46 protein-coding genes and 1 riboswitch (2 of these 47 cut by a window edge) are annotated in these 57,671 nt (G+C 50.5%); of the genes, 20 read left to right on the forward strand and 26 right to left on the reverse strand.

Annotated elements, in window-relative coordinates; translation table 11 throughout:
• The 5 genes from NDA01_RS14950 to NDA01_RS14970 form a co-directional block, all read right to left on the reverse strand.
• Positions 1–672 carry the 5' portion of a tetratricopeptide repeat protein gene (locus NDA01_RS14950; RefSeq protein ID WP_348228557.1) on the reverse strand. The gene continues 18 nt to the left of window position 1, outside the view, so 672 of the gene's 690 nt are visible here — the first part of the coding sequence; it begins with the start codon at positions 670–672; its stop codon lies beyond the left edge, outside the window.
• Between the two features lie 89 nt (positions 673–761).
• Complete coding sequence (locus NDA01_RS14955; protein ID WP_348228558.1) at positions 762–2,621, reverse strand: Eco57I restriction-modification methylase domain-containing protein; 1,860 nt, start codon at positions 2,619–2,621, stop codon at positions 762–764.
• Positions 2,584–3,357, reverse strand: coding sequence for an SRPBCC family protein (locus NDA01_RS14960; RefSeq protein WP_348228559.1), 774 nt, complete (start codon positions 3,355–3,357; stop codon positions 2,584–2,586). Before NDA01_RS14960 ends, NDA01_RS14955 begins: the two co-directional genes overlap by 38 nt.
• 42 nt (positions 3,358–3,399) lie before the next feature.
• On the reverse strand, positions 3,400–4,212 hold the full coding sequence (locus NDA01_RS14965) for a RecB family exonuclease (protein ID WP_348228560.1): 813 nt from the start codon (positions 4,210–4,212) through the stop codon (positions 3,400–3,402).
• A gap of 44 nt (positions 4,213–4,256) precedes the next feature.
• Complete coding sequence (locus NDA01_RS14970; RefSeq protein ID WP_348228561.1) at positions 4,257–4,670, reverse strand: EVE domain-containing protein; 414 nt, start codon at positions 4,668–4,670, stop codon at positions 4,257–4,259.
• Positions 4,671–4,809: 139 nt separating this feature from the next.
• On the opposite strand from NDA01_RS14970, the gene NDA01_RS14975 reads away from it, so the two are divergent.
• A complete protein-coding gene (locus NDA01_RS14975) occupies positions 4,810–5,562 on the forward strand; it encodes an SIMPL domain-containing protein (RefSeq protein WP_190549344.1) in 753 nt (250 codons plus the stop codon).
• Positions 5,563–5,687: 125 nt separating this feature from the next.
• Here the strand turns inward: NDA01_RS14975 and NDA01_RS14980 are convergent, their stop codons facing one another.
• The gene (locus tag NDA01_RS14980; protein WP_190432524.1) at positions 5,688–6,056 is read right to left on the reverse strand and encodes a single-stranded DNA-binding protein; all 369 of its coding nucleotides are present in this window, start codon (positions 6,054–6,056) and stop codon (positions 5,688–5,690) included.
• A 474-nt stretch (positions 6,057–6,530) separates the two neighbouring features.
• Here NDA01_RS14980 and NDA01_RS14985 point away from each other — a divergent pair, with 474 nt between their 5' ends.
• The 3 genes from NDA01_RS14985 to mreD all read left to right on the forward strand — a co-directional run bounded on the left by NDA01_RS14985 (position 6,531) and on the right by mreD (position 9,243).
• On the forward strand, positions 6,531–7,538 hold the full coding sequence (locus NDA01_RS14985) for a rod shape-determining protein (protein WP_190432522.1): 1,008 nt from the start codon (positions 6,531–6,533) through the stop codon (positions 7,536–7,538).
• 338 nt (positions 7,539–7,876) lie between these two features.
• Positions 7,877–8,662 carry a rod shape-determining protein MreC gene (gene mreC / locus NDA01_RS14990; protein WP_190549342.1) on the forward strand — a complete coding sequence of 262 codons (786 nt, stop codon included), beginning with the start codon at positions 7,877–7,879 and terminating at the stop codon, positions 8,660–8,662.
• Complete coding sequence (mreD, locus tag NDA01_RS14995) at positions 8,659–9,243, forward strand: rod shape-determining protein MreD (protein ID WP_190432518.1); 585 nt, start codon at positions 8,659–8,661, stop codon at positions 9,241–9,243. Before mreC ends, mreD begins: the two co-directional genes overlap by 4 nt.
• A 26-nt stretch (positions 9,244–9,269) precedes the next feature.
• On the opposite strand, the gene NDA01_RS15000 is transcribed toward mreD, so the two are convergent.
• Both NDA01_RS15000 and NDA01_RS15005 read right to left on the reverse strand, forming a co-directional pair.
• Positions 9,270–10,079, reverse strand: a complete 810-nt coding sequence (locus NDA01_RS15000; RefSeq protein WP_348228562.1) for an HAD family hydrolase — start codon at positions 10,077–10,079, stop codon at positions 9,270–9,272.
• Positions 10,080–10,500: 421 nt separating this feature from the next.
• The gene (locus NDA01_RS15005; protein ID WP_348228563.1) at positions 10,501–11,682 is read right to left on the reverse strand and encodes an alpha/beta fold hydrolase; all 1,182 of its coding nucleotides are present in this window, start codon (positions 11,680–11,682) and stop codon (positions 10,501–10,503) included.
• A gap of 424 nt (positions 11,683–12,106) precedes the next feature.
• Between NDA01_RS15005 and NDA01_RS15010 the strand changes: the two genes are divergently transcribed.
• Positions 12,107–13,117, forward strand: a complete 1,011-nt coding sequence (locus NDA01_RS15010) for a hypothetical protein (protein ID WP_348228564.1) — start codon at positions 12,107–12,109, stop codon at positions 13,115–13,117.
• A gap of 69 nt (positions 13,118–13,186) precedes the next feature.
• Here the strand turns inward: NDA01_RS15010 and NDA01_RS15015 are convergent, their stop codons facing one another.
• The 3 genes from NDA01_RS15015 to NDA01_RS15025 all read right to left on the reverse strand — a co-directional run bounded on the left by NDA01_RS15015 (position 13,187) and on the right by NDA01_RS15025 (position 15,219).
• Positions 13,187–13,525 carry an STAS domain-containing protein gene (locus NDA01_RS15015; RefSeq protein ID WP_242065539.1) on the reverse strand — a complete coding sequence of 113 codons (339 nt, stop codon included), beginning with the start codon at positions 13,523–13,525 and terminating at the stop codon, positions 13,187–13,189.
• A 235-nt stretch (positions 13,526–13,760) separates the two neighbouring features.
• On the reverse strand, positions 13,761–14,864 hold the full coding sequence (gene mraY / locus NDA01_RS15020; RefSeq protein WP_190432512.1) for a phospho-N-acetylmuramoyl-pentapeptide-transferase: 1,104 nt from the start codon (positions 14,862–14,864) through the stop codon (positions 13,761–13,763).
• A gap of 118 nt (positions 14,865–14,982) precedes the next feature.
• On the reverse strand, positions 14,983–15,219 hold the full coding sequence (locus NDA01_RS15025) for a DUF3134 domain-containing protein (RefSeq protein ID WP_190432510.1): 237 nt from the start codon (positions 15,217–15,219) through the stop codon (positions 14,983–14,985).
• A 213-nt stretch (positions 15,220–15,432) separates the two neighbouring features.
• Between NDA01_RS15025 and NDA01_RS15030 the strand changes: the two genes are divergently transcribed.
• The 4 genes from NDA01_RS15030 (at position 15,433) to NDA01_RS15045 (ending at position 19,683) form a co-directional block, all read left to right on the forward strand.
• Positions 15,433–16,023 carry a PAP/fibrillin family protein gene (locus tag NDA01_RS15030; protein ID WP_190549334.1) on the forward strand — a complete coding sequence of 197 codons (591 nt, stop codon included), beginning with the start codon at positions 15,433–15,435 and terminating at the stop codon, positions 16,021–16,023.
• Between the two features lie 2 nt (positions 16,024–16,025).
• The gene (locus NDA01_RS15035) at positions 16,026–16,937 is read left to right on the forward strand and encodes a PD-(D/E)XK nuclease family protein (RefSeq protein WP_348228565.1); all 912 of its coding nucleotides are present in this window, start codon (positions 16,026–16,028) and stop codon (positions 16,935–16,937) included.
• A gap of 147 nt (positions 16,938–17,084) precedes the next feature.
• Positions 17,085–18,317: a sensor histidine kinase gene (locus tag NDA01_RS15040; RefSeq protein ID WP_190560618.1), complete on the forward strand. Its 1,233-nt coding sequence runs from the start codon at positions 17,085–17,087 to the stop codon at positions 18,315–18,317.
• Between the two features lie 130 nt (positions 18,318–18,447).
• Complete coding sequence (locus NDA01_RS15045; RefSeq protein WP_190549328.1) at positions 18,448–19,683, forward strand: sensor histidine kinase; 1,236 nt, start codon at positions 18,448–18,450, stop codon at positions 19,681–19,683.
• On the opposite strand, the gene NDA01_RS15050 is transcribed toward NDA01_RS15045, so the two are convergent.
• The 4 genes from NDA01_RS15050 to ntrB form a co-directional block, all read right to left on the reverse strand.
• Positions 19,631–19,876 carry a hypothetical protein gene (locus NDA01_RS15050; RefSeq protein WP_190549326.1) on the reverse strand — a complete coding sequence of 82 codons (246 nt, stop codon included), beginning with the start codon at positions 19,874–19,876 and terminating at the stop codon, positions 19,631–19,633. The two genes, NDA01_RS15045 and NDA01_RS15050, sit on opposite strands and share 53 nt — an antisense overlap.
• 19 nt (positions 19,877–19,895) lie before the next feature.
• Positions 19,896–20,735, reverse strand: coding sequence for an ABC transporter ATP-binding protein (locus NDA01_RS15055; RefSeq protein ID WP_190549324.1), 840 nt, complete (start codon positions 20,733–20,735; stop codon positions 19,896–19,898).
• Between the two features lie 39 nt (positions 20,736–20,774).
• A complete protein-coding gene (locus NDA01_RS15060) occupies positions 20,775–22,199 on the reverse strand; it encodes an ABC transporter substrate-binding protein (protein WP_348228566.1) in 1,425 nt (474 codons plus the stop codon).
• Positions 22,200–22,302: 103 nt separating this feature from the next.
• Complete coding sequence (gene ntrB, locus NDA01_RS15065; RefSeq protein ID WP_190432500.1) at positions 22,303–23,154, reverse strand: nitrate ABC transporter permease; 852 nt, start codon at positions 23,152–23,154, stop codon at positions 22,303–22,305.
• Positions 23,155–23,244: 90 nt separating this feature from the next.
• Positions 23,245–23,403, reverse strand: a riboswitch (cyclic di-AMP (ydaO/yuaA leader).
• 414 nt (positions 23,404–23,817) lie between these two features.
• On the opposite strand from ntrB, the gene bchD reads away from it, so the two are divergent.
• Positions 23,818–25,878: a magnesium chelatase ATPase subunit D gene (bchD, locus tag NDA01_RS15070; protein ID WP_348228567.1), complete on the forward strand. Its 2,061-nt coding sequence runs from the start codon at positions 23,818–23,820 to the stop codon at positions 25,876–25,878.
• A gap of 123 nt (positions 25,879–26,001) precedes the next feature.
• Here the strand turns inward: bchD and NDA01_RS15075 are convergent, their stop codons facing one another.
• Positions 26,002–26,784: an RNA polymerase sigma factor SigF gene (locus NDA01_RS15075; RefSeq protein ID WP_348228568.1), complete on the reverse strand. Its 783-nt coding sequence runs from the start codon at positions 26,782–26,784 to the stop codon at positions 26,002–26,004.
• A 426-nt stretch (positions 26,785–27,210) separates the two neighbouring features.
• Here NDA01_RS15075 and NDA01_RS15080 point away from each other — a divergent pair, with 426 nt between their 5' ends.
• The gene (locus NDA01_RS15080; RefSeq protein WP_348228569.1) at positions 27,211–27,723 is read left to right on the forward strand and encodes a hypothetical protein; all 513 of its coding nucleotides are present in this window, start codon (positions 27,211–27,213) and stop codon (positions 27,721–27,723) included.
• Positions 27,724–27,793: 70 nt separating this feature from the next.
• On the opposite strand, the gene NDA01_RS15085 is transcribed toward NDA01_RS15080, so the two are convergent.
• The 4 genes from NDA01_RS15085 to NDA01_RS15100 all read right to left on the reverse strand — a co-directional run bounded on the left by NDA01_RS15085 (position 27,794) and on the right by NDA01_RS15100 (position 38,040).
• Complete coding sequence (locus tag NDA01_RS15085) at positions 27,794–29,860, reverse strand: hybrid sensor histidine kinase/response regulator (RefSeq protein WP_348228570.1); 2,067 nt, start codon at positions 29,858–29,860, stop codon at positions 27,794–27,796.
• A 4-nt stretch (positions 29,861–29,864) separates the two neighbouring features.
• Positions 29,865–30,488, reverse strand: a complete 624-nt coding sequence (locus NDA01_RS15090) for a chemotaxis protein CheB (protein WP_348228571.1) — start codon at positions 30,486–30,488, stop codon at positions 29,865–29,867.
• Positions 30,460–31,278 carry a CheR family methyltransferase gene (locus tag NDA01_RS15095; protein WP_190432489.1) on the reverse strand — a complete coding sequence of 273 codons (819 nt, stop codon included), beginning with the start codon at positions 31,276–31,278 and terminating at the stop codon, positions 30,460–30,462. Before NDA01_RS15095 ends, NDA01_RS15090 begins: the two co-directional genes overlap by 29 nt.
• A 72-nt stretch (positions 31,279–31,350) precedes the next feature.
• Complete coding sequence (locus NDA01_RS15100; RefSeq protein ID WP_348228572.1) at positions 31,351–38,040, reverse strand: HAMP domain-containing protein; 6,690 nt, start codon at positions 38,038–38,040, stop codon at positions 31,351–31,353.
• 787 nt (positions 38,041–38,827) lie between these two features.
• Here NDA01_RS15100 and NDA01_RS15105 point away from each other — a divergent pair.
• The 4 genes from NDA01_RS15105 (at position 38,828) to NDA01_RS15120 (ending at position 43,627) form a co-directional block, all read left to right on the forward strand.
• Complete coding sequence (locus NDA01_RS15105; RefSeq protein ID WP_348228573.1) at positions 38,828–39,334, forward strand: hypothetical protein; 507 nt, start codon at positions 38,828–38,830, stop codon at positions 39,332–39,334.
• A 25-nt stretch (positions 39,335–39,359) separates the two neighbouring features.
• A complete protein-coding gene (ygfZ, locus tag NDA01_RS15110) occupies positions 39,360–40,415 on the forward strand; it encodes a CAF17-like 4Fe-4S cluster assembly/insertion protein YgfZ (protein WP_348228574.1) in 1,056 nt (351 codons plus the stop codon).
• Between the two features lie 77 nt (positions 40,416–40,492).
• Positions 40,493–42,811 (forward strand): CHASE2 domain-containing protein, encoded by a 2,319-nt coding sequence (locus NDA01_RS15115; protein WP_348228575.1) that lies wholly within the window; start codon positions 40,493–40,495, stop codon positions 42,809–42,811.
• Positions 42,812–42,835: 24 nt separating this feature from the next.
• Positions 42,836–43,627 (forward strand): ion transporter, encoded by a 792-nt coding sequence (locus NDA01_RS15120; RefSeq protein WP_431193414.1) that lies wholly within the window; start codon positions 42,836–42,838, stop codon positions 43,625–43,627.
• Positions 43,628–43,690: 63 nt separating this feature from the next.
• Here NDA01_RS15120 and tkt read toward each other — a convergent pair whose 3' ends face one another.
• The 3 genes from tkt to acpP all read right to left on the reverse strand — a co-directional run bounded on the left by tkt (position 43,691) and on the right by acpP (position 47,523).
• Positions 43,691–45,700, reverse strand: coding sequence for a transketolase (gene tkt / locus NDA01_RS15125; protein ID WP_348228577.1), 2,010 nt, complete (start codon positions 45,698–45,700; stop codon positions 43,691–43,693).
• Between the two features lie 213 nt (positions 45,701–45,913).
• Positions 45,914–47,167, reverse strand: a complete 1,254-nt coding sequence (gene fabF, locus NDA01_RS15130; RefSeq protein ID WP_348228578.1) for a beta-ketoacyl-ACP synthase II — start codon at positions 47,165–47,167, stop codon at positions 45,914–45,916.
• Positions 47,168–47,277: 110 nt separating this feature from the next.
• On the reverse strand, positions 47,278–47,523 hold the full coding sequence (gene acpP / locus NDA01_RS15135) for an acyl carrier protein (protein ID WP_190432479.1): 246 nt from the start codon (positions 47,521–47,523) through the stop codon (positions 47,278–47,280).
• 388 nt (positions 47,524–47,911) lie between these two features.
• Here acpP and NDA01_RS15140 point away from each other — a divergent pair, with 388 nt between their 5' ends.
• The 5 genes from NDA01_RS15140 to NDA01_RS15160 all read left to right on the forward strand — a co-directional run bounded on the left by NDA01_RS15140 (position 47,912) and on the right by NDA01_RS15160 (position 53,890).
• The gene (locus tag NDA01_RS15140) at positions 47,912–48,817 is read left to right on the forward strand and encodes a CoB--CoM heterodisulfide reductase iron-sulfur subunit B family protein (protein WP_190432477.1); all 906 of its coding nucleotides are present in this window, start codon (positions 47,912–47,914) and stop codon (positions 48,815–48,817) included.
• A gap of 305 nt (positions 48,818–49,122) precedes the next feature.
• Entirely contained in the window at positions 49,123–49,371 is a 249-nt protein-coding gene (psaC, locus tag NDA01_RS15145) for a photosystem I iron-sulfur center protein PsaC (RefSeq protein WP_190432475.1), read from the forward strand.
• A 319-nt stretch (positions 49,372–49,690) separates the two neighbouring features.
• A complete protein-coding gene (gene glmS / locus NDA01_RS15150; protein ID WP_348228579.1) occupies positions 49,691–51,601 on the forward strand; it encodes a glutamine--fructose-6-phosphate transaminase (isomerizing) in 1,911 nt (636 codons plus the stop codon).
• A gap of 73 nt (positions 51,602–51,674) precedes the next feature.
• Positions 51,675–52,934 carry an FtsX-like permease family protein gene (locus NDA01_RS15155; RefSeq protein ID WP_348228580.1) on the forward strand — a complete coding sequence of 420 codons (1,260 nt, stop codon included), beginning with the start codon at positions 51,675–51,677 and terminating at the stop codon, positions 52,932–52,934.
• Positions 52,935–53,116: 182 nt separating this feature from the next.
• The gene (locus NDA01_RS15160) at positions 53,117–53,890 is read left to right on the forward strand and encodes an ABC transporter ATP-binding protein (protein WP_348228581.1); all 774 of its coding nucleotides are present in this window, start codon (positions 53,117–53,119) and stop codon (positions 53,888–53,890) included.
• A 330-nt stretch (positions 53,891–54,220) separates the two neighbouring features.
• On the opposite strand, the gene NDA01_RS15165 is transcribed toward NDA01_RS15160, so the two are convergent.
• From NDA01_RS15165 to NDA01_RS15175, 3 genes are all read right to left on the reverse strand, one after another.
• Positions 54,221–55,192 carry an NAD-dependent epimerase/dehydratase family protein gene (locus tag NDA01_RS15165; protein ID WP_348228582.1) on the reverse strand — a complete coding sequence of 324 codons (972 nt, stop codon included), beginning with the start codon at positions 55,190–55,192 and terminating at the stop codon, positions 54,221–54,223.
• Complete coding sequence (locus NDA01_RS15170) at positions 55,189–56,340, reverse strand: hypothetical protein (protein WP_348228583.1); 1,152 nt, start codon at positions 56,338–56,340, stop codon at positions 55,189–55,191. The genes NDA01_RS15165 and NDA01_RS15170 overlap by 4 nt, the downstream gene beginning before the upstream one ends.
• A 73-nt stretch (positions 56,341–56,413) precedes the next feature.
• Positions 56,414–57,671, reverse strand: partial view of an aminotransferase class I/II-fold pyridoxal phosphate-dependent enzyme gene (locus tag NDA01_RS15175; RefSeq protein WP_348228584.1) — the 3' portion only. The gene runs 23 nt beyond the window's last position; 1,258 of the gene's 1,281 nt are visible here — the last part of the coding sequence; the start codon falls outside the window, past its right edge — the gene reads right to left on this strand; the stop codon is at positions 56,414–56,416.

Below are 57,671 nucleotides of genomic sequence, written 5' to 3' on the forward strand. Positions count from 1 at the left end.
TGCCAAAACTTGCGCCGCTGTTTCTATTTGGGCTGCACTAAATCCTGCTTCCTGGAGATAGCTCAGAAAGTCGCGATCGCCATAGTTTCCGTCTAGAGCCAAGGCTCGCTCATAGGCTTGAGTTGCAGCCTCGCGATCGCCGCCATCCCAATTAATGATTGCCAGCACCACCCATGGATGCGGATTGGTTGACTCCAAAGCAGCAGCCCGACGCGCAGCTAAGCTGGCCCAGCCATATTCCCCCAAACGGTGAGCGGCCAAGCTGAGGTTGTAATAAGGAATTTCGTTATTGGGTTCGAGCCAAGCGGCCCAAGTGTGAGTGAGGACAGCAGAGTTCAAGTCACCCTGCACCAAATAGACGATGCCTAACGCATTCAACGCTGGAACTGACTGAGGATCGCGATACAGCACCTGAAACAGCGATTCCATTGCCGCAGTTTCTTGGCCTGCCAGATGTTGCGTCCAGCCTAAGGTGATGCGTCCAGGCAAATTGTTGGGTTCCAGTTCTACCGCTTGCTGAAGTGCGGCGATCGCCTCTGCGTAACGTGTTTGTGCCCGATAAGTGAGACCAAGCTGACGATATTCACTTGCAGAGGGAGCGGCTGCAACTGATGTCGCTAACCACAAGCTACTGCTAATGACCAACCCAAAAATCAAACTATTTCGCACCATTACCAGCCACAACAATTAAGCAAGTTTTGATGATTTTGGGTCACAAAAACTAAGTAGAAGTATTTTTTTAGCACTTATATTTTAGTGGCCTAACTAATGAGCCGCTGCTCCTCCGCCGTAAGTCCATAAAGGTCGTAGACGAATTGGTCGATTTGGCGTTCCAAAGTGTAAATACCTTCCTGCAAATTGTGGCGATATTCAGCAGCTTCGGCTGTGACTAACTGTTGCTGAAGAGATAACAAATGCTGCGCTAGCAAGACTAAATGTTGATTTGGTTGCGTGAATAATGAGTCGTGAGTAAGACAAATAGGCAGCGATCGCAACTGTTGCGGCCCAATTCGCAAATAGCCTCCTTTGAGGCAGTCTCCCCCATATAAGTTGCGGTAGTAAAAGCTGATTAATTTGCTATTTAACAGTGCCAACAGGTAATGCAAATTCAACGAGGTGAGGATAATCACAGTCGATTTTCCCGCTACGAAATCTCCTGCGACATCCACTACACATTCCAAAACTTGAGTCATGCTAGCCACAATAATTTTGGGTTGGCGAGCTTGCCGTTGTCGCTTGGACGGCAGGTGAGAGTGCTGCGTCGCTGGGATGATGGGATAGCGATAAGCATGGCCCAAATAGCGCAAGCACTTCTGCCCCCAGAGGTCGCAGTAACGGTCAATCGTGCCGCTGTTAATCAGCTTCAAATCGGTCGCTTGGGGGCAAGCTTCATCGGCAATCAAAGACTGCATGGCGTAGGCTTCTCCCACAGTTGCAGCTCCCAAAACTTCTGCCACCGTTGACAAGGGTGGAAACTGGGATTGCAAGCGATCGCACAACTCAGTTTGATGCAAACTAGAACCGAGCCGCCAAGGTTTGCCTGCGGGCATAAAGTAGCGCTGGTAATCCAACCATTGCTGAGTTGAACCAGCGATCGCACTATTAGCGGCTACTTCCATGCGTTCGTATTGCACCTGTGAAGTTAATTCCGGCAGTCGTTTGCAGGCCGTATAAACAATGGGATAAACCGCGACCGGGAAAATTGCCACCCTGGAATAGTCGCGAATGGTCAACAGTTGATTCTGCACGGTTAAAATTTGCCGAGCTTGGGCGGCGTAACTTGCAGAGCCCAGTTTATTCGGCACAATCAAACTGGTTAAACCGTGGGGCTTGCAGAGGGCGATCGCCTGCTCAATAAATACGCAGAATAAGTCCCAATTGCCAGCAGCAGCTTGATAGTGTTGCGTACAGTAATGCCGCCACTGGGGCAGGTGCTCGGTCATCCACTCCGAATCGACATAGGGAGGGTTGCCAATTACCACATCAAACCCTCCTGCCTGCATCACCTCCGGAAACTCTTCTTGCCAGTTAAAAGCCTGGCTGGAGTTGATTGGAAATGATGAAGGGGAGCGATCGCCCAATTCCTCACCAATTATGGCGTTGCCACACTTAAGGTTGTTCTCCAAATCAATTAGAACTCTTGTTCCCCCCAAGTTTGGGGGGCTAGGGGGGCCAGCTATTTTCAATAAACACCACCGAGCCTGCTCAACTGCTTGGGCATCAATATCCACCCCATAAATGTGCTCCCCAAGAATCCGCCACCGTTCTGCGATCGCCAATTGCCAAGTGCCATCACTCCCCCGTTGCAGTGGCAGTTCTGCGATCACTGCTTCGCCTTGTATGTATGCCGTGATGTAGCGATCGCGGTACCAAGCCAACAAGTAAGCGTAAGCTCGCAATAAGAAAATGCCTTCGCCGCAGGCTAGGTCGAGAATTCGGAGCTTGCCCGACAATTGTTGAGGCGTTTTACCCGCTAACAGCCGCCCAACTGTGTTTTCTACCATGTAATCCACTACTGCCGGGGGTGTGTAGCAAACCCCAATCGGTAGTGGTGATTCCTGAGTACGATCCGGGAAAATAGAGTCAGAAGGAACTGGTGGGGGAGGTTTGCGGTTGAGCATGGTGGGCTGTTGCCTGCAAGGTTCGCCGACCGATTTCTTGGCTAATCGCGGTTAAAGATTCATTCAAGCCACTACGAAACAAGTTGTAGAAAAGTCCCTTCGGGGTGCCTGTACCAGGTTCAGCCGTAATGTCTTGCGTTAGCAAAACTTGAGTGACAGGAGCCCCTGGATGGGTAGCAACGGGATCAATTTGCCAATATCCTTGAAGCGTTTTCACATCTCCTTCGAGCAACCGAAAATCAATTCGTTTTTTTGCGGTCTCAATATTCTCGGTGCGGAAGCGCGATCGCCTACTGACCAGAAACACTTGACGCACATCCACTTGCTCCACCACTTTGCGGTTGCCCTGCGCCTCGATCAGACGACTAGAAACCACGTTGGGAAGAAATTTGGACAAATTGGTATAGTCGGTCAACACTGACCAAACTACATCTGGAGAGGCTTTGACCAGAACTTTAGCCACATAGCGACCGCGATCGCCAGTCACTACTACCTTGCCACTGCGTAACGCCACTCGTTCTGCCACGGGCAGCCGCTCCAGGGGACTATTAAATAGCTCGGCCCTAGCTGCTAAGGGAGATGTAACAGTCAGCAATAGGGCCGTTGTCAGCCCGCCGAACCGCAGCAAAGTTTTAGTCCGTACAGCTACCCACCGAGTACGAGCATTCGCTAAAACACGATTTTTAGAGAGGGCAGGCATAGAGCAGAAGGCAATTGGCAATTTGTCTTTGACCATAGCCTGTTAACCCGCTGAATGCCACCAGCACCCCGAAAGTCTTTAGCTTGCCGAATCCAGTGCTAAGCTCAGGGCCAACTGTAGTTCTGGTCGGGGTTTGGCATCCATCGGCAATGGTTCTGGTTCCGCTTGCACCCCTGGGCAATAGCGAGCATAGGTGCAGCGATCGCAGTGCCCGCCAGTTGTAGGTTCCCAGGCTGCATCCGTTCGCAAGCGTAGTGCCAAATCACTAATGGCAGATTCTACTCGTTGTTTATGTTCTGGAGTCACTTCAAAGCTAATTTTCTCGCCTGTGCGGAGATAAATTAAGCTCAAGCGGCGCAGCGTTTGCGGATAAGTTTGCTCTAAAGCCAAGTAGTACAGCCCAATTTGCAGATTCATCTCTGCTGGGTCTAACAGTTTAGTGTCTTTGTTGGATTTGTAGTCGATCAGTTCCAACCCATCGGCTAAATAATCGAGGCGATCGTAGCGTCCTGCCAAAGTAAATTCTAGATTCTCGACTTGGAGCGATCCTTGAATTTTACCTTCCACAGCTACTGGACGCGCGATCGCAGTTTGGCTAGCCATAAAGCGCTCATGATAGCGCTGCAACATCACCTGCCCATCTGTCACCTGAGTAGGGCTGAGTCCTTGAGTGTGCTGGCTCCAGCAGTATTCCACCCAATCGAGTCCGGGAATCGGGTCTTGATAGTGCCAATCGCGGTAGATCTGCGCTAAAGCCTCGTGTAGCGCTGTACCGAGAGACGCAGACCCAAAAAAAGCAGCCGTTTTAATCCCTCGTTCGTAACGAAAATAGTAGGACTGGGCACAGCGATGGTAGGTTTGCAACTTGGCGGCAGAAAGGTGGTAAGCCATGAATGACAGAAATGCGAGTGAGGATGGAGCGCCTACAGATGATTCTAGGAGGACTCCCCTGCCAGTTGCAGAATTCGTTGCCAATGTTCAGGCGAAACGGGCACCACCGAAAGCCGACTAATCCGCAATAAATCAAAGCCTTCAAAGCTGCTGTCTTGCTTAATTTGCGCCAAAGTCACAGGTTGCGGCAGCGATCGCACTGCTTTCACATCCACGACCGCTCGCTTGGGGTCAGCTAAGGCGGGGTCAGCATAAGGCTCGCTCACCACCTCAGCAATGCCCGCTGCGCTGCGCTCGTCGCCTGTGTGGTAAATCAGCGCTAAGTCTCCCGGCTGCATGGCGCGGATGTGCTTCAACGCTAGATTATTGTTCACTCCATCCCAAATCGTGCGGCCATCTCGCTCCAAGTCTGCATAGCTATAAACTTGGGGTTCACTCTTCAACAACCAATAAGCCATCGCGATCGCTTTCCTCTGTTACCCAGTCTGTAAGTTTCTAAAAATGTAACCAATCAGACTTTGTACCACTGGGGATGACAGATTAGGAACATCAAAGCCATTTATTCCCATACTTGCGATCGTGAGGAGAAACTATTTTATGTACCAAGCCCAGATATCCCAGCGTCCGTCCCGTTCCTGGCAGCGCTGGACAGCCTTACCAATCGCCCTAGGAATACTGAGCCTCACTTTTGCCAACCCTGTTCTCGCTCAAGAGAGAGCCGCAGAGAGAATGCTAAGAACCCTCACCGTCACTGGCCGTGGCATCGAAACAATTCCTACCACCTTGACTCAAGTTGAGCTAGGCGTAGAAGTGCAAGGCAAAACCGCGGAAGCTGTGCAGCAAGAAGCTGCCAAGCGCTCCTCGGCAGTCGTGGCATTGCTCAAGGCACGCAATGTGGAGAAACTGCAAACTACAGGCATCACCCTGAATCCTAACTACAGTTACGAGAACAACACCCAACGTTTAGTTGGTTACATCGCCACCAATACGGTTAGCTTCCGCGTCGATACCCAACGCGCAGGCACCATTATTGATGACGCAGTCAAAGCAGGAGCGACGCGAGTCAACGGTGTGAGTTTTGTGGCTCCAGACCCCGCGATCGCAGCCGCTCAGAAACAAGCGCTACGCGAAGCCACCCAAGATGCCCAACAGCAAGCCAACGCTGTTTTGGAAGCGCTCAACTTCACGGCCCAGGAAATCGTCAGTATCCAGGTCAACGGAGCCAGCACTCCACCGCCTCGGCCTGTCATGGCATTCTCTAAATTGCAGCGAGCTGAAATGGCTGATACGCCTGTAGTGGGTGGCGAGCAAGAAATTGATGCCAGCGTCACCCTAGAGATTCGGTATTAGGGGCACCTCTCGTGGGTGACGTCCTAGGGGCTTCTGCTCAGAAGCCCCAACATAAAAGGGCAGGTCTTGTACCTGCCCCTACCCATCACAATCACAAGCTCAGGCGCAAGCCTCAGGCAACTTCGCTAAAACTCATCATCGCCGCCGTAATTGTTCATAGAACCAGCGTCATTGTCTCGCTTGGAGCCTAGCAGTTCTAGGCGATCGACGCGAATTACAGGCTTAGAACGTGTTGCACCTGTATTGCGATCTTGCCAAGACTCAAACTTGAGCGCCCCGCTCACGCCGATCAAGCTGCCTTTACGCACATAGTCAGCCGCTACTTGTGCTGTTTTGCCCCACAACTCCAAATTGAACCAGTCTGGCTGGTCATTATTACGGGTCCGTCGGTCCACTGCTAGGGTCAAATTACAAACTACGCTACCCGATTCAAAAAATTTGACATCTGGATCTCCGCCTACCCGACCGACCAAAGTGACAACGTTAAGACTCATAGGATTATAATTACAACGGTTAGTACAAGCGTACCTATAGTATATCGAATGTTTTCTAGGTGCGATCGCAGCTTTCTGGTTGATGACTGGTTTTGCGATCGCGCTCTTTCTAGTAGCTGAACAAGTGGTTCAAAAATTTTAGCGCTTTTACTAATCTTGAGCCTCAATTTATCACCCAATAAAGGTTGTAGATTTGTTAGTGAGAGCACAAATAGTCGTTAAGATAAAAGTTATCAAGATCAGATAAATTCAAAATTCATCCTGATTTCAGCCTCCACTCCTAGGAATGTGACTAAAGATTCGTCAAACTTAGCGTAATTAATGGGATTTACAGTTAACCTGAATCTAACTAGACTCAGGATAAAAAACGTAATAAAATCCACCTCGGCTACATTGTATTCAGGCGCAGCAGCATTTCGTTTAGGGGCGTAGAAACTAGTGGGTCTTTTCAGTCGTTTTTCCTTATCTCGGGACATGGGTATCGACCTCGGTACCGCGAACACACTAGTTTATGTATCAGGTAAAGGCATCGTTCTCCAAGAACCTTCAGTGGTGGCGATTGACCAAGATGACCGGATTCCTTTGGCGGTCGGGGAAGATGCCAAAAAGATGCTGGGACGGACCCCTGGGAATGTAGTTGCTCTGCGTCCCCTGCGGGATGGTGTGATTGCTGACTTCGACACCGCAGAACTGATGTTGAAGCATTTTATTCGGCGGGTGCATGAAGGTCGCACGCTGGTTTCACCCCGGATCGTCATTGGCATTCCTAGTGGGGTTACAGGGGTAGAACGTCGGGCGGTCATGGAAGCAGCTTCTCAAGCGGGTGCCCGTGAAGTTTACCTGATTGATGAGCCAGTTGCCGCCGCGATCGGAGCGGGACTGCCTGTGGCAGAACCTACCGGTAACATGATTATCGATATTGGTGGCGGCACCACTGAAGTCGCAGTTTTAAGCTTACAAGGAACAGTTCTGAGTGAATCTGTTCGAGTCGCGGGTGATGAGCTGAGTGAATCAATCACTCAGTACATGAAGAAAGTTCATAACTTGGTGATTGGGGAACGCACAGCGGAGGAAATTAAGATCCGCATCGGTTCCGCTTACCCCACCAACGAAGTTGATGAAGCCATGATGGAAGTTCGGGGTCTGCATTTACTCTCTGGATTGCCTCGCACCGTTACGATCAAGGGGCCAGAAATTCGCGAAAGTATGTCTGAGCCTCTATTAGTGATTGTTGAGGCTGTTAAGCGTACCTTAGAGCGCACTCCCCCTGAACTGGCAGCGGATATCATTGACCGCGGGATCATGTTGGCTGGAGGAGGTGCCCTATTAAAAGGCATTGATACCCTGATTAGTCACGAAACTGGCATTGTAGTTCACGTTGCTGCCGATCCCCTGAGCTGTGTCGTATTAGGCACAGGTCGGGTGTTAGAGAACTTCAAGCAGCTAGAACGAGTATTCAGCGGTCGCTCTCGCCATATGTAACAACATCAAATTGACGTGTTTCCGGGCTGGCGGGTGTCTCAGCCCAGCGACCTTAAGCGATCGCGCACTTCCCTAGTTTGGAGAGCGATATTGCTCTGCCTCAGTCTACTTGGGTCTCCTGGGATTGAGGTCTTCAGGTCCTAGACTCAATTTGAGCAATCCACTAGGCCCAGCGTTGCCCTGCAAATCTTATGAGGCCCTTAAATCTGCCATCACTGCTGGGCGATCGCATTTGTTAACCTTCCTTTGCCTTAAGCACTAACCTGCAGCCAAGGAAACCATTTCAGCAAGCTAAGGATTCCTAGAAAGTAAGTTCAAACCAAGATAGTTTAGATTGCATGTATACACTGCGTCGCTGGTGGGATCGATATGGCGTAAGAATGTTGCTGGTGGGTCTTACCCTCGGTACAGCTTGGGTAGTGCGGGAAACCCAAGGAGCAGCAATTCTAGAAGTTTATCAAGGTCTGACTCGCCCTTTCCAAGGCGCTCCGAACCCCGAAGAGCAAATTGCCAACGCGCGGGTTCTAGAACTCCAACAACGCTTAGTGGAGCTAGAAAGCCAAAATCAAAAGCTTCAAGATTTACTCGGTTATGCCTCTGCTACACCTCAAAAGGGAATTGCTGCTCCGGTAATTGGGCGTAGCGCTGACCATTGGTGGCAACAAGTTACCTTGGGTCGCGGTAGCAAAGATGGCTTACAGGTAGGGCATGTGGTCGCTGGGCCTGGAGGCTTGGTCGGTCGGATCGTCAGCAGCACTCCTCATACTAGTCGCGTTCTGCTCATTAGTGATCCCACTAGCCGAGTTGGGGTGGTTGTAAGTCGCAGCCGATACACGGGGTTCATGCGAGGCCAAGCAGGTAACCGAGCAGTGATGGAATTCTTTGACAAAGTTCCAGATGTGCGGCGTGGCGATGTGATTTCTACTTCCACATTCAGTCAGCTTTTTCCATCCGGTATGCCCGTGGGGCGGGTCGAGTCAGTCAACCTGAATAAAAGCCCTGCGCCTGAAGCAGTGATTGAGCTATCTGCCCCTATCAGTTACTTGGAATGGGTAATCGTTTATCCTACCCAAGCCGAAGTTCAAAATTCTACGCCCGCAACTCCAAAGTCGAATATCCCATGAGGAATGATTCCTTTAAAAACCTGCTGAAAGGTTCTGCTTATCATCGCTCGCTCTTAAATTGGACTGTAACAGTTGTCTCTGTGCTTTTATGCCTACTGGCTCTGCCTCTACGCTTTCCAGGTCTGGAACTAGCAGGCATTGGTCCTAACTGGTTGCTAATCTGGGTCGTTGCTTGGAGCGTTAAGCGGACTGTGTTTCAAGGAGCGATCGCTGGATTAGTCTTAGGGCTCCTGCAAGATGGTATGACGGCTCCTCATCCCACTCACGTTTTAAGTTTGATAGTAGTGGGTGTCTTAACGGCTCGCCTACAGAAGCAGCGATACATCGAAGAAGACTTTATCTCTGTAGCACTGATTGTTTTTGGTATGGCTGTCTTAGCAGAAACTGTGATTGCCATTCAATTTAGTCTGCAAAAGTTTGATGGTGCATCGGTTCAAGCCATGCGGACCCTAGCCGAAATCTGGACATATCACCAGCGCACTGCTTTGAGTTCAGCAATTTTGAGTAGTCTTTGGGCTCCCGTCGTTTACTTCCCTCTCAACCGTTGGTGGGAGCATATGGGCCTGCTAGAACAACCTTAAACCTACAATTCTTAGCTTGTAGGATTTTAGGCTTGGACTAGATGATAGCAAGTCACGACATGCTGCACCGCAGATACGAGATCGCTGAGGATGCAGGTGGGTTGCAATCGCTCTACATAACGTCTGCTGCGAATCCCACAAGTCAAGGCGATTGTGGGAATCTTTAACGCTTGTCCAGCCAAAATATCGGCCTCGGTATCTCCAATCATCCAGGATGACTGACCCAAGTCACCGCGCAACCCTTGCTCCAGCGCAGCTTTGACTAACAGCTGAGTTTTGTAGTCAGCGTAGTTTTGGTAAGCCGCTTGGTCGTTATCAGCGCCATAGATACCACTAAACAAATCTGCCAAACCATATTCTTGCAAGATCTGAGTCGCTTGCTGTTGGCATCGTAGCGTCACTAAAACCAGCCTGATACCTTTTGTATGCAGTAGTTTGAGCGCCCAGCGCACTCCTGGCTGCAACCGATCCTTCTGAAGCAGGGTCGGCTGATTTACGATTTGGCCAACTCGCTGTAAAAACACGTCAATTTGCGATTGTTGAACGAGTCCAGAGCGCATTGCGATCTCCACATCTGGCACTCGATCTTGTTTCATCTGCCAGAACTGTTCTTTACTGAGTAGCTGAATGGGTAAGGTAGTTCCTTGAGCTTGGTAAGTCGCTTGAGTATCGGCGAGTCCTAGTTGATAGGTACTGTAGTAGCGCTCTGAAACATCAATAATTGGACCATCAAAGTCGCAAAATACTGTCAGCCCTGATGAAGATGGAACGGAAAGCCCTGTTTGACTCCGATATAACTCGTAGAGATGCAAACTTGCGGGTACAACACCTGTCATAAAGGTTACCTGAGGGCTACAAGCCGATACACTTCTTCACTTTAGTTGATTAAAACATAAGTTGTCATGCCTTTTAGGCTGCTTCTGCTATCAAAAAAATTTATACATGGAATAACAAGGCAACGAAAGGTTAGCAAAATTAACCTTCGTCTATTTTTGTTGATATGCGCAATTATTTTGTATCCTACTATACTTTTCGTCAATGAGCTGAGTTTGTAATTTAGGGCGATCGCGTTTTTTACCAGCTCAGGTACAGCTTTTCGACCTTAAGCACCTTGTTATCTACTAAATAATTCAAACACCTCAAGCTAAAACCATAAGCCCAATCAACAAAACTTCCTCGGCCATTTAGCCAAGGAAGTATGCCATCAAAATAGAGTTAGTCAAGTAGGCGCTGTGTAGTTACGCAGATTAATCCAGTCTATTGAACAGCGGGTACGAGAGGCAGATCAGCCGCTTGTTCTAGATTACTCATATTACCTAAGTTCACCTTACCCTGCGTCAGGAAACGGAATGTCTCCTGGTAAAGACTTTGCCAGAAACGATTACTCATATTCTGGCTTACCTCAGTGGGGTCCACCATTGGGTGAGGCACTAAGTCTTGAGCTGGGTATAGGTAAGAGCAATGCCCTTGGTGATTACCACTGATTTCCTGAAAGAAAGTTTGATTCGTCTCCACATCAGCCGCATCCTCGTTCTCAGTCAGCACTAAGAAGGTGGGAATATGTTGTAAGGTACGAGTTTGCTTGGAGTTCAGGACAAAGGAGCTACCAAAGCGATCGGCTGCCGTTAGCGCTCCCACGGGGAATTGCAGATTAGGGTCCCAACCTAGTTCTTTGATATCCAGCGGACCTGCCATATTTACATATTGCCGATGTTCTTCTCCATCAACTTTGAGGAGAGGGGCATAAGCCACAACGCGATCGATGCGATCGGGACGAGCTGCAGCAAGACCTAGAGCGACAGCACCCCCAACTGACAAACCCACCGTATAAACTGGGCCTGGGAGCGCATCCAATTCAGCCAATCGAGCTTTTGCTTCGCTCAGGTAGTCTAGGTGAGAGGAGATAAAGTAGCGCTCAAAGTCAGGATCATCTGGCCGGCTAATAGCTTGCATAATATCTAGCAGGCGAGGCTCAATGGCTAGCAACCTTGCTAGTAAAGCGATACGTTGGGTCGCGCTGGGGCGGCGATCGCTGGGGTTAGCCGATAGATTAGCAAAATAGTTTTGTAAAACGGGGTCTTGCTGAACTTTCCGGCGTAAAGGCTCGGCAAGCTCAGGCTTGAGATCAACTTGGGGCCAATATTTATTGGGCAGCGCAAAGGCATGACCGGCTAGGGTTGCTTGATAAACATTGAACCCATTCCGGAATAAGTAATCAGCCAAGCGCCACATTTGATGGGGTTTTGCACTGAAACCATGAAACATCAGGATAGTGCCATGGACAGTTTGCCCAGGTTCGTGAAAGAGGTAGTAGGGGTAGGCACCCGAACGACGATCTGGGTTGGCATCAATAGTGGCAACGTAAGCAGCGATCGCTTGCTTCGTTTGGGCTAGTTGTTCAGCAGTGGGGGTGGTACTGGTCTGCAAAGCGGGATTCATAAGGGTGATCCTAGAGGGTAGAACAGGGTCATTGACTAAGCCTTATTTAAGGCTCAAACATAGACCTTTACACCGAGACAAAAGCTTGAATGGTCAGGATAGCTTGTTGAATACCACATGACTCTATTGAGTCATTCCGCATCTAATATTCTTTATAAAAAACTTTTCCTTTGACTGGGGCGATCTAGTTAGGCATCTAGTTAGACAATCGATCTTGGCGATTTATGGGGCAATCTTATGGAGCCATTTACAGGGCAATTTATAGGGGCGATCGCGGCTTCTGTTACAAATTCTTCTACTTGCAAATTCTCCCACCCACTTTTAAACCCAAGCACTAGAATCGATCTACTGACGTGCTGCTCGCATGTAGCACTGTTTCTATTCAGGCAAGCTTGAAACTTGGCTCTGTCAGAGCCCCCTCTTTATGAAACGGTCAATTCAATGCCCATCGTGTCTGACACCCCTGGGTACTCTCAACTATGACAGCATTCCTCAGTTGAGATGCACCTCCTGCCAACGCAAATATGGTGTGGTTTATGGCAAGCTTTCTCAACGAAATTCTATGCGAGAGGTGCTGCTTTACCTCACCGCTAAGCTGCCTAGGTTCTATAAACGGCACTATGAATTCCGCATCATCACACCCAGCAGAAGTCTTCAAGTCTTGAAGTTTTCCGTTCCAGGAGCAGAGGATGGGATTCCGGTGCGTCGTGGCGATATGATTTCGCTGCTCTATACCACCCAAGGCTATGTCCTGAAAAAGCTAATCGCAATTACCAACCATACGACAGGGAGCGATTATCTTTTACCTTCACCTGTGCCTAGCCCTGGTTATTTAGTGGCCACTCGTGGCACCGTTTCCGCCACTGTGTTTTTGTCTCTACTGTTGACTGGGGCCAATATCTTCCTGCTATCAATGCTGAGTGCAGCTAGTCTCTTACTCTACGCGAAGCTCGCTCATACGGCTCAGCTAACAAGTCCTCCGCTGCAAATGAATGTGCAGGAGGAGTCACGCTTACTCGCCGACCAGAAACTCCTTACTCAGAAATACAGCTTAGAGCAGCGTTTGGGCGAACTAAAGCATGAGTCTGCTGCGAACCAGGCGCTGATCAGCCAACTGGGCTCGCTCAAACGTAAAATGTTGCAGTTTGATGACAAGCTTTATGCCAACCGGATTCGTCGCACCACAAGTGCCGTAGGCATCTTGAGTAAGCAGATGAGTAATAACCAGCGGCTGGTTAGTGAGTACTCACGCATGATCAAGATGATTGAGATTGAAGTGGAGACGGCACAAATTGCCGACCAGCTCCCTGACGCCGAGAACTTTACTAAAACGATTCTGCGTAAGTTAGCAGAACTGAAGCACGTCGAAGAATACAACCAAAACTTAAGATTTCAGCTAGAAGCCAATGAAGAAGTTAGACGGATGCAAGCTTAAGCTGTGACTGACTCAGATAAGTCACGCCATAAGCCACAACTAACTGCGTGAGGCAAATGCACCCTAAATTTAGGGCAACGTCGTTTCAAAGGCAGCTTGATTATCAAAAATCGGAAAGACTTTGTCGAGCTGAGTCAGCTCAAAAATGATGCGGACCGAAGGTGAAATTGAGCAGAGAACTAGCTGACGGCCCAAACGCTGGGCAAAGCTAAGCGCTCCAACCAGCACCATTAGTCCAGAACTGTCTAGAGAATCTACTTGAGCCATGTCCACTAATATGTCCTGTGCAGGGGTCGAAGCAACTTTATGCTTCAACTGGTTCTGCAAATCAGTGGCATTGACTCCATTGAGATGACCAGAAACTTGAAAAACTTCAAATTGGGGGCGGGAAGGTGCGTATTGCATCATAAACCCTAAGTGCAGGGGGAAATTGCTTAGATGCTCCCAACCATAAACGCTATGAGCTTTGGAGTGGCTAGATCCAACCAGCAGTTCACTTAATCTTTAGGTTACTGGCTCGAATGGTTTAACTCCTCTTCGTACTATCTCTCACTCGTTTTAAGGAATCGAGCTGGCACTAAAAAAATTCGAACCCCTGGCAAGGAGTCCGAACTTTTAGATTTAATCCAGTTTTAGGAGACGCTTAAACAAAGAGGTGAAGCAGTAGACACACTAGAACCAAACATCCCCCTGTTAGGTAAAACCGTGACACAATTTGGTTTTCTGACCAACCGGAAAGCTCTAGATGGTGATGTAGAGGGGCCATTTTGAATAGGCGCTTGCCGACTCCGTCAGGGCCTTTAGTCGCCTTGAAATAGCTGACTTGCGCGATTACTGATAGGGTTTCCGCTAGGAAGAGGCCCCCGAGAATTAGCAATGCCCACAGAGTATTGGTGATTAGAGCGATCGCAGCTAAGGCTCCTCCTAAAGCTAAAGAACCCGTGTCTCCCATGAAGACGCGAGCGGGGTTCCGGTTATGCATTAAGAAGCCCAGACAGCCACCACTGAGGCAACCACAAAATAGCATTAATTCGGGATGAGTCGGTGCGACCAAAGCACCTAGACCCAAGAGAGCGATCGCTCCGGTGCCGCCTGCCAGGCCATCAAGACCATCGGTGAGGTTGGTGGCATTACTCTCCGACACCAACACAAACCAAGCCAAGGGCCAAAATAGCAGTCCTAAAGGCAGGGCCAATCCAAAAGGAAGAGCCACCGTGGTAATGCTTTCACCTTGAGTCAGCATCAGCCAAAGACAGAACAGCCCGCCAAACATGACTTGCAGGGCGAGCTTCATTCGGGGCGAGATGCCTTTATTGGACTTGCGGCGCAATACTTGCCAGTCGTCTAGCCAACCGATGAAACCGTAGCCGAGCGTCAGGGCTGAGACTGCTACTACATTTGCATTAAACCCAGACCAGAGCAGCGCGATCGCTACCGCCGCAGGCACAAAGAAAATGCCACCCATCGTTGGGGTGCCTGCTTTCTTTAAGTGGCCTTGGGGTCCGTCTTCCCGAATAAATTGCCCGGTTTTCAGCGCCCGGAGCAAGGGTACAGCCCAGTAACCTAATGCGGCGGTTACTAGGCCACAAATCCACAACGGCAAAGTCAACGAAAGCCCTTGCCAGAGGGGACGGTTGGCAAACCAATCTAGCGCTGAGGCGGCAAAGCTCAGTCCTGTCCACAGCGCTAGCAGCAGCATCGTCCCAGTCAGCTTGATGGATCGGTCAGAAAATAGTTTTGCGTCCACTGGATTGTCATCTCACTTCACACCACACATGCCAAAGATTTCGAGCTGATCTTTGGAAATTCAGGACAAAATTTTACCCATTTGGGCGATTGCCAAACTTAGAGCATACCAACTCGCTCTATTCATCGAGATCGAGGGCATCGTCGTCATCGTCATCGGTGTCATAGGTGCCATCATCAACCGCCATAAGTTCGGCGATTTCCTCCTCATTATCGGAGTAGTCGAAATCTTGACTATCGCGAGCCAACAGACGACCATTTGCCTCCAGCCAGTCTAAAATTGAAGACTCTTGCTGTAATGGAATGATGGGAGCGCGTTCGCTGCGAGCGTGCTGCCGCAAAGAAGGGTTGTACATGCTAAGGTTCGGCCTAGAGTAGCTACTTTTTTATTCTGACGAACGGAGATGCCCAGAGTCTACCACCGAGTGGTGAATTTCGTGAAGACATCTCTAGCGGATATTTGGGTTGAAGTCAAGAAAGGCCTCAAAAGATTTGTAAAGTTGCTCTAACACTTATCAAGTTGCTGTAACACGATCAAGATTCAGACCAGCTAGTAGAGGTCAGCTCCGATGTTAGGCAAGGCAGAATTATTAGAAGCGATCGCAGGAAAGAATCGAGGTTTGCTCGCCACAGAGCGCGATCAACTGGCTATATTAGCAGCGATCGCTCAATTGGAAGACCGCAATCCTACCCCACGACCGACGGAAGCCAGTGATCTTTTAGACGGCAACTGGCGTTTACTCTACACAACCAGTCGCGGTCTACTCAATATTGATCAATTTCCTTTGCTGAAGTTAGGGCAGATTTACCAATACATTCGGGCTGCCGAAGCCAAGATCTATAACTTAGCGGAAGTGCATGGCTTGCCCTACTTAGAAGGGTTGGTCAGTGTTGCAGCCCGCTTCCAAGCGGTTTCGGAGCGACGAGTTGAGGTAAAGTTTGAGCGCTCTGTGTTGGGTTTGCAGCGGCTGCTCGGCTATCAGTGGCCATCTCAATTTGTGCAACGGCTGGAGTCTGGGGAAAAATTCTTCGCGATCGACTTTAGTATTGCCGACCGCGATCAGCAAGGCTGGCTAGATATTACTTATCTCGATGCCGACTTACGCATCGGGCGGGGCAATGAAGGCAGCGTTTTCGTCTTGACCAAAGTGCGAGAGTAATCATGCAGAGCCATTGGGAGACTAACTTCGATGTTGCTAATAATATTGTGAGTAACATTGCCAGTAACGCTGCAGTCAATGGGGCGATCGCCGACAGCGCCGAGCCTAAGTTGCGGCTGTCTCAGGGGCAATTGAACCTGCTAGAGAGTTGTCCCCGGAAGTTTCAACATATTTATCTAGAGCAACTCGGCTCACCCTCCACCCCAGAACAACAAGCCCACCAGTCATGGGGCAGCCGCTTCCACTTATTAATGCAGCAGCGGGAACTGGGATTACCCATCGACGCCATCATGGCAGAAGATGCTCAGATGCAGCACTGTGTCAGTACCTTGCTAGCCGCAGTTCCAGAAATTGTCGGGCTGGCTACTCCTTCAGATGCTACTTGGCGACAAAGCGAGCACCGTCGGACTTGCAGTGTACAAGGGTATCCGATCACGGTGATTTATGACTTGGTCATGTTGGAGGAGCAACAAGCTAGAATTCTAGACTGGAAAACTTACCCGCGTCCGCCGCAGCAAAACTGGCTCGCGCACAATTGGCAAACTCGTCTATATCCATTTGTGCTGGCAGAAACTAGTGCCTATTTACCAGAACAAATTTCTTTGACTTACTGGTTCGTGCAAGCTCAGGATGACCCAACGAAGGCTCCGTTACCCCAAAGCCTCACCTTCCCCTACAGTTCCACCTGGCATGAGCAGACACGACAAGAGCTGACGCAACTGCTACAGCAACTCACAGACTGGCTTGAACAATATCAGCAGGGTGAACCGTTTCCCCAAGTGAACGTAGCCATAGAACGCTGTGACGATTGCCAGTTTTCGGGCCGCTGTCAGCGTCACTCTAGTGATTTAGAAGTCGCTCCGGTAGCAGATTGGTTAGTAAACCTCGATCGCATTGATGAAGTGATGCTCTGAAGCGACAAATATCAACAATATCGCCGCCATGCAGCAATACTGCACTCCCACTCCGGTTTCTACGACTAGCGGAATAGATGGGTAATCGTTAGACTGGCTTCATACCAGAGAGAGAAGATTTTTCTACCACTCCTCCGGATTCTTACGATGAAAGATTTTGGGCGAATCCTGGTTGAGAAGACTGAGGCCATAGTTGAGCAGTGGGTAGAAGCAGTGCATCAAGATCAGCACATTGAAAGTGCAGATGACCTCTCTCCGACAGCGATTCGCAATCATATTCCTCACGTCTTGGCCGCAATGGCTACTGTACTTTGTGAATCTCAGGACAGTAATGTGCAGGAGCTAGTAGCTGCCAGTCTTAATCATGGGATTTGGCGGGCGGAGCAAGGATTTGACCCCAGAGAAATTGCGCGGGAATATCGCCTGTTGCGCTCAGAAATTTTCACAGCTTTACAGACTGAGTTACTACAGGCAGAGCCCGCCGCCATCATTCGAGCGTTCCGGCTGATTGACGTGGTGGTGGATGAGGCGATCGCTCAATGCTTCAAGAGTTATGTAGAAGAGCGACTCCGAGAACTTGACCAACTGCAAAGCCAGCTTGCCCTCACCAATCAAGAGTTAACCCGTTTAGTCCGCACCAGCCAAGAGAATCTTTCTTTATTAGCCCACGAACTCAAAACGCCGCTCAATTCCATCATTGGCTACTCAGAACTCTTCTTGCGTCAGCAGCAGCGGCAACAATTTGAAGTAAAAGATAACTTCCCGAGTATTGAGAATATTGAGCGGGTGCTACGGCATGGCCGCGGTCTATTGCGCTTGATCAATAATGTTTTAGAGCTGTCGCGTTACGAAGCAGGCAACATGCAGCTTCAGCTGACTGAAATTGATGTGCGCTTAGTCGTCAATAGTGTGATGGAAATGCTAGAACCCGTAGCGCTAGCTAAAGGACTGACCCTAGACATTGATTACGATGCGGCTCCTGCCAAGATTGCAACCGATCCTCTCCGCTTGCAGCAGGTCATTACTAACTTGATTAGCAACGCCATTCGTTATACCGATACAGGGACAGTTCATGTCCAGTGTCACAGCTTACCCGATCAACGCTGGTCGATCGCGATCGCTGATACAGGGCTGGGCATTAGTTCTGAAGACCAAGTACGAGTCTTTGATCCTTACTTTCGAGTCAACGATCATTCCCCCTCGGTATTGCCCGAGAGTACTGGCCTAGGCTTAGCCATCGTGGCGCGATTGGTGCAGTTGTTGCAGGGTCAAATTCAACTGGTGTCGGAGTTGCATGTAGGCTCTACCTTCACCGTCGTTTTTCCGCAACATATTTCAGCCGCCAATCCGTCTATCGGCCTTACCAGCTTGGTCAGGTAAGCTTTAATGCTGAAGAGGTAGCCAATCAAAGGCAGCAAAATTCTTTCCCTCGTACGAGGCGAGAGTCAACGCGGGCTGGTTAAGCTACTTCTAATCAGCAGGCGATCGCAGCCAAACGGCAAGCAGCAATATGGTGGACTTTGGGCAACTACTGACCGACAAGATAGAGATCATTGAGCAAAATTGGGTGAGTGCGGTACGGCAGGATAGCCAGATCGAGATCGCTCAGGAGCTGACTTACAAAGCCCTGCGCAATAGCTTCCCCAAAGTTTTGCAGGCAATGGCTAGCATTTTGTCGAATGACGGAGAAGGAGACCTACAAAAGCTAGTCGAAAGCAGTTTAGAACATGGCATCGTCCGCGCCGAGCAAGGATTTGACCCAGCCGAAATCGCCCGTGAGTACCGTCTACTACGCGCCGTGATCTTTGAAACTTTGGAAACCGGATTGTTGCAAAGTTCACCCAAAGAACTACTGCGAGCTGTGCGTTTGATTGATACGGTAATTGATGAAGCGATCGCTCGTTGTTTTAAGAGTTATACCCACGGACGGCTGAAAGAACTAGAGCAACTACAGACGCAACTGAAGCTCACCAATCAAGAGTTAACTCGTTTAGTGCGGGCCAGCAAAGAGAATTTGTCGCACCTAGCCCATGAACTCAAAACTCCCTTAACTTCCATCATTGGCTACTCGGATCTGTTTTTACGTAAACACCGACAGCCAGAGGAAGATAAAGATAACTATCAAGAGTTGGAGCACATTGAGCGCATTCTCCGCAGCGGTCGGCAGTTGCTCCACTTGATTAACGATGCTTTAGAAATTTCTCGGTATGATGCTGGCAGGATGAAGCTGCACCCAGCACCAATTCAAATACGAGGCATTATTCAGCAGACTTTAGAAATTGTTGAACCTTTAGCTCGCAGCAAAGACTTGCAGTTAGTAGTTGACTGCGATCGCGCTCCTGAAGAAGTTGTTACTGACGCTTTACGCTTGCAGCAGGTGTTGATGAATCTGCTCAGTAACGCCATTCGCTATACCGAGACAGGCTCGATTCATATCACCTGTGAAACCCAACCCAACCAAACTTGGGCGATCGCGATTAGCGATACAGGAGTTGGGATTGAGCCTGACAATCAAACTCAGGTTTTTGATCCCTATTTTCGAGTCATGCCCAATAACCAATCCTATCTGTCGAATAGCACAGGGTTAGGACTGGCGATCGTGGCACGATTAGTTAAACTGCTGCAAGGTGAGGTCGAGTTGGCCTCTCAAGTGGGAGTTGGCTCTACCTTCACGGTGACTTTGCCACTGGAGGTTAAACCTGCTGAAGGGATGCTGCCTCAGGAATTGTCTCTCCAGAGCGAGTAAGTGGCCGGACTATCCAGGCAGAGGTGAGGTCTTCGAGGACTTCGTGGTGATGGGTTAGCGCTAGTTCATCGGTCATTAGGACTTGTAGCGTGGGTAGATAAGCGCCTTGCTCCGAGATTTGATGACCATAGCCCACTAATTTGCCTAACTGCCCAGTCATTTGATGTTGTACGGAATCGCCAATCGTAAACATAGCTAATTCAACTCCTGCTCTAATCTTGAGTGAAGTAGTGATCGAGGAAGTTCAACACATAATTCCGGAGGTCAAAATACTCGCGAGAGTTACGCATTGCAGCGCGATCGCGGGGATGAGGAAAGGGGACATCTAAAATTTCACCAATCTTGGCCGCAGGGCCATTGGTCATCATGACGATGCGATCAGACATATAAAGCGCCTCATCGACATCGTGGGTAATCATCATTACGGCCTGCCGTTGGTTCTCCCAAATATCCAGCACTTGCCGTTGCAACTTGCCTCGCGTCAAGGCATCCAGCGCCCCAAACGGTTCATCCATCAGCAGCATCTTGGGCCGAATCGCGAGCGCCCGCGCAATCCCGACTCGTTGCTTCATCCCACCCGAAATTTCGTCTGGATATTTGTCGGCGGCAGCAGTAAGATTCACCATCGCCAAATGTTCATTGACGATCTGCTGTTTCTCACGAGCAGGGACGCGCTTTAGCACCTCATCTACTGCTAAGCGAATGTTTTCCCGGACTGTCAGCCACGGCAACAAAGAGTAGTGTTGGAATACCATCATCCGCTCGGCTCCTGGCTTGCGGATTTCTCTGCCTTCTAGCCTAACAGACCCACCACTGGCCGTTTCTAAACCCGCAACAATCTTCAACAAGGTTGATTTACCGCAACCCGAGTGACCAATGACAGAGATGAATTCATTTTCACCAATGGTCAAGTCAATACCATCTAAAACGACAGACTCGCCCCCACCCGCTGTGGGATAAGCTTTGACCAAGTTCTCAATTACCAAGAAACCACCCGGATGAGTTGGGGTGCGACTATCAGACTCAGCAAACTGGCTAGTGGATTTGACCATGATTAACTCCGAAGCGGCTACGAGGTAAGGAACAAAACCTTAAGAGAGAAAAAATCGTTGGGGTGCGTTAGCGCGAATAGCAAAACTGTTGAGATAACCCACGGGATCGCTGGGGTCAAATCCCTTCTTATCAATAAATACTTCCGGTGACTCGACTTTGTAATCTTCTTGGGGAGAGGCGATCCCCATTTCAGCAGCAATCTCACGATATAAATCAGCTCGCCAACCTTGGGTGGCCAGTTCTTCGGCGTTCTTAGGAAATTCTTTGATTTGTCCCCAACGCGCTGCCTGTGTCATCAGCCAAATACTACGCGATCGCCACGGGAAGGTAGAGTGTTCGTTGGGTTGCTTGGGGATGTTGTCAGGGATATCAAAGAAAATCGTGGTATCGAGTGAACGATCAATTCGCTCTTTGCCGTCAAAACCACCATAGTTATACTCCCCGATGATTGCAGGGCGGGTGAATTTGGGTTTCGCTCCCGTAAACGATCGCTCGGAAATGAGTTGAGCAACTTCAGCCCGATTTTCCGGTTTGCTGCAATACTGGCAAGCCTCAATCATGGCTTTGACTAAAGATCTGTAGGTTTTGGGATTTTCGTTGATAAACGATTCCATCACACCCAACAGGCGATCGGGGTGTCCCAACCAGATCTCCTTTCCCTGAGCAAAAGTAAATCCAACGCCCTCCTTTCCTTTACCCAAGGGGCTAATGGCACGGCTATTCCACGGCTCCGCCACCATGTAGGCTTGCATTGCCCCAATCCGCACATTGCTCACCATCTGCGGTGGTGGAATAATGATGACGCGAAATTCCTTTAGCGGGTCTATTCCTGCGGCGGCGGCCAGATAGCGGACAAAGTATTCATAAATGGCAGAACTGAGCACCACTGCCCAAACCCGCTGCTCGGAGGGTTGATTCTCAAAATAGTTTCTGAAGTCACGGCCAAAGGCTTCTAGGTCACCGTTGTAGTCTCGCCAAGGCCGAATGCCTGCATCCCACATTTTGCGATTCATGGTCATGGCGTTTCCGTGGCGATGAATCGTCATCGCGGCACAAAGCGGCGCATGTCTAGCTCCCTCAGCGCCAATCCGGGCGTTAGTGACGGCTCCAGAAACCACAGGAGCGGCATCGGTACGGCCAAAGATGATGCCATCGCGAGAAGTTGCCCAACTCGCTTCTCGGTTGAGTCGCACGTTAAGGCCGTATTTACGGAAAAAGCCTTTTTTCCAGGCGATCGCAAACGGCGCGCAGTCATTCACGGGCACATAGCCCACCGTGAGATCTGGTTTCTCTAGATCTTCTGGTCTAACTACCTGTTTGATAGCTAAAGCTTCTTCGGTTAAACCTTTAGCACTGCGATCGCCACTAATGCTACAGGAGGCAAGAGTCGTGCCTACCGCAGCAGATCCCATCCCCTTAAGAAAATCTCGTCGGGTCCATTGATGCTCAAATGTATCGCTCATAGTCGAAAAAGTTTTTAGCGATTAGGTCAGAGGCTATTTGACGACTGCTTGTCACCACTCAAATCGCCCCCTAGCCCCCAATTCTGGGGGAATTGGTGAGGGTCTAGAAGTTAGTGCCCGGTGTAGTGCGATGGGTGACCAGCTGTTCTACCTTGCTAACGGCGTAGTCGAGCAACAATCCTGTGACACCAATGACCAAAATCGCGAGGAATACTGAGTTCAAGTTCAAGCGGTTCCACTCATCCCAGACAAAAAAGCCAATCCCAATACCACCTGTGAGCATTTCTACAGCCACAATCACCAGCCAGGCGATACCCAAACTAATCCGTAGGCCAGTAAAAATATAGGGTAGACTCGCAGGCCAAATGATTTTAGTAATGCGCCGCCAACGAGGCATTTCTAAGACTCGTGCCACATCAATGTAGTCTTGGGACACGCTAGAAACACCCAACGCAGTGTTAATAATGGTTGGCCATAAAGAGGTAATAAAAATAACGAAAATAGCAGAAGGATCAGCCAAGTTAAAGATAGCTAAGGCGATCGGCAACCAAGCAAGCGGTGAGACAGGTTTAAAGATTTGAATCACCGGATTGAGCGCCATCATAGCGGGCTTAGACATGCCCACCAAAAAACCAATTGGGATCGCTACGATCGCTGCCAAGAAAAACCCTAAGATCACTCGGCGTAGGCTAGCTAGGAGTAACCAACCAATGCCCAAGTCACCTGGGCCGCGCCGATAAAATGGATGCAAAATGTAATCCAAATTAGCGACTAAAGCTTCTGGCGGGGTCGGCATTAAGTCAGGATTAAAGATGGCTGCCAACCACCACAGCAAGATAATGCCTAAAAACCCGAGTGCGGGCAGTAGAACTGTATCTCGAATTAAAAGTGGTTTAGCTCGTCGCCAAGCTACCTGTCCTGCAACCGCGATTGCAGCAAGATTGAGTTGAAGCATGAATTTATCTCAGAGTCGAGGCAGGTACAAGTAAGTCGTCGCTATACCAACCAAGGACACTGAAAAGACCAGATTAAAAAATGCTGATCTTCAGTCTCCTCCCAATGCCGACGGAGTTAGCTGACGGGCTAGGACTGAGAGATGTCCCCCCTGGCTGCTTTTGAGAAATAAAGCTTGCTCAGGATAAGCCCCAAATTTTGGTTCCTCCGCTCCAGTTCTTAACTCTAAAGCTTTCGGCTTTAAATAAAGCGATCGCACTTTTAGACGCTGGATTAGGCTAACTTACTTATTGAATTCTCCGCAGTCTATCACTAGTTTTTGCGATCGGCAATCATTCTTGAGATGGAAGCAAAAAATTGTTACTAAATCATTGACTTTCAGGGCTAAGAGCGACTTTCAGGACTCGGTTAGAGGTTAATTAAGATAGTAGTAAAAGCTACAGTCAACTAAATATAAAACTAATTTTTCTACAATTAAGAACGAGTAATTCTATTAAGAATTAACTCCCTAACTCTAGGTTTAGTAATTCCTACCACGCTTTTTATTTATAGTAATTTGAGAGCATTTAGACAAAATTTCCGTCGAGGATCAAGCGCGATCGCCTGAACTCTGGCCCCGGTTCCTTGTTATGCTGAAACACTGGACTCGCTATTGATCGAAACCATGCCTGCGCTGACTAACCCGTCGATTACTGCTTTTCCTCTCGCCGCTGTTGTGGGCCAAGAAGCCATCAAGATGGCGTTGTTACTAGCTGCCATTGACCCTGGCTTGGGTGGCGTAGTGATTGCAGGTCGTCGCGGCACCGCCAAGTCAGTTATGGCGCGGGCAATTCACGCCCTGTTACCCCCCATTGAAATCGTCAAAGGCTCCGCTTGCAACTGCGACCCCAACAATCCCCGCGAGTGGGATGACCAACTGCTAGCCGAAGCCACCAACGGTCAAATGCCTGTAATTGGGGGTCAGCCGCTCCCCTTCACCGAAGTCATTCCTTCGCCATTCATTCAAATTCCTTTGGGTGTGACTGAAGACCGCTTGCTCGGTTCGGTTGATGTCAGCCAGTCAATCAAGCGTGGGGAAACTGTTTTTCAGCCCGGATTGTTGGCTGAAGCGCATCGAGGGGTGATGTATGTCGATGAAATTAATCTCCTAGATGACCAAATTGCCAATCTCCTGTTAGGCACCCTGACCGAAGGGCGCAACCAAGTGGAGCGGGAAGGCATTAGTTTCCAGCACCCTTGCAAGCCATTGCTGATTGCCACCTACAACCCCGAAGAAGGTTCGCTACGAGAGCACTTGCTGGATAGAATTGCGATCGCTCTCTCTGCGGATGCCGTTTTAGGGATTGATGAGCGGGTGCAAGCGGTAGACCAAGCCACTCAGTACGCTAACTCTCCCCAATCTTTCTTAGAGCAGTACGACGAAGATTTAGATGGCCTGAGAACGCAAATTGTCTTAGCTCGCGAGTGGCTAAAAGATGTCCAAATTCAGCCAGAACAAATTGCCTACCTCGTCAATGAAGCCCTACGGGGCGGGGTGCAAGGCCACCGAGCAGAACTGTTTGCCGTGCGAGTCGCCAAGGCTCATGCAGCATTAGAAGGTCGAGCCAGCGTCAATGCCGAGGATTTGCGGCGAGCTGTAGAACTGGTGATTGTTCCCCGATCCACAGTCGTTCAAACCCCGCCCGAAGAGCCACCTGCGCCCCCACCGCCACCACCCCAGCAAAATCAAGACGAACCGCAGGACGAATCTGAGCAAGACCAGGACGAGCAGGAAGAAAAAGAAGAGCAGGACGAACCAGAGCAAGAGCAAGAACCGCCCAACGTTCCGGAAGAGTTTATCTTTGACCCCGAAGGCGTGATTCTTGACCCATCTGTGCTCTACTTTGCCCAGATGGCGGCTAATCGGCAGGGTAAGTCGGGCGCTCGGACAATTATCTTCTCGGAAGATCGGGGCCGCTACATCAAACCGATGTTGCCGAGAGGCCAAGTCCGACGGATTGCAGTAGATGCCACGCTACGTGCTGCCGCCCCCTACCAGAAAGCCCGGCGTCAACGTCAACCCGACCGTCGGGTAATTGTGGAGCAACCGGATATTCGGGCTAAACGCTTAGCTCGGAAGGCTGGAGCCTTAGTTGTGTTCGTGGTTGATGCCTCTGGATCGATGGCGCTGAACCGGATGCAGTCGGCTAAAGGTGCTGTCTTGCAGTTGTTGACCGAAGCCTACCAAAACCGTGATCAAATTGCCCTGATCCCCTTCCGAGGCGAACAGGCAGAAGTGCTCCTACCTCCCACTCGCTCGATCGCGGCTGCCCGCAAACGGCTCGATCGCATGCCTTGCGGGGGTGGTTCTCCTTTAGCGCATGGCCTCACCCAAGCAGTCCGAGTCGGCATGAATGCCCAACAGTCGGGGGATATCGGCCAGGTGGTGATTGTGGCGATTACGGATGGTCGCGGCAATGTATCGCTAGCGCGATCGCTGGGTGAACCGATTCAGGAAGGCGAGAAGCCCGACATTAAAGGAGAACTGCTAGAAATCGCTGGAAAGATTCGCGGCCTGCGAATTCAACTGCTGGTGATCGACACAGAGAGCAAGTTCATCTCCACAGGTTTCGCCAAAGAGCTAGCCAAGCACGCAGGCGGCAAATACTACCATCTCCCCAAAGCGACCGATCGCGCCATTGCCTCGATGGCCAGAAACGCGATCGCCGATGTCAGAACCCGCTAAGCCAGAAAACCAAGCAGCAACAAAAATGCCAGATTGATTAAGTTCAATCTGGCAGATGCAGGAGGATCTGATGTAGGAAAATCTATGGCTAACTTAGATGGCTAATCTGAGATTAGCTAAATTCTAGGGGTCAGTTTGCAATTCTTGAGGCTGGAGATAAGCCACCATCTGCTGGATGCCTCTCTGGATGCGTCGGGTCACTGTCATCGGGCTGACCTCAATCCGTTCTGCCACTTCTTTGCGGGACAAGTCGCTGAAGTACACAAGCTCGATCGCGGCTCTGGTCTTGTCCTCTAGCTGGCTCAGCGCTCGCTGCAACTGCTGACGGTCTTCTTCGAGTAACTGCAAGGTTTGGTAGTGGGCATCGGGGAGCATGTCGCCCAAGGTTACGGTTGAGTCTACTTGCTGGGAAACCGTGGCATCTAAGCTCAATAAGGAGCGATTTTTGCCTGCGAGCTTGATTTCTCTCCACTCGTTGACGGAGACGCCTAGCTCAGTGGCGACTTCTGCGTCCTGGGGTTGCCGTCCCAACTCTTTCATCAACGCTTCGCGCACCTTTTGGCCTTCCTTCTGCAAGTCTTGCCAGCGACGGGGAATCTTTACCGTGTTGCCGCGATCGCGGAGGAAGTGGAGCATTTCACCGCGAATGTAGGGAACGGCGAAGGAGCTGAAGGCACAACCTTGGGAGGGGTTGAAGCGCTCGATGGCGCGGATGAGACCGAGGTGGCCGATTTGCTCCAGGTCTTCGTAGGGTTCTGCACACTGATGGCTGACTTGGTGAGCAATCTTCCGTACTAGTCCAGCGTTGAGGCGGACGAGTTGGTTGCGACGCGAGACGGAGGGGTTCTGGTGGTAAGCAACCAGGAGTTCCATGACTTGAGAGCGGGGAGAAGATTGAGTAGTCATCACACAGAGCCTTGCATCAGAGTTGAACTCATTCTCGCGATCGCGCTCCATAAAAAGGATCGTTGTTTTACGGGAATATTCTGCACCCCAGTAAGTACGATCAGGGGAAACACGGACCTATCTTTTCTGGCTCAGGCTGAGTCAAACCTCTAAAATGTTGCTTTTTCTGCTGGAAAAGCCGTGAACTACGGCAATCGCTTCAGCCGTCAAGCCGTGAAAATATCCGTCTAGCGAGAGCTGTGGCCAACTCAGGACCTATCCTGAAGATTTCATAAAGGTCATTCTGCCGCCTGGATGCAACGTTACACAGATTTACAGATGGGTAAACGCGGAGGGCATGACCAAGCGCCAAACTGCCCGGAACCTCAGTCAGAAAAATTGTAGTTATCAGTACTAGAGCTTTTACAACTTGCTCTGCTCTATGTCATGCCACTTATGCTTACTTCGTTCCGAGTCACGCACCTAGCTTTATTTGCAGGCGTTCTTGTAGGGCTGACGGGCGTTGCGACCCAGTTTAGGCACCCTCAGTTGCCGCAGCCTTTGATTAGCCAAGCGATCGCTCAGCCTCAACCAGCCGCTCCAGATTCTAGAGCTGATTACAGTCCTGTCGTGCTGACTCAGCTCACTGAAAATGGCAAAAATCTAACGGGACAGCGGCCTAGCGCGATCGTGGCTCAGTTGTTTGGGGCTACGGAACCATTATCTAAGTTTGGCTTGGAGCAACTTGAGATTAGTTATTCCGAATCTGGGGAAGCGATCGCTCTACTGACCCAAACAGGATGGCAAGACGATTCGGTTAATGGTGTGAGATACCGAGTGGAATTACAGCCGCAACCCAGCGACATCGGGAGCCAATGGCAAGTGGTTTGGGTTGGCAAACAGTCTAAGTGCCAACCAGGACGTGGCCACCAAAATTGGTCTACGGCTTTGTGCTCTTAATTCGGAATTTCAGAGCTAAGGGCTCAGGTTTAGGCCCACAAGTTCAAACCCAAAAGTTCAACCCCGAAACTTAAGCTTGAAGCTGCGAGGCTGGTTGCACCAACTTAGCAACAGCGGCGACCAACTCTCCTGGCTCTATAGGTTTCGCTAAGTGCATCTGAAACCCTGCTTCGATCGCGCGCTTGCGTTCCTCCACACGGGTATAGGCAGTAAGGGCGATCGCGGGAATATTACCTCCTTGCTCTGCCTCTAGTCTGCGAATTTGGCGAATGAGCTGGTAGCCATCTGCGTCTGGCATGCCAATATCGCTCACCAGCACATTGGGCTTGAAATCGCCGAGGGCTGTCACCGCATCTGCCACGCAGGAGACGATGTTCACCTCTGCGCCGTATTGCGCCAAGGCCGTCGATAAAAACTCTCTAGTGTCTGGATCATCATCGACGACCAGCACCCGGAAGCTAGATAGCGAAGGTACGTCTGTATTTACAGCCGCAAGATGTGTCATTGGATAGCCTTCTTCTGCATCTTGCGGGTCGATCAAGGTGGCTGCTTGCGGCAATTTGACAATAAACCGCGCTCCCGGACCGTCTGGATTGCTAGCTGCCTCCACCGTACCGCCATGCAGTTCGACCAAATGCCGCACTATCGCCAGCCCTAAGCCTAAACCACCGTAAGGCCGAGTCGTGGTGCTATCGGCTTGACGGAAGCGATCGAACACATAGGGTAAAAACTCTGGACTAATTCCGATTCCTGTATCAGTCACTTGGATTTGAGCATAACGTTGCGGTTGGGCTTGGCCGTTGTCGCTGCCAATATCCTCTTGACCAAAGGATAAGCTCACCTCCACTTTGCCTTCCTCGGGGGTGAACTTAATCGCGTTTGATAGCAGATTCCAAACCACCTGCTGGAGACGGTCGGGGTCCCCTAAAATTAGCTCTCCTGGCGGGTCAAATTTAGTTTCAACCTGAATAGACTTGCTGTCAGCCATCGGACGCAGGGTATCCATTGCGGCTTCAATCACCCCAATGGGATTAACGGAACGAATTACCAGTCGCAGCTTGCCGCGAATAATCCGCGAGACATCCAGAATGTCTTCAATCAACTGCGCTTGGACTTTGGCATTCCGCTCAATTGTTTCCAGGGCTTTTGTTGTGGTCGCCTCATCAAATTTACGAGTGCGGAGGAGGCGAGCCCAGCCCAGCATGGCATTGAGGGGAGTCCGCAGTTCGTGAGAGAGGATAGCGAGAAATTCATCTTTTATCCGATTGGCAGCCTCAGCTTCTTGTCTAGCGATTTGTTCGCGCATGAACTGGGCTCTGGCTTCTTCTGCCTGTTTGCGCTCTGTCACGTCTTCAATGGTGCCGACGTGGCCCAGCAGCTTGCCGTGGTCTGAAACCATTGGAGACGATCGCACATGGGTCCAGCGAATCGTGCCATCGGGGGCCTGAAAGCGAAATTCATCAGAATATTCTCGGCCCTTCTTGGTGTAGGCCAACCATTCTTGGGCAGCACGAGGCCGATCTTCTAGATAAACCGATCGCAACCAGCCTTCGCCTAAACTAGCTGCTTCATCCAAACCACAAATCACTTGATAGCGGGGATTGGTGTAAGTACAGCATCCTGACATGTCCGTCAGAAAAATACCTACGGGCGAGCAGGCACTGAGGGAGCGAAAGCGTTCTTCACTTTGCTTCAGCTCAGCATTGATGGTACTTAGTTGGGCTGCTTGCCGCTTCACCTCTTCTGTTTTCTTGAACAAATCAACGAAAACGGAAACCTTCGAGATCAGAATTTCGGGCTTAACTGGCTTGAGTAGGTAGTCTACCGCACCTAAAGAGTAGCCCTTAAACACCAGGGAATCGCTACTGCTAAAGGCGGTCATGAAAATGATCGGGGTATGCTGCGATCGCGTCCGTTCTCGAATTAAAGTGGCAGTTTCAAAGCCGTCAATCCCTGGCATCTGCACATCTAGCAGAATCACCGCAAAATCTTGATGGAGCAGGCAGCGTAAGGCTTCTTCGCCGGAACTCGCCCTGACTAAGTTTTGGCCCAAGCTTTCTAAAATTGCCTCTAAAGCCAACAGGTTTTCCGGATAATCGTCAACCAGGAGAACATTAACTTTGGGTTCAGACGACATGGGCTCACCTTATGACAGGCTGACAAAGATGGATCAAACGAGGAGCAATATCTGCCAGGGGTAAAATCCAGTCTACGGCAGTTGTTGCGATCGCTGCTTCGGGCATCATCCGACTTTCGGAAGTTTTGGGGTCTTGAACGATGGCTAAGCCACCACGGGCCTTGATTCTAGCTAGACCTTGCGCTCCATCCCGACCTGACCCAGTTAAGATCACGCCGATCCCCCGTGCCCCATAAGCATCAGCGGCTGACTCAAACAACACATCAATAGACGGGCGGGCATAAGACACAGGCATCTCTGTAGACAAAGCAAACCGACCCACATCCTCTACTAATAAATGATAGTCAGCGGGAGCCAGATACACTTGGCCCGGAACAATGGCTTCTTTGTCTTCTGCGTCTTTCAGGGGTAACACACTACAAGATTGCAAAAATTGACTGAGGCTGGTGTCGGAGTCTTTATGTCGATGTTGCACGATCGCGATGGCGGCAGGAAAGGTAACAGGTAGTTTTTTAAGTAGAAGTTCTAGGGCACTTAGCCCTCCTAAAGAAGTCCCAACGACCACCAACTCGAAGTACGGTTGGGTGTGCGGGGGCCGACTATTTAATCCGTCGGTAAAGCTTTTCACGGCTTTCCAACTCCTCATAACAATCTTCGTATTTCGTCAGTCTTAGAGATTCTTGATGGCCCACTCCTAAAATGCCAAACCTGCCCAAACTTTCGTATAACAGCTTATGCACCCGCTCTTGCAAGGTGTTGTTGAAATAAATCAAGACGTTACGACATAGGATGACGTTGAATTCGTTGAAGGAAGCGTCGGTGGCTAGATTGTGCTGGGAGAAAATCAAATTCTCTTTGAGCGTCGCGCGAAAAATTGCATTGTCATAAGCAGCCGTATAGTACTCAGAGAACGATCGCTTCCCCCCTGCCTTGAGATAGAGCTGGGTGTATTCTTGCATCAGGTGTAGCGGAAAAATGCCTACCTTGGCTTGACGCAGAACCGATTCATTCATATCTGTGGCATAGATGCGGCAACGGTGATATAGCCCTTCTTCCTGCAACAAGATTGCCATTGAATAGACTTCTTCTCCAGTCGAGCAACCAGCATGCCAAATCCGAATAAAGGGATAGGTGCGTAAGAGGGGCACCACCTTTTGCCGAAAAGCCAGATAGAAGCTGGGGTCTCGAAACATCGAGGTGACATTCACCGAAAGCCCCAGTAGAAAGCGCTCTAAGCATTCAGGTTCGTGTAGGATTTTCTCTTGCAGACCAGAGATACTTTTTAGGTGTTCGGCGCGAATAGTATTCCAAATCCTCCTTTTGATAGAAGCCAAGGCATAGTTACGAAAATCGAACCCGTAGTGGCGGAATACTCCTTCCAGCAGTAAGTGAATTTCTAGTTCCTCAAGGTTGTTCATTTGCTATAGAAGTTATTAAAAGTGTAAAAACTACAGGATTTTCGTTTTTACACTTTTAATTTTGCCTTCTACCTATTGATACAACCAGACACGTAGGAGAGAGAGTAACTGCTCTGTATCTACCGGTTTGGTGATGTAATCTGAAGCGCCTGCCTCTAAACACTTCTCGCGATCGCCCTGCATGGCCTTGGCAGTGAGGGCCACCATCGGCAATGCATCAAAGACACTCAACTGGCGAATCGTTTGCATGGTTTCGTAACCATCCATTTCTGGCATCATCACATCCACCAAGACGATGTCTACATCTGGGTTGTTTTGCAACACAGTAATGCCATCGCGCCCATTTTCTGCGTACAACACCTGCATCTGATACCGCTCTAGCAGGCTGGTGAGGGCAAAGATATTGCGAACATCATCATCCACAATCAGCACCTTTTTGCCTTCGAGTATCGGGTCATTTTGCCGCAGTTGCTCTAGCATCTGGCGCTTGGGTTGTGGCAAGTCGGATTGCACCCGATGTAAGAACAGAGCGGTTTCATCCAGGAGGCGTTCGGGCGATCGCACATCCTTAATGATGATGGTTTCGGCCATCCGCTTCAGCTCAGTTTCTTCTTGCTGGCTCAGCTCCTTGCCTGTGTAGACAATAATCGGCAATTTCGCTAGCCCCACTTCCTGTTTCAAGGCTTCAATCAGCTCTAACCCTGTCATGTCAGGCAGGCCGAGGTCGAGCACGATGCAGTCAAAGTGGTTGTCTCTCAACATTTCTAGAGCTTCAGCCCCTGAGCCCACGGCTGTAGTTTCAACATCACCATTGCCGATCAGATCGACGATGCTTTGACGTTGGATTTGATCGTCTTCTACCACCAAGAGGTTCTTGACTCGACGCTCGACAAATTCTTTGATTTGAGTCAAGGCGTTGGTCAAGTTTTCGCTGGAAATTGGCTTCTGCATGTAGGCGATCGCCCCCAGTTGCAAGCCGCGCTGCCGCCCTTCTTCCACGGTCAAAATATGAACTGGAATATGGCGGGTGTCTGGGTTGTGCTTTAAGCGGTCTAGCACCGTCCAGCCATCCATATCGGGCAAGCGAATATCCAACATCACTGCATCGGGCTTGAAGTCGCGCGCCATTGACAGACCCATGCTGCCACGCAAAGCGACTAGCACCTTAAAGCCCTCGTTGCGCGCCATGTCAATTAGCACGCGGTTAAAGTTGAGGTCATCCTCAACAATCAGCAAGACGCGATCGCCCGGTTCAATATTGCTGCGGTCATCACTGAGTTCGGGCAAGGGCAGCATCATTGAGCTAGGAGGTGACTCAGTCAAATTCAGCGCGGCAATATTGGCCGCCAATGTCGTGGCAGCGAAATCTGGGCCATCTCCGTTGGGTGCTTCCCGGCGTCCCAGTTCTACCCGAATGGGCATCTGAGGCGCTGGAGCGGCAGTAGGTGGGGCTTGGTAAGCTTGCGGTAGGTACAGCGTAAAAGTGCTTCCTTGTCCCGGAGCGCTGGTCAGCCTGATTTCACCGCCCAAGAGACGGGCAATTTCTCGGCTGATCGAGAGGCCCAATCCGGTGCCGCCATACTTGCGGCTGGTCGTACCATCCGCCTGCTGGAATGCCTCAAAGATAATCTTCTGCTTGTCCGCTGGAATGCCAATGCCCGTATCGGTCACAGAGAAGGCAATTACCGTATTGGCACGGCTCAAGCTTTCTTTCTCTGGGTTCCAGCCTTGGGCTGCCGCCGTCATGCTGAGGGTGACAGAGCCGCGCTCGGTAAACTTGAAGGCGTTGGCCAGCAGATTCTTCAGCACTTGTTGTAAACGCTTGGAATCGGTATAGATGGCGCGGGGGAGGCGCTCATCTAGCTCGATGTTGAACTGCAAGCTCTTATCCTGAGCCACCTGGCCAAAGGTACGATCGATGTAACCGCGTAGGTCGGTGAACAACATCTGGTCAATATCGACCGACATGGTGCCGGATTCGATTTTGGCTAAGTCCAAGATGTCGTTGATTAGCTCTAGGAGGTCGGTACCCGCTGAGTGGATGGTTTGGATATACTCCACTTGCTTTTGGGTCAAGTTACCGTCGCTGTTGTCGGTTAGCAGTCGAGCCAGAATCAGCAAGCTGTTGAGTGGCGTGCGGAGTTCGTGGGACATATTCGCCAAGAACTCGGACTTGTACTTGGAACTGAGGGCCAATTGCTCGGCTTTTTCCTCCAGCGATCGCCGCGCTTGTTCGATTTCGCGGTTCTTCCGCTCCACCTCTTTGTTTTGCAACGACAGCAACTCGGCTTTTTCTTCTAGTTCTTCGTTGGTCTGCTGCAATTGCTCTTGCTGGTTCTTCAGCAACTCTTCCGAAGCCTTCAGCGATTGGGCTTGTTGCTCTAGGCGCTTGTTGGTGTCGGTGAGTTCTTTCTGCTGCACTTGCAGTTCTTCAGCCAAGGATTGAGATTGCTTCAGGAGTTCTTCGGTCCGCATACTAGCCGCAATCGTGTTTAAGACGATGGCGATACTTTCAGTCAGTTGGTCGAAGAAGGTGAGGTGAATATCACTAAACTGCCGGAAGGACGCCAGCTCGATCACAGCAGTCACTTGACCTTCAAACAACACGGGCAGCACAACCACATTGCGGGGTGTGGCTTCTCCCAGGCCAGAACTAATCTTGATGTAGTCGTCTGGGACTTCGCTGAGCAGAATCCGTTCTTTCTCTAGAGCACATTGACCCACTAGACCTTCACCGATGCCAAAGCGGTTTGCTAGGTGCTTGCGCTCGCGGTAGGCATAGGTGCTGAGCAGCTTCAGGAAAGGAATATGCATTTCGCCCGGTTCCATCAGGTAGAAGACCCCATGCTGAGCCGAGACCAAGGGAGCCAGTTCAGACAAGATGAGCTTGGAAACGGTTTCGAGATCGCGCTGACCTTGCAGCATCCGGGTGAACTTAGCCAAGTTGGTCTTGAGCCAGTCTTGCTCGGTGTTCTTCTGGGTGGTTTCCCGCAGGTTGGCAATCATCTGGTTGATGTTGTCCTTCAGGACCGCCACCTCCCCTTGCGCCGCCACCGAAATCGAGCGGGTTAGGTCGCCCTTGGTTACTGCCGTTGCCACTTCCGCGATCGCTCGGAGCTGAGTAGTGAGAGTGGCAGCTAGCTCGTTTACGTTGTCGGTCAAGGCACGCCAGGTTCCAGAAGCCCCCGGTACTTTCGCTTGGCCGCCCAGTTTTCCTTCAATCCCCACCTCGCGGGCCACCGTTGTTACCTGGTCAGCAAAGGTCGCCAGCGTGTCGATCATCTCGTTGATCGTGTCGGCCAGGGTTTCGATTTCACCCTTAGCATCCAGCATTAGCTTCCGCTTCAGGTCACCATTTGCCACCGCCGTTACCACTCGCGCAATCCCCCGCACCTGAGCGGTGAGGTTACCTGCCATCGAGTTCACGTTGTCGGTGAGGTCTTTCCAGGTGCCTGCCACTCCGGTGACTTGCGCTTGGCCTCCCAGCTTTCCTTCGGTGCCTACTTCACGGGCGACCCGCGTTACCTCAGAGGCGAAGGAGCTGAGCTGGTCCACCATCGTGTTGATCGTGTTCTTCAAGTCGAGAATCTCACCCTTGACATCCACGGTGATTTTCTTGGACAAGTCGCCGTTCGCGATCGCCGTTGCCACCTCCGCAATGTTCCGCACCTGGGCGGTGAGGTTGCCTGCCATCAAGTTCACATTGTCCGTGAGGTCTTTCCAGGTGCCGGCGACTCCTCGGACGTAGGCTTGTACCCCTAGTTTTCCTTCGGTACCCACCTCCCGCGCCACTCTAGTTACCTCAGAAGCAAAGGAGTTGAGCTGATCCACCATCGTATTGATCGTATTCTTCAGCTCTAGAATTTCGCCCTTCACATCCACGGTGATTTTCTTGGACAAGTCGCCGTTCGCTACTGCGGTCGTCACTTCCGCAATGTTCCGCACCTGGGCTGTCAGAGAACCCGCCATGAAGTTTACCGAGTCCGTCAGGTCTTTCCAGGTGCCCGCGACCCCCGGCACGACGGCTTGCACACCCAGCTTTCCTTCGGAACCTACCTCACGGGCAACTCTAGTTACTTCAGAAGCAAAGGAGTTGAGCTGGTCTACCATCGTGTTGACGGTATTTTTTAGCTCTAGAATCTCGCCTTTGACGTCTACCGTAATCTTCTTGGACAAGTCGCCGTTCGCCACCGCCGTCGTGACGGCGGCAATGTTCCGCACTTGGGCTGTCAGAGAACCCGCCATGAAGTTCACCGAGTCGGTGAGGTCTTTCCAGGTGCCCGCTACACCGCGCACGTCGGCTTGCACACCCAGTTTTCCTTCCGAGCCTACCTCGCGGGCGACTCTGGTTACCTCAGAGGCAAAGGAGCTGAGCTGGTCCACCATGATGTTGATGGTATTTTTTAGCTCTAAGATTTCACCCTTCACCTGCACCGTGATTTTCTTGGAGAGGTCGCCATTCGCGATCGCAGTCGCAACTTCGGCAATGTTTCGGACTTGGGCTGTGAGGTTGCCTGCCATCGAGTTCACATTGTCGGTCAGGTCTTTCCAAACCCCCGCCACGCCTCGGACTTCGGCTTGCACACCCAGTTTCCCTTCGGTTCCCACCTCCCGAGCAACTCTAGTTACCTCAGAAGCAAAGGAGCTGAGCTGGTCCACCATCGTGTTGATCGTGTTTTTCAGCTCTAGAATCTCGCCCTTCACATCCACGGTAATTTTCTTGGAGAGGTCGCCGTTGGCCACCGCTGTCGTCACTTCCGCGATGTTCCGCACCTGCGCGGTCAGGTTACCTGCCATTGAGTTCACCGAGTCGGTGAGGTCTTTCCAAGTACCCGCCACGCCTCTTACTTCCGCTTGCACCCCCAGTTTTCCTTCCGTTCCTACCTCACGGGCAACCCGCGTTACCTCAGAGGCGAAGGAGTTGAGCTGGTCCACCATGATATTGATGGTATTCTTCAGCTCTAGAATCTCGCCTTTTACGTCTACGGTAATTTTCTTGGAGAGGTCACCGTTCGCTACCGCCGTCGTCACTTCAGCAATGTTCCGTACCTGCGCGGTCAACGAACCCGCCATGAAGTTTACCGAATCGGTGAGGTCTTTCCAGGTACCCGCTACACCTCGGACATCGGCTTGCCCCCCTAGCTTTCCTTCCGAGCCTACTTCCCGCGCCACCCGCGTCACCTCAGAGGCGAAGGAGTTGAGCTGGTCCACCATCGTGTTGATCGTGTTCTTCAGGTCCAGAATCTCGCCTTTTACGTCTACCGTAATTTTCTTGGAGAGGTCGCCGTTCGCCACCGCTGTCGTCACTTCGGCAATGTTCCGCACTTGGGCTGTTAGGTTGCCTGCCATCGAGTTCACCGAGTCGGTCAGGTCTTTCCAGGTACCTGCCACCCCGCGCACTTCCGCTTGTACCCCCAGTTTTCCTTCGGTACCTACCTCACGAGCAACTCTGGTTACCTCAGAGGCGAAGGAGTTAAGCTGGTCCACCATCGTGTTGATCGTGTTCTTCAGCTCTAGAATCTCGCCTTTTACGTCTACCGTAATTTTCTTGGAGAGGTCGCCGTTCGCCACCGCTGTCGTCACTTCGGCAATGTTCCGCACTTGGGCAGTTAGGGAGCCTGCCATGAAGTTTACCGAGTCGGTGAGGTCTTTCCAGGTGCCTGCCACGCCGCGCACTTCCGCTTGACCGCCGAGTTTTCCTTCCGCACCTACCTCACGCGCCACCCGCGTCACCTCAGAGGCAAAGGAGTTGAGCTGGTCCACCATGATGTTGACGGTGTTCTTCAGCTCTAGAATTTCACCTTTTACGTCTACCGTAATCTTTTTGGAAAGGTCGCCATTCGCTACCGCCGTCGTGACTTCCGCGATGTTCCTCACTTGGGCGGTCAGGTTGCCTGCCATCAAGTTCACGGAGTCGGTCAGGTCTTTCCAGGTGCCTGCTACGCCTTTCACCTCGGCTTGTACACCCAGTTTCCCTTCAGTTCCCACCTCACGGGCGACTCTAGTTACCTCAGAAGCGAAGGAGTTCAGCTGGTCCACCATCGTGTTGACGGTGTTTTTTAGCTCTAGAATTTCGCCTTTAACGTCTACCGTAATCTTCTTGGACAAGTCACCGTTGGCGATCGCCGTGGCAACTTCGGCAATGTTTCGCACTTGTCCGGTGAGGTTGCCTGCCATCAGGTTGACGTTGTCGGTCAAATCTTTCCAGGTGCCTGCTACGCCTTTGACTTCGGCTTGCACGCCCAACTTGCCCTCGGTGCCCACCTCACGAGCTACACGGGTGACCTCAGAGGCAAAGGAGCTGAGCTGCTCCACCATGGTGTTGACGACTTGAGCCGTTTGTAAAAACTCACCTTTGAGCTGGCGACCTTCAATTTCGGTCGGGATGGTTTGCGACAAGTCACCATGCGCTACGGCTCGGATGACCCGCGACGTTTCTACAGTAGGTTGCACCAAGTCGCTGATTAAGCTATTGATCGACTCTAAGCAAGAGCCCCAAGAACCGCCCGCATTTCCAAGCGACGCTCGCTGAGTGATTTTGCCTTCTTTACCAACAACTTTGCCAATTCGTTCTAGCTCCTTGGTCATCCGCTCATTCAGCTCGATGACATCGTTAATCGCATCAGCAACCTTGCCTGCCATCCCGGTGTACTCATCAGCCATGCGAACTGAAAAGTTACCTTTCTTAACGGCACTGAGTATCTTTAGTAACTGTCTGAGGTCCAAGTTCTCGGTATCTTTGGTAACTTGTTCAGCGGGCATAGCCTGATCCTTTTAGAGCAATGAGGATACGAATAATTAGGGAGTTGCCGCCACCAGCCAAGATCTGTGCCGAACCAGACCTCCTGTAGTAGCAGTCAAGGACGAGAGAGCAGAGTTAACGAGTGCAACGACCAACAGAGATAGTTGTGATCAATTATCCGGTGCAAAGGCTGGCCACTGGCTTCTACCGAAAGATAGATGCTAAATCCAAAAATCAGCCCTCAGGCTAGCTGAGACGGGGAAGGTAAAACAACTTAACGGGTTTAACTCAATGACTGTTTCGGTGCAGCTAAATCATTGAACTCTCTGCTTGCTACAGACAGAGTTGGCAATCAAATATACTAAAACGTTACTTTCAGGCGCTGTACGCTACTGCACTTGAGGACGATATTCTGAGATTTCATGGCAGGCATCCCTGTTCATTTCTAGGACAACAGGCGGCTTTGGAAACTTCTGGTTGATTGCCCCTGCTGGCCTAAGAGCCAGCCAGCATCAGAGGATAGCGACGTTAGTAAGACTCCTCAGTAACGTCTATCCTGTAGATTCCTGAATTAAATTCACTCCCGACCCCATCAAACTTTAGATCAAAATTAGCCGATATGGAGTCAGTAGCGATCGCTCAACTGAGTTGTCTCCCCCTGTAGCAATCAAGCCATCAGCATCACAATCAGCGGATAGTTTGGATTACTGTGGTGGTAAGGAGCACAGAAGCGATCGCTCTAAAAGCCCTCAAAGGTTTAGTTCTCACTGCTTTAACAGCCCTAAGGTTTAAGATTTCACTTTATTTATGAAGCCGCAATTTCAAGATCAAGTTGCTTGGGCCCAAGCTGAGTTGCTGATGCAGCCTGCTTTTATTCGTTTACTAGACAATATCCGCAAGCAGTTGGATCAATCGGACTGGAAAGGGACTTATCAAGATGTACAAACTTGGCCAGAAGGCACCCCAGAGGCAATTCAAGCTCAGGTAAAGCAACTGCAAGCAAAGCTGGCTACCGCTTCACCAGAACAAGCCGCTGAAATTGAACAAGCCTTGGCGCATCTACCCACGCCTTTTCCTGGGTACCTCTTGTGCTTAGAAAAACAAGGTCAGCAAGTCCAAATTGATCTCTGGGAGCTGTGCTACCAAGTTTGTTTTCGTAACTATCGGGTATTTCAAGATAGCTCTGACCCGCAAGCGGTTGAGATTGATACCAGCTTGATTGATGATGAGATGGGAGAGGTCGATTGGAACCGCTTAGACGACAAAGCTCGACAGCTGATCGAGCAAGTTTTTACAAACCTTCCTTCACGCTAATTTCTAGAGGCACCGTTGAAATTCCATGACTCAAGACCTGCATCAACTTCAAGCGTCTGCTGGCGCTACGTTTGAAGAGATTGGTTCAGCCACTATCCCCGTGAGTTTTGGCAATGATAGTGCCGCTCTTGAGGTTGCTCGGACAGGAGTGGCGCTGTGCGATCGCTCCCATTGGGGTCGCATGCAAATCTCAGATGCCGATCGACAAAACTTCCTGCACAACCAGAGCACCAACGACATCAAGCGCTTGCAACCAGGGCAGGGCTGCGACACTGTGTTTGTCACCTCAACAGCTCGCACCCTCGATCTGGCCAGTGTTTACGTCACTGAAGACACGATTCTTTTACTGGTTTCTCCCAACCGCTGCCAAACTTTGATGGAATTTTGCGATCGCTACATCTTTTTTGCCGATCGCGTCAAGCTCACCAATCTGACAAACACCACTACAACCTTTAGTCTGCTTGGCCCTCAGAGCGATGCCCTACTCAATAAACTGGGGGCAAGCTCCCTGATCGGTCAACCTGATGGCAATCATGCCCTGTTTCCTCTAGGAGACAGTGAAGTTCGAGTCGCAGTTGGGAGTGGCTTAGCAATCCCTGGTTATACCTTGTTCTTAGCGGCTGAGTCAGCTGCGAGCTTGTGGCAGCAGTTGGTGGAAGGCGGGGCGGTTCCTTTGGGCGATCGCGTCTGGGAGCAACTGCGAATTCAGCAAGGCCGTCCGGTACCAGAACATGAACTCACAGAAGACTACAACCCACTAGAAGCAGGTTTGTGGCAAACTCTCTCCTTTAATAAAGGTTGTTATATCGGCCAAGAAACAATCGCGCGTCTAGATACCTATAAAGGAGTCAAACAACAACTTTGGGGCATTCGTCTCAGTGAGCCTGTGGCGGCGGGCAGCCCCATTATTTTAGGAGACGACAAAGTAGGTGTTCTCACCAGTTCGACAACCATTGATCAGGAAGCATTTGGGCTTGGCTACATTAGAACTAAAGCGGGAGGCGCGGGTTTACAAGTTCAAGTGGGTACAGCTCAAGGGGAGGTAGTCCCTGTTCCCTTTTTGACTTATAACCGACAATAGAAATAACTTATTGCGGCCTTCACCTCAAGCTCGGCCATTATTAATTCCATCCCTGGAGGAAAGCACACAGCAAAAGTATGAAGCGGCAGTTCCGGGAGTTAGGATGGCGACTGCTTCCAGGGGGAATCACGGCATTAGTGGTTGCCAGTTTGACTGCTTTAGAAGTTTGGCAGCCCTTAGAGCAAATTGCTTACAACACGCTGTTTCAACTGCGGGGCGCGATCGCTTGGGACCGAAGCGTGGTGATTGTCGGGATTGATGACCGAAGTTTGCGAGAACTAGGACCCTTTCCCTGGTCTCGCCAGCAATATATTCAACTGCTCAGTGTTCTCACCAAAGCTGAGCCGAGTGTGATTGCCTTAAATGTAGTCTTGACGGATCAAGGCCCCCAAGATACCCGACTTGCGGCAGCAGTGCAGCAACAAGGGCGCGTGGTTCTGGCCCAAGCTTGGGACGGCATCGGGGGGCCTCTACTCCCCAGTCCTCCCCTCGGCAAAGTTGCTTTCGCCGTTGGCCAAGTTTACAAGAAACAAGATTCTGACGGTCTCACCCGAAAAATCGATTTGCAGTTACAGGGGGTGCCTGCCTTAGGCTTAGCCGCCGTTCAGGGGTATAGCTTAGTGCAAGCTCCCGTAGAGCTGCCCAACCTACAAACCCCTTTTTGGGTCAACTGGCCAGGGCCTGTGCGTCAGCTCCAGCACTATTCGTTTGTAGATGTCATCCACCAACAAGTTTCCCCTCAAGCGTTCAAGGACAAAATTGTAGTCGTTGGAGTAACTGCGGCGGGGCTCGACTCACTGCCTACCCCCTTCGATCGCAATCCTCCTGCTAGTGGCACGCATCTCCATGCGGCGGTGATCAGCACTCTGCTCCAGCACAACTCTCTGCGGCTACCCCCTCAACCCTGGCTATTGGGGCTGTTTCTGTTGGGTGGACCAGGCTTAAGCTATGTGCTGGGTCGATGGTCTACTGAACGCCAAATCACCCTAGGGCTTGGGTTATGTGGCATTTGGGGCATTGCCAGCTTACTGTTGCTGCACACTGGCTACTTAATGCCTGTGGTTCTGCCCATTATTCTATTTAGCGCCACGACTGGCACCGTCTTGCTTGAGGAACGATTGCGCGAAAATGCTCTACTTCAGCACGAAGTGAAGCAGCTTTGGCAAGCGCACCACCAAGACCTCGTTGCTCGTAGCCACAGTATCCTGCGCTCTGAGCAAACCCACTGGCAAACAGGCCAACAGCCCGCCTCAATGCAGCCTGTAGCTCAGTTAGCTTTACTAGCTGAGCAATTCGGTCGGTCTCAATCGGCGCAAGCGGCGATCGCCCGGAGTCTTTCCATTGGCTTGTTAGCTGCTGACTTAGATGGCTTGGTGTGGTTTTGCAATCCGATGGCTGCTAAATGGCTGGAGATTCAGGTGGGCGATCGCCTCCATGCCCAACTGATTCCTCGCTGGTTGAGCCAAGGACAATGGCAGTCAGATTTACAGATGTTAAGGCAACAGCAGCCAGTCACTCCCCATGAATTGCACCAAGATGACACCTGGTTTGAACTAAAGCTAGAACCTTTGCTTTATGGAAGTGTTGAGCCAGAAATTGCGAAACAATCTCCCCACCTGGATGGATTATTGCTGGTCTTGGAAGACATTACTGCCAGGAAGCAAATCGAAGAAAATTTGAGCCATCAAATGCAAGAGCTACAGCGCATGAATTTACTTAAGGATGATTTCTTAAGTACCGTTTCTCATGAACTACGTAGCCCAATGGCTAACATGAAAATGGCTATTTATATGCTCAAGATTGCTAAAACTCAAGAACAAGAAGATCATTACTTCAGAATTCTGCAAGCCGAGTGCGATCGCGAAATCAACTTAATTAATGATTTATTAGACCTGCAACGATTAGAAGCTGCAGCCAAACCTTTTAATCCAGAGACGATTGATTTGAATGATTGGCTACCCCGACTTGTTGAGCCATTTAAAGAGCGGGCTAGCAATCGCCAGCAAAGTGTTCAAGTTCAAATTCTTTCGGAATTACCTTTGTTAGTTTCAGACCAACCCAGCTTGGAACGAGTTTTAGCAGAACTCCTCAACAATGCTTGCAAATACACCCCACCCGGTGGTGAAATTAAGGCGATCGCTGGTTTTAATTCTCCTTGTATAGAATTAAGTGTGAGTAATTCTGGAACTGAAATCCCGGAAGTTGAGCTAACTAGAATTTTTGAAAAGTTCTATCGGATTCCTCGTAACGATCGCTGGAAGCAAGGTGGCACTGGTTTAGGCCTAGCTCTGGTTAAGAAGCTGGTAGAGCATTTAGGAGGAGTGATTCAAGTTACTAGCGACTCCGGGATTACCACATTTACAGTTCTGCTACCTACACAATTTTTACAGCCCTAAACCATCTACTGATTTTTATTCTTGATGTTACTGCGACAGAAAGTTTCTTTCTACTTAGAAGATATTGAAACCCCCGTTGGTATCGCAATTAATTTAGCGATCGCCAGCTTAGTTTTATTGTCTTCAGGTATTTTTGTTGCAGAAACCTATCCAATTTCCGATTTGGTTCGGACAAAACTAAACACAATTGACTCGGTTATTTTAGTTATTTTTGCGATCGAGTATGTTCTTAGGTTTTGGTGCTCTGAGCAAAAAGTTAAATACTTTTTCAGCCTCTACTCAGCCATAGATTTAGTCGCTATTCTGCCATTTTTTCTCGGCGTTACTGATATTAGCTTTATTCGGTTACTGCGTTGGTTCCGAATTCTACGGTTGATTCGTTTTGTGGAAGGCACCGCTTTGTTTGGTCGAGTGAGCAGTGAAGATGGAGCTATTTTCACTCGCATTCTATTCACTTTATTTGCCATTATCTTTATCTATTCAGGCTTGATTTATCAAGTTGAGCACCCAATTAATGCAGCGGGATTTAAAACATTTCTAGATGCTTTTTATTTCTCTGTTGTCACCATGACCACTGTTGGTTTTGGCGATGTTACGCCCATTTCCGAAACAGGCCGCTTGCTCACCGTACTGATGATTTTGACAGGCATTGCTCTAATTCCCTGGCAAATTGGCGACTTAATCCGACGATTGGTCAAAACTTCCACACAAGTAGAAACGCAATGCTCTGGCTGTGGTTTGGCTTTGCATGACCCTGATGCCCAATTCTGCAAAACCTGTGGAACTAGTCTGAGAAAACCATCAACAAAGACATAAAAATGACTCCCTATTTCTAGAGAGTCAATAAGTTCAATTTAAGTTAGTCAAACTGATACCAACTTAACCCAAAAGTGCTTTTGCTCTGGTCACTACGTTGTCCACAGTGTAGCCAAACTTCTCTAGCGCTACGTTACCGGGAGCCGACACACCAAAGCGCTCAACGCTGATCATGTCGCCATCGCTGCCGATGTAGCGGCACCAGCCGAAGCTGGAGGCTGCTTCTACAGCTAAGCGCTTGGTCACGGCTTTAGGTAGCACTGACTCGCGATATGCTGCATCTTGCTCATCAAACAATTCCCAGCAAGGCATGGAGACGACGCGGACGTTCTTGCCTTCTGCCCGGAGTTGCTCAGCGGCCTTGACACAAAGTTGCACTTCACTACCCGTAGCCAGCAAGATCAGGTCAGGGGTACCTTCGCCGCCAGACAGGATGTATGCACCCTTCGACACACCTTCAATGGAGGAGCCATCTAACTGAGGTAGGGCTTGGCGCGACAGAGCCATCAGGGTAGGACGCTTACGCTCTTCTACCGCAACTTTGTAAGCTCCAGAGGTTTCGTTACCATCTGCGGGACGCATAACCAACAGGTTAGGAATCGCCCGTAGAGATGCGATCGTTTCAATCGGCTGGTGAGTAGGACCGTCTTCACCCAAGGCGATCGAGTCGTGGGTCATAACGTAAATTACGCCCGCTTGAGACAGTGCGGAGAGACGAATCGCTGCCCGCATGTAGTCTGCGAAGACCAAGAAGGTGGCGCAGTAAGGAATCAAGCCAGAGTTGTGCAGGGCAATCCCATTACAGATTGCGCCCATACCATGCTCACGCACGCCAAAGCGCAGGTTGCGATTTTCGTAAGCGCCTTTCTGGAAGTCACCCGACACTTTGATGTAGGTGAGGTTGGAGTGGGTCAGGTCAGCGGAGCCACCAATCAACTCAGGCAGAGCAGGAGCGATCGCATTCAGAGTTTTCTCAGAAGTTTGGCGAGTCGCGATCGCTTTGTCTTCGGGAGTGTAAACAGGTAGAGACTTCTCCCAACCTTCGGGCAGTTTGTTGCTAATAAAGCGCTCAAATTCTGCAGCTTCGCTAGCGTACTTGCTTCTGTATTGAGCTAGAACTTGATTCCACTCATCTTCGAGTTGGGCACCGCGCTCTACAGCTTTGCGCCAGTGGTTCAGAGAATCTTGAGGTACTTCAAAGGGTTCGTAGTTCCAACCCAAGTTCTCACGGGTCAACTTGATTTCATCGCCACCTAGCGCCGCACCGTGAACGCCAGCGGTGTTAGCTTTGTTGGGGGAGCCGTAGCCAATGGTGGTGGTGACTTTGATGAAGGAAGGCTTATCGGTGACCTTCTTCGCTTCTTCAATGGCCTTGGCGATGCCATCAAGGTCGGTGTTGCCATCAGCTACGTGCAGCACATGCCAACCGTAAGCCTCAAAGCGCTTCGAGACATCTTCAGTAAAGGAAACGTCCGTAGAACCGTCGATAGAGATATGGTTATCGTCGTAGAGGGCAATCAACTTACCGAGACCGAGGTGTCCTGCCAAGGAGCAAGCTTCGCCGGAAATTCCTTCCATGTTGCAACCATCACCCAGGATGACATAGGTGTAGTGGTCAACCAGGGTGGCATCAGGCTTGTTGAACTTACCTGCTAGATGAGCTTCGGCCATCGCCAAGCCCACACCATTACAAATCCCCTGGCCCAGAGGACCCGTGGTAACTTCGACACCAGGAGTCATGAAGTTTTCGGGGTGACCTGGAGTCTTGGAGTCCAACTGACGGAATTGCTTAATGTCATCCAGCGTCACGCTGTCGTACCCAGCCAAATGGAGTAGGGCGTATTGCAGCATGGAACCGTGACCTGCCGACAACACAAAGCGATCGCGGTTGAACCAGTAAGGATTTTTGGGATTGAACCGCATAAAGCGATCCCAGAGCACGTATGCCATCGGAGCAGCGCCCATCGGCAACCCTGGGTGACCAGATTTTGCCTTTTCTACAGCGTCAATCGCTAGAAAGCGGATGGAATTAATACAAAGCTCGTCGAGTGATTGTTGGGTTGCGACAGCCATAATCTCTATCTAGTTGAACTACGAGTTAGCACTGGACTGGGTGAGCGATCGTGACGTTGCTCCGGGTCACCCTAAGCTTATATACCTACTGAATTACCAATTATGGTAGCTGATAATGGCATTGGATAGGTAATAACTACTAACGCAGAAACCCAGGCGTTTATAGACCTGAGTTACCCCGCGATCCCAAAGACTGGGTTAAATTTTACAAGCTCAGCCAACGTACTTTCTAAATGCTACCGTAACGTTGTGACCACCAAACCCAAATGAGTTGGATAAAGCTACATCAACTTTATGGGATCGGCTGTGATTTGGTACATAGTCCAGGTCACATGCAGGGTCAGGATTTTCCAAATTAATGGTTGGCGGCAGTTGGTCGTGAGCCACAGCCAGAGCGGTTGCCACGCCTTCAATCCCACCGGAGCCACCCAGTAAGTGCCCCGTCATCGACTTAGTGGAGCTGACCGCCACTTTGTAGGCATGTTCGCCCAAAGCAGTCTTAATCGCTGCCGTTTCATTGGGGTCGTTCATGGGAGTGCTAGTGCCATGAGCATTGATATAGCTCACTTGATCCGGCGTAATCCCAGCATCCTTCATCGCCAGTTGAATTGCTCTAGCTGCCCCTTCGCCACCCGGAACCGGAGAAGTCATGTGGTAGGCATCACAGGTCATGCCATAACCAATCATTTCGGCGTAGATACGAGCGCCACGGCTGAGGGCATGCTCTAGTTCTTCGAGCAACAGAATTCCTGCCCCTTCACCCATGACAAAGCCGTTGCGATCGCGATCAAACGGACGACTGGCATGAGCAGGGTCGTCATTGCGAGTAGACAGCGTCCGAGCAGAAGCAAAACCAGCAACTGACAGGGGAGTAATTGCTGCCTCCGCCCCACCGCAGATCATCGCCTGGGCATAGCCACCTTGAATCAACCGGAAAGCATCCCCGATCCCATTAGAACCCGAAGCACAAGCAGTCACCGGGCAAGAGTTAGGGCCTTTGGCACCAATGTGAATCGCGGTTAAGCCCGCCGCCATATTGGCGATCATCATCGGCACCATGAAGGGGCTACAACGATCTGGGCCTTTGGTCAGATAAACTTCCTGTTGGTCTTCCAGAACCTTGATGCCACCGACCCCGGAACCGATGATGACACCCACCTGTTCTGCGTTCAGGTCGTTGATGACAAATTGAGCATCGGCGATCGCTTGTTTACTCGCTGCCACCGCAAACTGAGCAAACCGATCCATCCGCTTCGCATCCTTACGGTCTAAGTACTGGAAGGGATCGAATGCTTTAACTTCTCCCGCAATTCGGCAGTCGTGCCGAGATGCATCAAACAGAGTGATTGGGCCAATGCCATTGCGTCCACTCACCAACCCTTCCCAATACTCTGACAAGGTGTTGCCAATGGGTGTAACCGCGCCGAGACCCGTTACAACAACGCGCTTACGGTCAGAATTTGTCATGATGTAAAATTCAAGGGCTTTCTAGCCCGGAACGCAGAATACAGGTTTCTGAGTTGGCATCTCCCCACCCCCAAGCTTGGTACGGTGCCGAGCTGCCAATGATTTAGAGTCTAAGCTGCTGCTTTGTTGCTGATGTAATCGACTGCGTTTTGCACAGTAGCGATTTCTTCTGCTGCTTCGTCGGGAATCTCAATATCAAATTCTTCTTCTAAAGCCATGACTAACTCCACCGTGTCGAGAGAGTCAGCACCGAGGTCGTTGGCAAAGCTAGCAGCTGGCTTAACTTCACTAGCTTCAACACCCAGTTGCTCGGAAACGATTTTTTGAACTTTAGCAAAGATTTCTTCTTGATTCATGACAACCCCTAGCTTCTTATTTTAGGACTTACTCAGTGGTTTCAGCTTTTGTCAGTGCGCTCTAGAAAAACTTACTCTAGAAAGGCTGTCAAATTACAGATGAATTTGCTGGAATTTGATCCCAGGCAGACATCAGCTCTGAGCATTTCCTATCTTATCTGAAAGCGCGACGGCGATCGCGTTAGATGGGCGCTTTCCCCAACTGACACATTCCGAGCCAAAACTCAACGAAAAGTTAACCTCTGTCCCCACAGTCCTCAGCCGAAAAAGCGATGATAGAAGGGTCAGTCGCGAGTTAGCTCCTCAATCCTAGGCAGATCTAGGCAGACCTAGCTAGACCTAAGTTGAAGTTTGCTGGAGCTGAACACCCACTCAGTCACGCTTAGCTATGCCATCTCCGTCTTTGAAGTACGCTTATTTTCCCGGCTGTGTGGCTCAAGGAGCCTGCCGAGAACTTTACCTCTCGACCGCAGCCTTAACTAGCGCTTTAGGAATTGAACTAGTCGAATTAAAAAAAGCTTCCTGCTGTGGTTCCGGTACGTTTAAGGAAGAATCTGCTCTCTTAGAAGACAGTGTTAATGCTCGGAATATTGCTCTAGCAGAAGAATTAAATCTACCGTTACTCACTCATTGCAGCACTTGCCAAGGAGTGATTGGTCATGTAGATGAACGGTTAAAAAAATCCCAACAAAACAATCCTGACTACATCGACCAAATCAACGGTTTACTGAAGCAAGAAGGCTGCTCACCTTACAAAGGCAGCACTGAAGTCAAGCATCTATTGTGGGCTTTGGTAGGAGACTACGGCCTAGAAGCACTGCAAGCCAAAGTGACCCGTAAGCTAGCAGGTCTGAAGTGCGCCGCCTTCTATGGCTGCTACCTCCTGCGTGCCCAAACTTCGATTCCCTTCGATGACCCCTTCCAACCAGAGTCGATGGAAAACGTGTTCCGGGCGATCGGCGCGACACCGATTTATTACCGAGGCCGCACTCAATGCTGCGGTTGGCCGCTCTCTAGTTACGCCACCGATCAGGCGTTTCAGATGGCAGGCAACCATATTCAGGACGCGATCGCCTCTGGAGCCGATTGTTTGGTCACGCCCTGCCCTTTGTGCCACCTCAACCTCGACTCTCGCCAACCAGAGGTCGAACAAGTAATTGGGCAGAAATTGGGCTTGCCTGTTTTACACCTTCCTCAACTAGTTGCCTTGGCTTTAGGAGTGGCCCCAGAAAAGTTGGGCTTAAACCATCACATTGTTTCCACTCGCTCAGTTTTGGAAAAGCTTGGTTTCTAGAGCAATAATTTCTAGCTAATTTCCTACGTTTTGTAACGAGCGTTTTACAAAAAGAAGAGATATTAACCCCTAAAAAGGTCTTTGAGAGGCTGCCAAAACCTTGCCCCATCAAGCTTTATCGCAAAATATTGCCACTATTAGGGTGTGTATTAAATTCTTTGAATTTTTGCTGCCTTTCTCAGAAGCGATCTCTGGCACTGCGGTAAACTTGGCGTTGATTCTAGAGTCTTAGTTCTAAGACTTGCTGGTCTGCTTTACCGCAGATGTTGCAAGGCATTGAACACCTAGTTTGGAGTCTTTATTCAATGTCTCATTCTGTCAAAATTTATGACACCTGCATTGGGTGTACTCAATGCGTCCGGGCTTGCCCTACTGACGTTCTAGAGATGGTTCCCTGGGACGGCTGCAAGGCTGGTCAAATTGCTTCGTCTCCTCGTACCGAGGACTGTGTGGGTTGCAAGCGGTGCGAAACTGCTTGTCCTACTGACTTCCTCAGCATTCGAGTTTATCTCTCTAATGCTGAAACAACCCGGAGTATGGGTTTGGCCTACTAGAAACTGACATTAAACGCATCATTTTTTTATCCTGCGTTTATCGATATACTTGGGTTCAAAAAACAGGGGAGGTGTTCAGCCTCCCTATTTTTTTGGTAACTTTACGTGCCTAGACGAGCTATCTATCCCGTTTGCAGCCCAATCAAGGCGTAGATCACTTTTTGGTTTCAGTACTTGATGAAGCACTGTTGATCGTTAAAGACTGTTATATTCGCGTTTTATCTGTCTCAAGAGGCGATCGCGCGATCGCACTACAGCCAGAGCGCTGAAAGGCAGATGGCACCTAAACCGTAATCGCTTGGCAGGAGTTGTGGGTTAAATGTGCGGAATTGTTGGCTATATCGGTACCCAAGCAGCAAGTGACATTTTGTTAGCAGGGTTACAGAAACTGGAGTATCGCGGCTACGATTCTGCAGGGATCGCAACCGTCTTGGAAGGCGAGATCCACTGCGTCCGCGCCAAGGGCAAGCTACACAACCTTCAAGAAAAACTCGAAGGCATTGAGAACCCAGCCCAGCTTGGCATCGGCCACACCCGTTGGGCCACTCATGGCAAGCCAGAAGAGTACAATGCTCACCCGCACATGGATACAGCTCATCGCCTAGCGGTGGTGCAAAACGGCATTATTGAGAATTATCGGGAATTGCGAGAAGGATTAATTGCTAGAGGCCATACCTTCCGCTCTGAAACTGATACAGAAGTAATCCCGCATCTGATCGCTGAACTGCTTGAGAAGCTCAAAGCTGAGCCTAGTTCGATGCCTGCGTTGGCCCAGCATTCGCCTTTACTAGAGGCTGTGCGCCAAGCAGTCAACCACTTAGAAGGAGCCTTTGCGATCGCGGTAATTAGCGCTGACTTCCCCGATGAACTGATTGTGGCGCGGCAACAAGCCCCCCTATCCATCGGTTTCGGTCAAGGGGAATTCTTCTGCGCTTCCGATACACCCGCTTTAGTTCCCCACACCCGCGCCGTCTTGACTCTGGACAATGGCGAACTGGCACGTTTAACGCCCTTGGGAGTTGAGGTGTATAGCTTTGGGGGCGATCGCTTGCGGAAAACCCCTCGCACTCTCAACTGGAACCCTGTCATGGTAGAAAAGCAGGGCTTCAAACACTTCATGCTCAAGGAAATCTACGAGCAACCAGGAGTGGTGCGGGCTTGCCTGGAAGCCTACTTAGACACCAGTTGGAGCCCTGAATCTGCCACGTCACCCATTAAGCTCAACCTGTCCCCGGAACTCTATAGCGATTTGAAACAGGTGCAAATTGTCGCTTGTGGCACCAGTTGGCACGCCAGCTTAGTAGGTAAATACTTGATCGAGCAGTTGGCTGGCATCCCAACAATGGTGCAGTATGCCTCCGAGTTCCGCTATGCTCCTTCGCCTCTGACCCCCAACACCCTCACCATTGGCGTGACTCAGTCGGGCGAAACAGCAGATACCTTAGCCGCCTTGGAGATGGAAAAGCAGCGACGGGCTGGGCAATCCCCTCGGTTTGAGGCACGCTTGCTCGGTATCACCAACCGTCCCGAAAGCTCTTTGGGCCACATGGTGCCTCAGGTAATCGATACCCATGCTGGGATCGAAATTGGGGTCGCTGCCACAAAAACCTTTGTGGCGCAGTTAATGGCGTTCTACGCTCTGGCTTTAGATTTGGCGTATCACCAACAAACCCTATCGCCCGCTCGTCTAGAGCAAATCTTGTTAGGGCTACGGCAACTTCCGGCGCAAATCGAGCTAATTCTGGAAAGCCAAGAGCGTTACATCGAAGAATTGGCCCACGACTTTGCAGAAACTCAAGACTTTATTTTCTTAGGACGGGGGATCAACTTCCCGATCGCCCTAGAGGGAGCTTTGAAACTTAAGGAAATCAGCTACATTCACGCTGAGGGTTATCCTGCTGGGGAAATGAAGCATGGACCGATCGCACTACTAGATGCCAAAGTGCCTGTCGTCGCGATCGCCACACCAGGTTTGGTTTACGAAAAAGTGCTCTCCAATGCTCAAGAAGCGAAAGCCAGAGATGCCCGCCTCATCGGTGTGACTCCCTTAGAGGCCAGCGAATCTGCCGAAATTTTCGATGACTTGCTGCCTGTGCCAGTTGTGGAAGAGTTACTCTCGCCGATTTTGGCTGTAATTCCGCTACAGTTGCTGGCCTATCACATTGCGGCCCGTCGCGGCTTAGACGTAGACCAACCTAGAAACCTCGCTAAATCTGTGACGGTCGAGTAAGTGGTTGCTTGAGCAGAAGTTTGCCCTGCCATCTTTTAGGCTGATAATAAGGCACTCAACTGTTACTTCCTTCATGGCTTCCATCGCCCGCAAAAACTTGTTTGAGGATATTCCTCGATTCCTGGTGGCTCAGGCTGGCATCATGTTTGCAGTCAGCCTTGTCACCATTCAGACTGGAATTCTCAGAGGGTTTACTCGTTCTACCACCCTCTTAATTGACCAATCTCAGGCTGATATTTGGGTTGCTTCCAAGGACATGGTGCAGATTGAGCTGACGCTACCCCTGGCAGTGGATCAGCTTAGGGTCGCGCAACAAGTACCAGGCGTAGGGCGAGCGGAAGCCTTGATCTTTAGGCCAGGCATTTGGCGTAACTCTCAAGACGAGATTGCGCCAGTCCGAGTCGTCGGCTTTGATCCTCAAGGACAGTTATTTTCTCCCCAAAACATCACCCAAGGCAGCCTCAGTGCCCTCAAGCAGCCTTTTTCGGTGATGGTGGATGAAACCAATGCAGATTCTCTGAATCTCAAAACCCTTAATGCTCAAGGCGCGATCGGCTCGCTTCCGGCTCGACTCGTTGGTCTCACTCGCGGCACTCAGTCAATGGTGTCTAGTAGCTTCCTATTTACCTCTTTAGAAAATGCCAATGCCTATATAAACTCCCCCATCCGTTCTAACCTGCAATGCCGATCACAGACTGGCTCCGAGGAGGTGCAATGCACCAACACCTATGAAACAGCGCCTGCTGACACTGGCTCGGTCAATCCTGCGCCTGCGGCCCCCCGTCGCCTGAATTTAGGCGACCCCATCACTTATATTTTGATTCGGGCTCAACCCAACCAAGATCTAGCAATTCTCAAAAAACGGTTAGAAGCGACTCTGCCCAATACCCATGCCTATACACGAGCCGAAATGATTGCCAAAACCCGTAATTATTGGCAAAAACGTACGGGCATTGGCTTTGTCCTCGGGCTAGGAGCTGCTGTTGGCATCATTGTGGGGATCGTGATTGTGGGCCAAATTCTGTACTCCTCTGTCTCGGATCACCTACGAGAGTTCGGAACTCTCAAAGCGATGGGCGCGTCAGATTGGGTAATCTACAGCGTGATTGTCGAGCAAGCCTTATGGATGGCCGTTTTGGGTTACCTGCCTAGCTTAGCCCTGTGTCTTGGAGTCGGCACATGGACATCGGCAACTCAGGGGATTCTGATTTTAATTACACCCGCAACAGCCTTGGGAGTTTTCGGCATCACGGTAGTGATGTGTGTCAGCTCTGCCCTGTTCGCGATTCAGAAGGTGACTCGGGTTGACCCCGCCATCGTGTTTAAGGCATAACCTTAAACTTCCCGAGGGGAATACGGAGAACTTAGAGAACCTGGATACACTAGATAGTATGGCTCTACAGCGATGAAATCTGGATTCGGCGTTTAAGCACCTGAATCTACCAGTGCATCGTTGTCCAAAGTTCGCACTCCACTCCTTTCCATTTAACCAATGTTGATTAGAAACCTAAGCGGATGACTGCTTCTCAAATTCGTTTCGCTGAATATGCCCAGCTTCAGAGTCAGGTTGCTTCTACCGCAATAGGCTCTACCCAAATTAAAACCAATGCCATTGCTGCCCGTGGGGTGGAAATGGTATTCCAATCCGGTGCTGAACGCTTCTATGCCCTGAAAGATATTGATCTCGATATCCAGAGAGGGGACATTTATTTGCTGATGGGTCCTTCTGGATCTGGAAAAACTACGCTGCTCTCTATCCTAGCGGGGATCTTAACACCTAGCCGCGGCAGTGTTCACTTGTTAGGGCAAGAAATTACAAGAATGTCTCGCACCCAACTATCCCAGTTCCGCTTGGAAAATATTGGTTTTATTTTTCAAGGATTTAATCTGTTTCCCGCCCTGACTGCTCTTGAGAATGTGGAATTAGCACTTAAGGTCAAAGGTCTTCGAGGACGCAATAACCGTCGCCAGCAGGCTCAAAGCTTGCTAGAACAGGTGGGGCTGCAAGATAAAGTAAAGTTACTGCCTCGGGAGCTATCGGGTGGCCAACAACAACGAGTGGCGATCGCACGAGCTTTAGCAGGCGACCCACCCCTAATCATGGCGGATGAACCTACTGCGGCTCTGGACTCTCGCAGTGGTCATGCGGTGATTGAGTTGCTACGAAACCTTGCCAAAGAGGGGGGTCGTACAGTGCTGATGGTGACTCATGACCCACGCATTATGGATGTGGCAGACCGAGTGGTGAACTTGGAAGATGGCATGCTCGATCAGCGATATGCTGCCTAGCCCTTCGTTGTAGTTCAAGCTATTTAAAACTAGATAGGGGCACAGAATGCTGCGCCCCTACCCGTAATTTATTCCATAAAGTTTGTCGAGAACCTAGTGCCTGTTGCTGCTCCAGTTACGGAGATAGCAGGTTGGCCTCGTCATATTTTCTGTCAACCTCTTTATTAAGTGAGGCTTGGTGTATTAAATGCCAATTGGCTGCTTTGCTATGTCTGTATTCTCCCTGGTAGGCAGGGCGATCGCATAGCGGCAATCTACCCAGTTACCCCTGGGGATCATCCCCAATAGGGTTTTACAGAAACTAGCGGTAGTTTCAAGGTGGAAGTCGTGCTAAAGCGTCTTCTGGACTGCTTGAGCGATTTCGGTCAAGGTGTCAGCAACGGAGCGGGGTTGCCAATTCAATTCGCGTCGGGCTTTAGCAGCATCGACACGCACACAGCGATCGTAGACATAGTGAACTCGCTCTCGACTTAGGGGTGGTTGCCAGGAGAACAAGCGACCAAGGGGGTCTAAGATATTCCCCACTAGCCTAACCAGAGCTTTGGGAGCCTCGGCGGGAGCAGCAATCCCAGCTTGCTGACCAACAATTTGGAACATTTCTCGTGTGGTCAAATCCCCAGCGGAAATAATGTAGTGCTCTCCGGTTGGCGCTTTCTCGGCGGCTAAGAGCATCGCCATCGCTAGGTCATCGACATGCACTACACCCGTGACGCGATCGCCCCCTGCCCAAAGCTTCAGTCCACCTTTGAGAAACTGCCGCAGTACCGGAATAAAGTGCGGATCATCTGCACCAAAAATTCCAGAGGGCATGACACTCACGACGGGTAGCCCTTGCTGGGCCATCTGGTCCACGAGTACTTGCGCGTCATATTTAGTGCGATCGTAGGCCGAAGAAAAATCTTTTTGGGTGCGTTGGAAGGTTTCATCCACCACTTGCCCTTGAGTGTCGCCAAACACACCGATGGTGCTGCAATAGACGATTTTGGTCACGCCCATTTCTTTCGCCACTTCCATGACGGCACGAGTCCCCGTCACATTCACGCGCTCCATTTCAGCCGCATTGACTAAACCTAACTCTACATAGGCAGCCGTGTGAAATACCGTGTCTACCCCTTGCATGGCGGTACGTAAGGCTTCGCGATCGCTGAGGTCGCCATACACAAGTTGCACTTGAGCGTCAGATAGGCGCGACAAATTGCTCGATTTGCGGACCAGCCCTACTACTTGGTCACCACGCTGTTCCAATAGACGAACCAGGTGAGATCCGGTAAAGCCATTTGCTCCGGTGACTAGCGCCTTCATAATGCTTTTTCGTAGATGCGGTACGTCTTATAAATCTTGCCACCTGACGCTTCAATCAGCTTGCGCGATGGAAAGTTATCTTCGTAAACCCAGGACAGTTCAGCTCGCTGATAGGGTTTCCCCTTCTGGATACCACCGCTCATGCCCAAGTAAATTAAGGCAAGAGGCACCATTTTGCGACGGTATTCAGGCAAAGAACAGATAGCAATGACTCGGCCTTGGTTAATCTGGCGACGATACCAGAGAAACTTAAGAATCCCTAGCCAATTGAGCTTGCCGCCCACCTGTTTGAGGGGAATATTGTAGTCGGGCAAGCCCATAAAGAACCCAATCATTTCGCCGTTATATTCCGCGATCGGGAATACGTCTGGATCAACTAAGCTTTGCAGCTCTTTAGCTTCTTCCAGAAATTCTTCTTGGGTGCGGGGTGTAGAACTCCAGTTGCCTGCAAAGGCGGTGGTAAATAAACGGTAGAGGCTGAGGCAATCTTGCTCAAAACCTTCCCCTTTCGTTCGCAACGGTCGGAAGGTTACCCCGGATTTGCAAGCAATACGATACGCTTTCTCGAACTCGGTCGGTAAAGGCTTGTCCAAAGGAAAGTTGTAAGCGTAGGCATCTTTAGCCTTCTGCCAACCCAACCGCTCGGCAAATTCAGGATAGTGAGCAGGGTTGTAAGGCATCATCACCATGGGTGGTGAGTCAAAGCCATCGACTAACCACAAACAACTGTTGTGAGTCGAGAGATCGATGGGGCCACGCACAGCCGTCATGCCTTGTTGACGCAACCAGTCAGAGGCGGCATCGAGCAGTGCTTGAGCGATCGCAAAATCAGCAATGCACTCAAAAAAACCAAACAACCCAATCTGCTGCCCTTCTCGCTCGATCAGGCGCTGGTTCACTGCTGCTACCACACGCCCTACCGCCTCTGGCCCTTTGGCTCCCTGAGTGACTGCGATAAACGGTTGCAGTTTACCGTATTGCAGGAAGGGATTGCTGGGTGAGAATTGCTTGGCAGTACTGCTGCGTAAAGGCGGTACCCAGTTCGGATCATTGGCATAAACTCGCGTTGGCACATCCAGAAACAGGTCTTGCTCTGCTGGAGTTGTGACCGCCCGAATCTGATACGTCGAAGCCTGAGTAGCCACCATTTTTTAACTTTTGAAACTAAAGATTTTATGGCAAGGGCAGAGTATTTTTCTACCCTCGCAGCATTTTATCGAACTAAGCACTAATGGTGGGTTTATACAGCACATTTCGAGTTGCCACTAACCCTGCCACCAATCGATCCATTTCCTCTTTGGTATGGAGGGCGTTGACAGTCACCCGCAAACGGGGCTTGGCAATAAACCAGATCGGAGAAACCCAAATGCCGTAGTTTTCTAGCAACAACCGACCAAATAGCTTCGGGTTGATTTCGGACGGCAGAATGATGGGAACAACGTTGGTTTCACCAATCGCCAGAAAATCTTGCTCAGCCAAGCGCGATCGCAAGTAAGCCGTATTTTCCTGCAACTGACGTACCCGTTCTGGCTCCCGTCGCACTATTTTGATGCTCTCTAGCGCAGCAGCGGTGAGCGGTGGGGGAAGAGAAATGGTGCCGATTGAGGTGGGTGACACATTCAGTAACGGCTTCAGCTCGGCTACGTGACTACTAATCGCTGCTCCAGCCGACGCCGCAAACTTAGAGAAGGTCGTCATGATCAGCGGCACCACACCCCGCTCGATCGCTTGCTGAGGGGTGAGATTGAAGTGCTCATAGATACCTCGCCCAGTGGCACCGATCGCACCACTGGCATGGGCTTCATCCATCATTAAGACGCTGCCTTCGTAATTCTGCATCACGTCGAGAATGTCGGGCAGGGGAGCAATATCGCCATCCATCGAGAACACTGCATCCGAGACCACCATGATGCGGTCTTCAGGTCTAGCATAACGGCGCAGTTTGGTGGCCAAATCGTTGACATCGCAGTGGCGGTAGGCACGCACTCGCACACGCGGGCTATGACCAAATAGTTTGCCAGAGCGAGTCCCCGCATTCGAGATCGCAGACACAATGCAACCGTGGTTCAGGACATCGGTGAGAATTAATGTTTCTCGTGTATGCTGAAAACCGGGCACAGGAATGGCTAGATGACAGAAAGCATCCATGAGAGCCTGCATTGCCATCCAAGCATTCAAGAAGAGTTGGGTGTGAGCCAGATGCTTAAACTCAGAGATTTCATCTTCGAGCTGCCGATGCAAATCAATGCGACCACTCAAGACGGAGCAAGAACTGTTGGAAGTGCCATATTGCAGAATGCTATCGATCGCCGCCTGTCTCACGGAATCTGCTTGAACCAACCCCAGGACATCATTAGTGCAGAAGGTTAAAGCTGTGCGGCGATCGCCTGTTTTGGCATCTTCAAGTTCAACTAAATTTCCTTGCTTGGCGTGGCAGATGTATTCATCCGGTTCAAGTTCGCTCTCATACCAGCGCTGA

Origin of the sequence: Trichocoleus desertorum AS-A10 (assembly GCF_039962155.1) — a bacterium.
Taxonomy (GTDB): Bacteria; Cyanobacteriota; Cyanobacteriia; order FACHB-46; family FACHB-46; genus Trichocoleus.

Coding starts and splice junctions, on each gene's coding strand:
- NDA01_RS14955 (WP_348228558.1), bottom strand. CDS start 2,621: ATGCTCAACCGCAAACCTCCCCCACCAGTTCCTTCTGACTCTATTTTC.
- NDA01_RS14960 (WP_348228559.1), bottom strand. CDS start 3,357: ATGGTCAAAGACAAATTGCCAATTGCCTTCTGCTCTATGCCTGCCCTC.
- NDA01_RS14965 (WP_348228560.1), bottom strand. CDS start 4,212: ATGGCTTACCACCTTTCTGCCGCCAAGTTGCAAACCTACCATCGCTGT.
- NDA01_RS14970 (WP_348228561.1), bottom strand. CDS start 4,670: ATGGCTTATTGGTTGTTGAAGAGTGAACCCCAAGTTTATAGCTATGCA.
- NDA01_RS14975 (WP_190549344.1), top strand. CDS start 4,810: ATGTACCAAGCCCAGATATCCCAGCGTCCGTCCCGTTCCTGGCAGCGC.
- NDA01_RS14980 (WP_190432524.1), bottom strand. CDS start 6,056: ATGAGTCTTAACGTTGTCACTTTGGTCGGTCGGGTAGGCGGAGATCCA.
- NDA01_RS14985 (WP_190432522.1), top strand. CDS start 6,531: ATGGGTATCGACCTCGGTACCGCGAACACACTAGTTTATGTATCAGGT.
- mreC (WP_190549342.1), top strand. CDS start 7,877: ATGTATACACTGCGTCGCTGGTGGGATCGATATGGCGTAAGAATGTTG.
- mreD (WP_190432518.1), top strand. CDS start 8,659: ATGAGGAATGATTCCTTTAAAAACCTGCTGAAAGGTTCTGCTTATCAT.
- NDA01_RS15000 (WP_348228562.1), bottom strand. CDS start 10,079: ATGACAGGTGTTGTACCCGCAAGTTTGCATCTCTACGAGTTATATCGG.
- NDA01_RS15005 (WP_348228563.1), bottom strand. CDS start 11,682: ATGAATCCCGCTTTGCAGACCAGTACCACCCCCACTGCTGAACAACTA.
- NDA01_RS15010 (WP_348228564.1), top strand. CDS start 12,107: ATGAAACGGTCAATTCAATGCCCATCGTGTCTGACACCCCTGGGTACT.
- NDA01_RS15015 (WP_242065539.1), bottom strand. CDS start 13,525: ATGATGCAATACGCACCTTCCCGCCCCCAATTTGAAGTTTTTCAAGTT.
- NDA01_RS15025 (WP_190432510.1), bottom strand. CDS start 15,219: ATGTACAACCCTTCTTTGCGGCAGCACGCTCGCAGCGAACGCGCTCCC.
- NDA01_RS15030 (WP_190549334.1), top strand. CDS start 15,433: ATGTTAGGCAAGGCAGAATTATTAGAAGCGATCGCAGGAAAGAATCGA.
- NDA01_RS15035 (WP_348228565.1), top strand. CDS start 16,026: ATGCAGAGCCATTGGGAGACTAACTTCGATGTTGCTAATAATATTGTG.
- NDA01_RS15040 (WP_190560618.1), top strand. CDS start 17,085: ATGAAAGATTTTGGGCGAATCCTGGTTGAGAAGACTGAGGCCATAGTT.
- NDA01_RS15045 (WP_190549328.1), top strand. CDS start 18,448: ATGGTGGACTTTGGGCAACTACTGACCGACAAGATAGAGATCATTGAG.
- NDA01_RS15050 (WP_190549326.1), bottom strand. CDS start 19,876: ATGTTTACGATTGGCGATTCCGTACAACATCAAATGACTGGGCAGTTA.
- NDA01_RS15055 (WP_190549324.1), bottom strand. CDS start 20,735: ATGGTCAAATCCACTAGCCAGTTTGCTGAGTCTGATAGTCGCACCCCA.
- NDA01_RS15060 (WP_348228566.1), bottom strand. CDS start 22,199: ATGAGCGATACATTTGAGCATCAATGGACCCGACGAGATTTTCTTAAG.
- ntrB (WP_190432500.1), bottom strand. CDS start 23,154: ATGCTTCAACTCAATCTTGCTGCAATCGCGGTTGCAGGACAGGTAGCT.
- bchD (WP_348228567.1), top strand. CDS start 23,818: ATGCCTGCGCTGACTAACCCGTCGATTACTGCTTTTCCTCTCGCCGCT.
- NDA01_RS15075 (WP_348228568.1), bottom strand. CDS start 26,784: ATGACTACTCAATCTTCTCCCCGCTCTCAAGTCATGGAACTCCTGGTT.
- NDA01_RS15080 (WP_348228569.1), top strand. CDS start 27,211: ATGCCACTTATGCTTACTTCGTTCCGAGTCACGCACCTAGCTTTATTT.
- NDA01_RS15085 (WP_348228570.1), bottom strand. CDS start 29,860: ATGTCGTCTGAACCCAAAGTTAATGTTCTCCTGGTTGACGATTATCCG.
- NDA01_RS15095 (WP_190432489.1), bottom strand. CDS start 31,278: ATGAACAACCTTGAGGAACTAGAAATTCACTTACTGCTGGAAGGAGTA.
- NDA01_RS15100 (WP_348228572.1), bottom strand. CDS start 38,040: ATGCCCGCTGAACAAGTTACCAAAGATACCGAGAACTTGGACCTCAGA.
- NDA01_RS15105 (WP_348228573.1), top strand. CDS start 38,828: ATGAAGCCGCAATTTCAAGATCAAGTTGCTTGGGCCCAAGCTGAGTTG.
- ygfZ (WP_348228574.1), top strand. CDS start 39,360: ATGACTCAAGACCTGCATCAACTTCAAGCGTCTGCTGGCGCTACGTTT.
- NDA01_RS15115 (WP_348228575.1), top strand. CDS start 40,493: ATGAAGCGGCAGTTCCGGGAGTTAGGATGGCGACTGCTTCCAGGGGGA.
- NDA01_RS15120 (WP_431193414.1), top strand. CDS start 42,836: ATGTTACTGCGACAGAAAGTTTCTTTCTACTTAGAAGATATTGAAACC.
- tkt (WP_348228577.1), bottom strand. CDS start 45,700: ATGGCTGTCGCAACCCAACAATCACTCGACGAGCTTTGTATTAATTCC.
- fabF (WP_348228578.1), bottom strand. CDS start 47,167: ATGACAAATTCTGACCGTAAGCGCGTTGTTGTAACGGGTCTCGGCGCG.
- acpP (WP_190432479.1), bottom strand. CDS start 47,523: ATGAATCAAGAAGAAATCTTTGCTAAAGTTCAAAAAATCGTTTCCGAG.
- NDA01_RS15140 (WP_190432477.1), top strand. CDS start 47,912: ATGCCATCTCCGTCTTTGAAGTACGCTTATTTTCCCGGCTGTGTGGCT.
- psaC (WP_190432475.1), top strand. CDS start 49,123: ATGTCTCATTCTGTCAAAATTTATGACACCTGCATTGGGTGTACTCAA.
- glmS (WP_348228579.1), top strand. CDS start 49,691: ATGTGCGGAATTGTTGGCTATATCGGTACCCAAGCAGCAAGTGACATT.
- NDA01_RS15155 (WP_348228580.1), top strand. CDS start 51,675: ATGGCTTCCATCGCCCGCAAAAACTTGTTTGAGGATATTCCTCGATTC.
- NDA01_RS15160 (WP_348228581.1), top strand. CDS start 53,117: ATGACTGCTTCTCAAATTCGTTTCGCTGAATATGCCCAGCTTCAGAGT.
- NDA01_RS15165 (WP_348228582.1), bottom strand. CDS start 55,192: ATGAAGGCGCTAGTCACCGGAGCAAATGGCTTTACCGGATCTCACCTG.
- NDA01_RS15170 (WP_348228583.1), bottom strand. CDS start 56,340: ATGGTGGCTACTCAGGCTTCGACGTATCAGATTCGGGCGGTCACAACT.